The organism is Sphingomonas sp. MJ1 (PH-R8), from assembly GCF_048058635.1.
Lineage (GTDB): Bacteria > Pseudomonadota > Alphaproteobacteria > Sphingomonadales > Sphingomonadaceae > Sphingomonas.
Genome location: NZ_JBBEFX010000007.1, coordinates 1 through 57,671 on the forward strand (window position 1 = coordinate 1; position 57,671 = coordinate 57,671).

A 57,671-nucleotide genomic window follows, 5' to 3' on the forward strand; every position below is an offset into this window, starting at 1 on the left:
ATCGTCGGCTGTCCGTTCGCGCCGATGATCGACGGCGTGCCGCCGGAAGTCTCGCTGAACCACGTCAGCCCGCCGCCGCCGCCACCGCCCGAGGACTTGGGGGACCTGAAACTCTATCGCGTGCCCGAACCGGTGACGGTTCAGGGCCGTGCCCAGAAACAAGTCGCGCTGCTGGGGCGTACGGGCGTGCCCTTCGAACGGCGCTACCGGCGCCCGATCCCCATCGGTGCGGCGCTCTCGCCCATGCCTACTGCCGTGGTGTTGGTGATGCGCAACCGTAAGGAAGCCGGCCTCGGCCTGGCCCTGCCGTCCGGGAGCACGGCGGCTTATGCCGAGCGGCAGGGGGGCGAAACCCTGCTGCTGGGGCTGGGGGCGCTCGACGACCGGGCGGAGGGCGAAACCTTCCGGATCGGAGCCGGCGTCAGCACGCAGGTGCTGGTCGAACAGCGGACAGAGAAGCCCGGCGAGGCGCGGATCCGCGTGACCAATGCCAATCCGTTTCCCGTGGCGCTGGAGATACCGATACAGGTCGGCACTGCCGACGTGGATCTGAAGATCGAGGGGGACGCTCCCGTGGCAGCGGACGGGCTCCGCACCTGGTCGCCGACGGTGGCGGCGGGTTCGGAGGCGGAACTCCGCTACCGCTACTGATCGGGAACGGAGCTTTGTGCGCCGCCGCCGGGTTGGCCGCAACTGCTCGAACGAGCCTTGGGGGGAAATTAGCCCTCGTTCTGTTGATACTGCTAGTGACTCGCAACTTGCCTTCGGCTAGAGGCCCCGCAACATCAAAGGGGGATCCCAATGCGTTTGCCGAAGAGCCTGTTGTCGAGCGTCGCCACCGCCTGCCTGGGCGTAGCCACTGCACATGCGGCGCCCGTTGCCGACGACGCGCAGGTGCGGTCGGAGGACGCTAGCAGCGACGAGGTGGTCGTGGTCGGCAAGAGCTACGGCCGCGAGGTCGGCAAGACCGTCACCCCGCTCAAGGACATGCCCAACACGGTCACCCTGATCGACCGGGAACAGATCGAGGCGCAGAACCTGTTCACGCTGGAGGACGCGATGACCGCGACCAACGGCATCACCGTCACCGGCATCGGCAGCGAGGACCCGTCCTTCATGTCGCGCGGCTTTGCGATCACCAACTACCTGATCGACGGCGTGCCGACGCTGTCGTTCGGCTTCCCGGGGGTGGTGCCGGACCTGTTCGCCTATGACCGGCTGGAAGTGCTGCGTGGGCCTGCCGGCCTGTTCAGCGGATCGGGCAATCCGGCCGGCAGCATCAACCTGGTGCGCAAGCGGCCGCTGGAAGCGTTCAAGGTTCAGGCCTCGGCCGGCTATGGCAGCTACGACAATCTGCGGCTTGAGCTCGACGTTTCCGCCCCGCTCGGCGATCGCGCCGGGGTACGCGTGGGCGGCATGCTGCAGGACCAGGACCAGTTCTTCGACGTTGCGCACCGCAACCGGCTTGGCTTCTATGGCATCACCGCGATCGAGATCGGCGATCGGACGACCCTGACGATCGGGGGGAGCTATGACCGGTTCAAGCCGGCGATCCAGTCCGGCCTTCCGGGCTATGCCGGCGGTGCCGACGGCAGCGAGGGCCGCCTGCTCGATGTCGACCGCTCGACCTATCTGGGTGCCGACTGGAACCGCTTCCGCTCGGAGACCTGGACCGCCTATGCCGAGCTGACGCACCGGGTGAGCGACCGCTGGACGCTGCGCGCGACCGGGCTGATGACCGACGTCGACCGGATCGACGTCTACAGCTACATCGGCAACCAGGCAGTGACGCCTGCCAACGGCGGCAACACCAGCCACATCGCCTATCGCGGCGACAATTTCGCCAAGACGCGGTCGTTCGACATGAACGGCGTCGGCAGCTTCCCCCTGTTCGGGCGCGAGCAGACGCTGATCCTGGGCGCCGACTATCAGGCGTCGGATTATGACAGCTATTTCACGCGGCTTTCTAACTATGCGCGCATCAACGTGTTCGATCCGGTTTCGCCGACCGAACCGCCGCTCAACCCCTACGGCCCGCTGCCCTACTATCCGGTGCAGGGGAGCAACGCGACCTGCCCGAACACCAGCACGCCGATCACGCCCGCGCCGGTCAATTGCGTCCTGCAATCCTATGGCGGCACCAGCACGCTCGTCGAGCAGTACGGCCTCTACGGCCAGATGCGGCTACAGCCGGTCGAGGGGCTGACGCTGGTCGGCGGCGGCCGCCTCACCTGGTGGGAGCAGACGACGGAGACCCTGCTGCCCACTCCGGCCGCACCGCGCTCCACGGGCGTGGATGCGCAGCTCACGCCCTATGCGGGCATCGTGTGGGACGTCACCCCGAACCTCAACGTCTACGGCAGCTATGCGGACAGCTTCACGCCGCAGTCGGCACCGGCCGGCCGCACGCGTCCGGATCGCGAACCCGTCAAGCCGCTGATCGGCGACCAATATGAGCTGGGCACCAAGCTGGCGCTGATGGACAATCGGCTGCTGCTTTCGGCGGCGGTTTATCAGCTCACGCAGAGCAACCGACTGTTCAACCCGGCCGACGAGCCGACAATCGTGCTGCAGGTCGGCAAGGTCCGCGCACGCGGGATCGAGGCGGAGGCGACCGGCGAAATCCTGCCTGGCTGGCGGATCAACGGCGGCTATACCTATACCAAGACCGAGTATCTGGAGGACACCCAGCCGCAGTTCGAGGGGCTGTCGCTGACGCCGATCATCCCGAAGCACATGATCAAGGTTTTCACCAACTATGCCCCGCAGGACGGGGTGCTGGCGGGCGCCAGCGTCGGCGGCGGGCTGACGTGGTTCAGCGAGACTTCCGGCGGCACGCCGTCGATCATCGGCGCGAACGGACAGCCGACGATCTCCACCGTCGTGCGCCAGGGAGCCTATGCGGTGCTCGACCTGCGTGCCGGCTACAAGGTCAACGACCAGCTTTCCTTCTCGATCAACGCGAACAACCTACTCGACCGCAGCTATTATTCGCGCATCTCCTCCACCGGGCGCGGCAACTACTACGGCAGCCCGCGCACGGTGTTCGCGACCATCCGGCTCACCTACCCGTGAGCGCCCTCGCTTTCTCGAAAGGACCCTCTGCCATGAAGAAGATGCTGTTCGCCGCCCTGCTGCTGGGTCTCTCGACGGCGGCTCAGGCGCATGAAGTCTGGATCGAGCGCGACGGCGACGGTCCCGCGCGCATCTACCTGGGGGAACCCGCCGAGGCGATGCCCGCGGGCGGCGATCCGGAGTTCGCCAAGCTGAAGGCGCCCAAGTTGCTGAAGGCGCCGAATGCCCGGTTGGAGCGCAAGACCGGCTATCTGGAAGCGGCGCTTCCCGCAGGGGACGTGCGCGCGTGGGACGACACGGTGTTCGCGCCCTGGGGCGAGCCGGGCAAGCAGGAGTCGGTGGTCTATTACGCCCGCGCGGGGCGGACCGAGACGCGGGCTGCCCTTCCGTTCGAGTTCGTGCCTGCCACGGCGGGCGCCGACCGCTTCCGCCTGGTACGCGACGGCAAGCCGGTTGCCGGGAACGAAGTCACGCTGATCGCACCCGACAAGTCGACGCAGAAGCTGGTCACCGATGCCAAGGGCGAAGTGACGGCGCCGGCCGGCGCGAAGGGGCGGTATCTGCTGACGGCGGCGCTCAAGGACGAGGGCGCGTACACGACGCCCGCAGGCCCGGTCGCGGTGCTGCATCGCATCACCACGATCAGCTACCTCGCGAACTGACAAAAACGGCAGCTTCAAGGGCCGAAGCGCTTGAGGCTGCCGTCTGCAGTGGCGGGGTCGGGGGAACCCCGGGGAAGCGGTCAGAAGCGCATCCGCACGCCCAGACGATAGATGCGACCGAGCGTGTCATAGAGCGCGGGATTGACGTCGAGGCCGGTGTTGGTCTGCGGCGACGGTGCCGGATCATGGTCGAACACATTGTCGACTTTGAAGAAGGTCGTGACCTCCTTGGTCACGTTGTACGAGCCGCCGATGTCCAGGTAGAAGGCGCCCTTCATCCGGTTGTAGTCGATGGTCGGATTGTTTCCGGTGGAAACCGGGCAGTCCGAGATGCAGGCCACATACTGGTTGCCGAACACCCCATCCGAGAACCAGCGCTCCTGGAGGGTGAGGCTGAAGCGGTCGTTTTCGTAGGTCTGGACCGCGAGCCATTTCCAGTCCGGCGTGGCGCCGGTGTTGGCACCGGCCTGGTCGACCGTCGCGACGCCCGCGATGCCCGCGTTGACCAGAAATTCCCGCACGTGGGTGCCCAGCGCCCGGACGGTGAAGCTGCCGGGCAGGCCGAGCGGCTGGGTCCATTGGTAGCTCGCCTCGATGTCGAAGCCGCTCGTCTTCCAGGAGGCGAGATTGAACGGCTGGACGTTGACGAAGTTGCCGCCTTGAACGGGGCTGTTGAGCTCGAAGCCGCCGCAAAAGGCCTGGTTGCCCTCGAAGCAGAAGCGGACGATCTGGTCCGGGCTGAGGGTCGAGACGACCCCGTCGAGCTTGATGTTGTAATAGTCGAGCGAGAGGCTGAAGCCGGGCAGCCACGACGGGCGCGAGAGCACGATGCCGACTTCGGTATTGCGGGCGATCTCCGGTTTCAGGTCGGGATTGCCGATGGTGTTCTGGAAGATCTGGACAGCGCGATTGCGGAACGGGTCGGTGAAGTTCGGCACCGTGGTGACCGTCGGCGCGGCGAACAGCTCCGATAGGTTGGGAGCGCGAACGTCGCGCGAGGTGACGGCGCGGAGCCGCAGGCCCTCCAGCGGCGTGTCCCAGGTGCCGCCGACCTTCCATGCCCAGACGGTGCCGGACGTGCTGTAATGGGTGCCGCGGCCGGCGGCGTTCAGGTTCGCACGCCCGATCGAGGGGCTGTCGAACAGGGGTAGGTTGACCTCCAGGAAGCCCTCATACACGTCGTACTTGCCGCTGCCGTTCTTGTAGTTGCCGGCCGCCCAGTTGCTTCCCTGGTCCGCGTTGAGCAGCGGGTCGGCGGGGTATTCGGGGCTGTTGCGGCTCACGTCCATGACGCCGGCGCCATAGGGGTCGGCACGCACGCGATAATATTCGCGCCGGTACTCTGCACCGAACGCCACCGACAAAGGACCAGCCCACAGCTCAACGGGCGCGCCGGAGAAGTTGAGGCTCGCGACATCCTGGGTCAGCTTGGTGTGCTGGAACGGGCCGTTCTCGGGCGTGATATAGGCAAGCGCTGCGGCGGATGGGGCGAAGCCGCCGAAGATGTTGATCGGCTGGCATCCTGCGGCCCGTGCCGCAGGATCGGCGCAGACGACCGCTCCGTTCAGGGTGATCGCGTTGGTCGCGGCGACATAGCGGTTCTGCAGCACGATGTCGTCGACATCGATGTCCGACATGGTGATGCCGTGTTCGTAATAGGCATCATAGGTCCAGTCGCTACCGCCGATGTCGAACTTGCCCTTCAGGCCGCCGACGAAGCGGTATTGCCGGCGATCGGTGCGGACCAGGGGGTCGGGGAAGCTGCCGTTGCTGGTGCCGAAGTTGAACTGGGTGATCCCCGCGGCCGCGCAACGATCGCGTACCAGCTGCGGCAGGAATGCGTTGGCGCACTGCACGGTCAGGTTGGGCCGATTGTAGCCGGGGCTGGGCTGGTTGGAGGTCTTCACCTGCGCCACGTTGACGGTGAGGTAGACCTCGTTGTCCTCGGCGAAGTCGAAGCCGATGCGGCCGAAGCCGTTCAGGCGTTCGAGTTCGGATTTCAGCGACGCGCCTGATCCCGGTGCACCGGAGAGGTCACCGCCGACGCAGAAGCTGTTGCCAGGATAGCAATTGGTGACGCGGCCGGTGCCCGTGGGCGTGCCGCCCGATCCATAGTTGAAGTTGTAGGGCGTACCGTTCTGGTCGAACGCGATCCCCTGAAGCGGCCCGTTGTTGATGAGGCCGTAGAGCGCGTACTGATAGGGTTGCGCATAGTCGCGATAGTTGAACTGCGGGAGCCCGTTGTCGGTTATTCCCGTGTTGAGCAGCGTCGTCGCCCGGTACCAGTTGCGGCCACCCGCCAGGTCCGTGCCGAAGTTGCCAGCGCCGACGCCGCCCTCATGGTCGAACTCGCCGCTGACGATCAGGTGCAGGCGGTCGTCGAGCAGGGCGGTGCCATAGGCTCCCTGCACGAGCACCTGTTCGTCATCGCCATAGTTGGTGATGCCGCCCTGGACGTTCGCCTTGAAGCCCTCGAACCGGGTGTCGGTGATGAAGTTGACGACGCCGCCGACCGCGTCCGAGCCGTAGGAGGCGGAGGCGCCGCCGGTCACGACGTCCACACGCTTGACCAGCAGCTGCGGGAACATGCTGATGTCGGGAACCCCCGTCACGTTCGCGCCGACGACCCGCTGGCCGTCGAGCAGGGTCAGCGTGCGGATGGGGCCGAGGCCGCGCAGCGAGAAGGAGCTGAGGCCCTGGGTGCCGCTCGACGTGCTGAACGTGCCCGTGGAAGCGCCGGTCGAGCCCTGCAGCGACGGCAGCTGCGCGATCGCGTTGAAGATGTTGGGCTGCGCGTTCTTCTGGAGCTGGTCCTCGCCGATCACGGTCGTGGGGGTCGGCGCGTTGAAGCCGGTAGTGATACGGGTGCCGGTCACGACGACCTCGGTGGGCGATGCCTCCGGCTGGGCCGCGGTCGAGCCGGTGATGCCCGGGTCGGCGGGTGTCGCGGTGGTGTCGGTCTGGTCCTGAGGCTCGTTGGGGGGCGTCTGCTGCTGCGCCAGGGCAGGTGCGCCTGCGAGCAAGGCCGCAAGCACCGCAAAGCTGGTAACGTTATCATACGCACGTGTCTTGCAACGACGATCGCGAAGGACCTTGCCCATCATCCATCCCCTCCTTGGTGCCGGCGCGTGCCGGTGGTCCGGCGTGGCGTCGTGTCCGTGTGCGTGCATTCTATCCGATGCCGGCAGGCGCAGCATCTACGACCAAAGTCGAAGGGGCCGGTCAGGGCCGCACCGCGAACAGCGCATGATGGGCGAGGATGAACAGCGTGGCGCCGTCCGGGCCGCCGAACAGCAGTTGGAGCGGACGCTGCGGCACGTCGATGCGCCCTTGCTCGCGCCCGTCGGGGCCGTAGACGAAGATCTCGCCGTTCGCGACGTAGACGCGCCCGTCCGGCCCCACGGCCACGCTTTCGCCGCCGCGCGGCGCAAAGGGCTTGAGGTCGGTGACCGCGCCGCCCGCGCCCAGGAGGCCACTGTAGGTACGATCCTCGGAGCCGTTCGCGACATAGACGCGGGAACCCACCGTGCCGTGGACGAAGCCATAGGTGTCGAGCGTGTCCGAGAACCGCCAGCCCCGGTGATCGGCCGGACCCTGCTGCCAGACGCGGTAGGCAGGAAGCGCGATGCTTCCGTCGGGCGAGCGATATTCCAGCGGCTTGGGCAGTGCCATGTCGCGCGCGAACATCTCTGCCAGCGTCGTGAAGCGGTCGGTCGCGGGATCATATTGGTCGCGGAACTCGCCGTTGTTCCAGAAGCTCGCCGGCAGGGCGATACGCCCGCCCGTGGCGGCGGAGGCGGGAGTCGGCGCGATGATCCGCGGCGCCTGGGGAGCCGCGGGATCGATGCTGTACACCGTCGCGGCCGGGCCGGCGGACGACAGCACCATCAGCTTACCGGAGCGGTCGACCGTGAGGTTGACCGGATCGAGCGGCGCGTCGGCGACGATCGACAGCCCCTCCTTCTCCGACCAGCCATGGATGCGCTGGAACTGACGGTCGACGAAATAGAGCTTGCCCGCCGGGTCCACGGCGCCACCGCCGAGCGAATAGAAGCCGTCCGCCAGCATGCGTACCGGCGCGAGCGAGGGGCTGGCTGCCGGTGCCGGCGCCTCCGTCACGTCGAGCACCGCAAACTCGCGTTCGCGCACCGCGGCGCGGCGAGTCACGTCGACGATCGCGTCCTCATACGGGTATTTGCTGGCGCGCAGGTAGGTCCCGCACCCGTTGCCGTCGCAGGTGGCAAAGCCGCTCTCGGCATTCACGTGCACGTTGCGGAAGCGGATGCCGCTCGAACCCTCCAGCGTCACGGCTGCGGGCGCGGGCTGGAGCGAGCGGGTGACTCGATAGGCGTGCAGATTGGCAAAGAGGATGTCGCGCGAATTGCGGACCTCCAGCGCCACCGCGTCCCGGCTCTCGCCCGCCTCCTCCTCCGTCTGCGGCGCCAGGAACTGCCAGTTGCGGACGCGGTCGAGCACGATCTCGGCGCGGCGGTGATGCTCGGCCGACATCTGGTAGACGTAGCCCGGCGTGCTGGTGTCCGACACGTAGAGCCCCGCCTGGGCATAGGTGTTGGGCGTCCACAGCCCGTTGAAGGTGCCGCCGCCGCCGTCGGTGACCCATAGGCTGGCATATTGGCCGTCCCAGCGCTTCTTGGGGTCGAGGTCGGCCGTGTGGTTGGCGTTATAGGGATCGAAGCGGCTGCCGTCGGCGAGGAAGGTGCCGTGACCGCCCTGGAACTTGACGTCGTCTACCAGCGATCGTTCGCCGGCGCGCCATAACAGCGCCGTCGCACGCGGATTGGTGCCGCCCGTGAACAGGCCGAGGCCGGAGACGATCGCGTCCCCGCCTTTCGCGCTCTCGATCAGTGCGCGCGGGCTGCCGACGCCTCGGAAGGGCGCACTGTCCTCGGTCAGGACGATCTGCGTCATGCTGGGATGCAGGCCGATCAGCACGCTGTCGGGGCGCAGCTTCAGCGTGTCGGAGACGCGATAGAAGCCGGCCGGAAAGTAGAGCACCCGGCGGCTGTCGATCGCGCGCTGGATCGCGGCGGTGTCGTCGGTCGCATTGTCCCCGCGCACCCCCAGGTCCCGCACGTTCACCCAGTCGGCGACCGGTGGCAGCAGGCGGATCGCGTGATCGCGGCGACGCGGGGTGCCCGAGAGCGGCGCGGCATCCATGCGCGTCGCGTAGCTGCCGGTCGCGCCCAGCGCCGGCACGGTCAGCCCATAGGTGAACTCGCGCACGCGGTAGCGGCTCCCTTTGCCGGCCACCGTCTGGCCGCTGTCGCGAAAGCGCGCGAAGACGGGCGTACCCGTCGCCACGGCATTGTCGAAGCCAACCTGCGTGTACGCATTGCCTTCGTTGCTGATGATGACGCCGGCTTGCGAGACATTCTCGAAGCGGACGTCCTTGCCCCACAGCCAGTCGCCATAGCCGCGGTCGATTTCGATCCCGACTGGCACGTTGCGGAAGCTGGTGTTGACCAGCGTGAGGCCTGCCTCGTGCTCGCGGATTGCGGCGTCACGCTGTCCTTCGAAGCTCGAGTCCAGCAGCGTGTATTGCCAGGCCGGCGAGGGTTTCTCGGTGAGGATGCCATAGCGGCCCCCGAAGAAGCGCAGGTTCTGACCGAGGTTTCCGACCTGGTAGATGCCGGCGAGGGCGGAGCCGAGGTGGAAGTCGATGTGGCTCAGATAAGTGTGCTGGGCGGTGTGGAAGCGAACCGCGGTCGCTGCCGGATTGCCGCTGCCGATCTCGAAGTCGACGTTCGCCATGGCCGAGTAGAAGGTGCCGGAATTGGCGTCCGCGATGCCGGGATTGAAGGGAACGCTGGTGGGTGGCGGCACGGGTACGCGCGGACCCGCCCCGTCGGGTGCGGGGCGGTTGCCGGTGAAGAAGATCATGTTGCCGACGCCGCTCTGGAAGCCGGGCGTGTTGGGTGCCAGCACGAAGACCGGCCGCTTCTTGCCGACCCCGAACAGGCGCACGCCCGGCCAGACATACAGCGTACGGGTGATCCGGTACCGGCCGGAGGAAGGAACACGAGACCGCCGCCGCCCTGGCCCGCGGCCGCGTCGATCGCCTGCTGAATCGCGGCGCTGTCGTCGGTGGTGCCATCGCCCTGCGCCGACACGGTGATTGCGCGCGGGTCGTTCGGTGCGGTGGCGTAGACGGAGGTCGAGCCGGGCGCCGCCAGTGCCGGCAGGGCAGTGCCGGCGAGCAGCAGCGCCGGGAACAGACGAAGGGCGGTGCTGGCTGTCATGGCGATGCGTTCCTTGATCGCTGCGCGAGTGTGCCGGCCTGGATAGTTGGCGGTCCCAAGGGTGGCGACCTCGACCAAGGTCGCAATGGTCAAGCAGGCAGCCAGACCCAATACCGCCCGTGCAACACGGCCGGCCGGCCAAAGCTGAGGGCACTGGCGTGCAGGCACAACGGCAAGGGATCGATCGACCGCGCGCGGTCGTCGTGATGGGGGTGAGCGGTACGGGCAAGACCACGCTCTCGGTCAAGCTGGGGGCCGAACTCGGCTGCCCCGTGCTGGAGGGCGATGCCTTTCACTCGGCCGCGAGCGTCGCGAAGATGCGGGCCGGCCAGCCTCTGACCGATCAAGATCGCTGGCCCTGGCTCGAACGGCTGGGCCACGCGATCGGCGAGGCAAGCTCGACTAAGGGGATCGCCATCGCAGCCTGTTCGGCGCTGAAGCGCGCCTATCGCGAGCGGCTGGCCGCGACGTCGGCGGTGCCGATGTACTTCGTCCTGCTCGACACCGCTCGCGAGGAGATCGCGCGGCGCATGGCGACCCGGGATGGCCATTACATGCCGCCCAGCCTGCTCGACAGCCAGTTGGCGACGCTGGAGCGTCCCGGGCCGGACGAGCGCGCCTTGGCGCTGGATGCGGCGCTGGCGCCGGAAAGGCTGTGCGCCGAGGTTCGTGCGTGGCTCGACATGGCGCCCGCGTCCCGCTGAGGCAGGAGCGGCGCTCACGGCATCAGTCGCTTGCGCCCTTGCGACAGATGCCACCGCATGGCGAGCGCTGCACCATCGGCGTCGCGGGCGCGGATCGCGTCCACGATCGCGTCATGCTCGTCCATCATCGCGCCGATCACCTCGGGCGGGCGGGCGCGCGAGATTTCGACGCCTGCGCGCAGGATCTGCATCACCGCATCCTGCAGGTGATCGAAGACCGGCGGGAACGCCGCGTTGCCGGTGGCCTCCGCGATGCTGCGGTGAAGAAGCCAGTCCTCGTCATGCGCGGGCGCGTTCGAGAGGAGCGCGGCGCGCAGCGCGCTCAGCGCCCGCTCGATCGTCTCCAGTTGCTGGTGCGAACGCCGCTGGGCGGCCAGCCGTGCCGCCTCCGCCTCCAACACGAAGCGGACCTCGTATGTGCCCAGCGTCGCCGCCAGAGCATCCATCGGCATGTGCGAGCCGAGCCGGTCCGACGGTCGCCGCTTCACATAGGAGCCGGCACCGCGGCGTGCCTCGGTGATCCCGTCGGAAGCGAGGCGGGCGAGCGCCTCGCGCACGATGGTGCGCGACATGCCGAACAGGTCGGCCAGCCGCGCCTCGGAGGGTAGGCGGTCGCCGCTCACCATCCCCTGGGCGTTGATGATCCGGACGATCTCCGTATAGGCGCGATCCGCCAGGCGTCCTTCGCTCATGGGCGATCCCCCACCCGGTGTGCAGCCCGGCTCTGCCTGCGATCAGACCACATAGCTGAGGGCCAGGACCAGCAGGAGGCCGACCACCGAAATGGCCGTTTCGAGCAGCGACCAGGTGCGGAACGTGTCGGCGGTGCTGGTGCCGACATAGCTCTTAACCAGCCAGAAGCCGGGGTCGTTCACATGGCTGAAGAACACCGATCCGGCGCCCACCGCCAGCACCACCAGTTCGGGGGAGACGCCGGAACCGGCGACCACACCCGGCATGATGCCCACCGCAGTGATCGTCGCCACGGTCGCCGAACCGGCGGCCAGGCGGATGCCGACCGCGATCAGCCAGCCGAGCAGCAGCGGCGAGATGGCGTACATCAGCACGACCCGCGCGAGCAGGTCCGACAGGCCGGCCGTCACCAGCACCTGCTTGAGCGCGCCGCCCGCACCGATCGCGAGCAGGATCGCACCGGCAGCACCCATGGTTTCGAACCAGACCGCGTCCTGGATCGCTGCCTCGCGCAGGCGCCGTCCGAACAGCAGCGGCAGCGCGAGGAGGTTGGCGATCAGCAACGCCACGACCGGGTTGCTCGCGGCGGCAAGCGCCGTGTTGCCGCGCAGCCCGGGCAGCATCTGCCCGATCTCGCCCGCGGCGATCAGGACGACAGGAAGAAGCACGATGAGCAGTGCGCTCCCGCGCCCGGGTGTCGCGATGTCCAGCCGGTGGTCGGTGAGAACCGGCGCCTCCAGCCGCACGCCGCGTGCGGTGACCTTTGCCAGCATCGGCCCTGCCACGATCGCCGTCGGGATCGCGATTACGATGCCGTAGAGCATCGTGCGGCCGAGGTCGGCGCCCAGCGCCTCGACGGCGAGCAGCGGACCAGGATGCGGGGGCACCAGCGCGTGGACGACGCCCAGGCCTGCGAGCGCCGGCATGATCAGGCGCAGCTTGGCCGCATCCCGTTCCGCTGGATCGTCGCCCGCCATCGTTTCGGCTGCCGCGACCACGATCGGCAGCAACAGCACCAGGCCCGTCTCGAAGAACAGCGGCAGGCCGATGACGATCGCGATGCCCAGAGTAGCCCAGGGTGCGGCGCGGGCGCCCGTGAGCTGTAGCGCCCCCTTCGCCAGCGTGGCGGCGCCGCCCGACAGATGCAGCATCGCGCCGAGCGACAGGCCGAGCGCCACGACCAGGCCGGTGCCGCCGATGATGTCGCCGACGCCCTTCTGCACCGCCTTGGCAGTTTCCGGCAGGGGAAGGCCTGCGAGCAGACCGACGGTGAACGCGCCGCAGAGCAGACCGATGAAGGGGTGGAGGCGGCCGCGCACGATCATCAGCACCGCCAGCAGAATGCCGCCCAGCGCCGCGCCGATCAGGCGAAGGTCTTCGCCGGTCATCCTGCGAGCCCGTGGAAATACGCGCGAGAAACCAGCGCTTCGGCCATCGACATCCCTCCCAAGGGTCTGGCGGCATTTTGCCTTCCGCCTATAGCTGTAGGACAGGTTTTTGCGGATCAGCAATGAAAAAGGCTTGATCAGGCCCAAATAGAGGGATCATACTCAAAACCTGTCCAACCGAATCCACAAGAGTGGAGCGCTGGACCAAGAGGCCGCCTGGACCGCGCGTCCGGTCGGACAAGGCCAAAGAAGCCGACCAGGAGGAGGATGTCGATGGGAGGGACCGCCCAACAGACTCGCCGATCCGAACCGCTCGCGAGCCACGCGGCCGAGTTCGGTCTGGCGCAACTGACACCTACGCAGATCAAGGTTCTGCGCGGTGTCCACTCAGGGCTACTCAACAAGCAGATCGCCTTCGACCTTGGCATCGCCGAGGCGACAGTGAAGGCGCACATGACCGCATTGATGCGCAAGCTGAACGTGCGCAACCGTACCCAGGTGGCGATCGCCGCACAGGCGCTGGCCCACCACCTTTCCTGAGATCACCGCTACGCACGGGCCGGAACCCGGCTGCATTCGGCGCTTCCGTCCGTGCGAAAATGATAACGATACCAGAACAGAGGGAGATGATGGATGAAGGCGACCTGGCTGCTCGGCGCGGCGGCATTGATGCTGCCCGCCCCGGTTCTGGCAAAGTCATCATCGGTCTACCTCCAGGCTCCCGACGACCCGCGTGCGATCACCGTCCGGGGCGTCGGCGACGGACGCGCAGACGATAGTGCGGCGATCCAGCAGGCGATCGATGCCGCAGCGGAAGGCGGTCACGGGGGCGTGGTCTTCCTTCCCTCCGGCCGATACCGCATCAGCCGCACCATCTTCGTGAAGTCCGCCGTGCGGGTGTTCGGCGTCGGCGTCACTCGTCCGGAAATCATCCTGGGCGACAACACCGCCGGCTTCGGCTCGGGCGTCGCGGCGATGGTGGCCTTCACAGGCGAGGATCAATATCGTGTCGGCAAGGCGCCGGTGCCGCCGCGCACCAGCGTGCCGTTCGATCCCAGCATCTTCGATGCCACGTCGAGCACCTTTTACTCGGCGCTGTCCAACGTGGATTTCCGCATCGGCGCGGGCAATGCGGGCGCGGTCGCGGTGCGTTTCCGCGTCGCGCAGCACGGCTATCTGCGCCACGTCGACTTCCACATCGGCTCCGGGCTCGCGGGGGTCTACCAGGCGGGCAACGAGTTCGAGAACCTCCGCTTCTACGGCGGCCGCTATGGCATCATGTCGGAAAAGACATCGCCTGCCTGGCAGTTCACGCTGATCGATTCCGAGTTCCAGGGCCAGCGCGATGCCGCGATCCGCGAGCATGAGGTCGACCTGACGCTGGTGAACGTCGCCATCCGCGACACGCCGGTCGGGATTGAGATCGACCGCGGCTATTCGGACTCGCTGTTCGGCAAGCAGGTGCGGTTCGAGAATGTCTCGAACGCGGGCGTGCTGATCTCCGAAGAGAACAACGTCTTCACCCAAGTCGGCTTCGCCGATGCGGTGGCGGTCAACACGCCGACGTTCGCCCGCTTCCGCGACAGCGGGAAGACGGTGGCCGGGTCTGGGGCCCGCTACCAGGTCAAGGACTTCTCCTACGGGCTCAAGCTCGCCGGGCTCGGCACGGTCGGCGACTATGCGACCGACGTCGAGATGGCGCCGCTCGGTCGCACGCCGGCGCGCCCGGCGGCGAAGATCCGCGCGCTGCCGCCCGTGTCGCAATGGACCAACGTCCGCGACCTCGGCGTAAAGGGCGACGACACGACCGACGATACGGCGGCGCTGCAGCGTGCCATCGATAGCCACCGCGTGCTGTATCTGCCGATGGGGCGGTACCGCGTCACCGACACGCTCAAACTGCGCCCGGACAGCGTGCTGATCGCGCTCCATCCGAGCCTCACCCATCTCTACCTGCCGGACGAGACGCCGGCGTTCATGGGCGTCGGTGGGCCCAAGGCGCTGATCCAGAGCGCCAAGGGTGGCAATGCGATCGTCCACGGCCTCGGGCTGTGGACCGGTGGCGTGAACCCGCGCGCGACGGCGCTGCTGTGGCGCGCGGGCGAGGCGTCGGAGGTCAACGACGTCAAGATCCAGGGCGGCGGCGGCACCGTGCTGACCAAGGGCAGCCCGATCGGCTTCGGCGATCCGCGTGCGCGCTTCGACGGGCAATATCCCAGCATCTGGGTGACGGATAGCGGCGGCGGCACCTTTGCCGCGCTGTGGTCGCCCAACACGCTGGCGTCGGCCGGCTTCTACGTTTCGGACACCAAGACGCCGGGGCATGTCTACCAGCTGTCGGCCGAGCACCACTATCGTGCCGAGATCGTGCTCAAGAACGTCGAGAACTGGGAGTTCCTGGCGCCGCAGACCGAGCAGGAGGTGCAGGACGGCGTCAACGCGGTCTCGACCGAATTCCACAACTCCCGCAACATCCTGTTCGCCAACTACCACGGCTATCGCGTGACGCGGTCGATCAAGCCGATGGATGCGGCGGTGAAGCTCTACAACTCGGGCGACATCCGCTTCCGCAACGTCCATGTGAACGCCGAGAGCGGCTTTGCGAGCTGCGACGCGAAGGGCTGCGGCACCTTCACCCGCGTCAGCAAGTTTCCGTTCGAGAACGCGATCAAGGACATGACCCGGCAACAGGAGGTCCGCGAGCGAGAGTTCGCGCGCCTCGATCTGCCTGCCGCGCCCACGGTCGCCGCAACCCAGTCCGGGGTGCCGGTGTCGCCGGGCGTGGAGAAGCTCGCCGACGGCTTCTACTCGATCGCGGGCGGGGCTGTGGATGCCAACGGCAAGCTCTTCTTCATCGACCGCTTCTTTCAGCGCATCCACGGCTGGTCCAAGCCCGAGGGGCTGACGATCGTCGCCGACGCGCCGCTCGACGCGGTCAACCTGGCGGTGGATCGTTCCGGCGACCTGCTGGTGCTCTCCTCGGCCGGTCGGGACGGGACGGTGTTCAGCATCAATCCGAAGAAGCCAGCCGATGTCCGCGTGATCGCACCGACGCCGGTCCGCGCGCGCAACGGCGCCTCGACCCTGCTCCCGGTCAACGTCTGGGCGAATGGCGAGTTCGCCGACCGCATCGATCCCGCGACCTACGCCTACCCGCCGCTGTCCCACTTCTTCGTCGACAAGCTGGGGGAGGCGAAGGCGCAGGAATATGTCTCCCCGGACGGATCGCTGGTGCTGCCGGCCTTCCGCGTGTGGAACCAGGGGCCGGACGATCATCGCGGGTGGCGCTGGTCGGACACCCTCGACGCCTATGGGCTGGTCGCGGCCGATGCCGAGGGCCGGGTGGTCGTCACCAACGCATCGGAGAACCGGACCTACAGCGGCCGGGTGGCCGAAAGCGGCCGGATGACCGACCTTAAGATCGTGGCGGATCGCGGCGGCGAGAGCGTGGCCCGGGATGCTGCCGGCAACCTCTATGTCGCGAACGGGCAGGTGTTCGTCTACGGCCCGGACTCGCGCCTGCAGCGGAGGATCGACGTGCCGGAGCGGCCGCTGCAACTGCTATTGGGCGGCCCGGACCGGCGGACGCTCTACATCCTCACCCACCACAGCCTGTACGCGACCGGCATCTGATCGCGGCCGGCGGCGGAGTGTCCCCGCCGCCGGGCCCGCTCAGGCCAAGCGCTGGAGCGGCCCGCGGGAGGTCGCCCGGAAACGGGCGGCCACCGCGGTCGTGTAGGGCTTGGCGACGATGGTGGAGACGGTCGCGAACTCCGCGACCGCCGCCTCCCGCGTGAGCGTCAGGCGGAGGAAGCCCTTGTTGTCCTGATCGCAGAACTGCACTTCCTCGTTCGCGTCCGCGATCAGCCGGCCGATGCCCGGTAGCAGCGAACCGTAGGAAGGGCTGCTGATCGCGGTGGCGCCGAACTCGACCGCGGCAAGCGTGCCCTTCTGGTCGTGGAGGTCGTTGGCCCAGGCGGCGTGGCTGTCGCCGGACAGCACGATCGGCCGCGACCCTGCCCGGCGGAAGCTGGCGTACAGCCGCTCGCGCGCGGCCGGATAGCCGTCCCAGCTGTCGAAGTTGAACGGCAGGCCGGCACGATAGGAGGCGAGCGCCGCGGCCATCCGCTCGCGATAGGCGGCGGGCATCTTCGCCATCATCGCCGCGTAGCGTTCCGCGCCGAGCTGGCGCTCGACGTTGGGGCCAGCGACGCGCGCCATCACCACCTGGTTGCCCAGCACCTGCCACGGCTTGCCCGCCTTCACCGAGGCTGCAAGCACTCCCTCGAGCCAGCGCTGCTGACGCGGGCCCAGCAACTCCCGATCGGCGCGCGCACGCTCCGCCATCATCGGCGCATAATCGGCTTGGGTAGGAGCCGCGCCCTTGGCCGCGACCTGGCGCGCGCGGGCGAGAAGGCGGGTCTCGACCATCGCCAGGGTCGCTAGGTCGCCGAATTCGAAGCTGCGGTTGATCGCGTCCCACGGCTCGCCCGGGCGCGGTTCGCGGATCGGCATCCATTCGAAATAGGCCTGCATTGCTGCCGCCTTGCGCTTTTCCCAGTCGCCCTCGGTGCCGGCGTCGTGGTTCTCGGCGCCGTGCATCCAGCTGTCGTTGGCAACCTCATGATCGTCCCACACGCAGATGAAGGCGGCGCGGGCGTGGGCTGCCTGCATGTCCGGGTCGCGCTTCACCTGCGCGTGGCGGAGGCGGTAATCGGCGAGCGTCAGGATCTCGTGCCGCGGCTCGGGGAGGCGACCGAGCTTGGCGCCCATCTCCGCGCCATATCCTTCCGCGCCATATTCATAGATATAGTCGCCCAGGTGAAGCACCGCGTCGAGCCGGTCGCTGCGCGCGATCGCGTCATAGGCGTTGTAGAGCCCGCCCGGATAGAGCTGGCAGGAGACCACCGCGAACACCAGTTCCGCCGTCGCGCCGGTCGGGAGCGTGCGGAAGCGGCCGACCGGCGAGCGCGTGCCGTCTCCGCTCGTGAACCAGAACCAATATTCGGTGCCGGCGGAAAGGCCGCTGGCCGCGACCTTGACGGTGAAATCGCGTGCCGCGCGGGCCACGACCTCGCCGGAGGCGATCGGCGCTGCGTCTGCGGCCGGGGCTACGTGCCAGCGTAGCGGAACGTCGGCGTTGGACCCGGCGGGCGGGGTGGCTCGCGTCCACAGGATCGCGCCGTCTGCGGCGGGATCGCCGCTCGCGACACCATGGTCGAAGCGGCCCGTGGCCGGTGCCGCGCCGGCGCCTGCGGGCAACGTCAGGGCGAGGCCCGTCCCCAGCAGGGACAGGGCGCCGCGGCGGTTGATCGTCATCGAAAATGCTCCCCAAATCTGCCGCGGCCACTAAGCAGCGCGCGCGACACTTCGGTTGCGGAGGCGTGACACTTTGGGGAAGCGCGCGTCACCGCTGCGTCATGCGGCTGCCGCCGCTTTGTCACCTGTCCTCCCTAGTCGGGCCGCGTCGCCGTTTGGGGGAAACAGAAAGATGCGGAAGTTTGGTTTGGGGTTCGTGCTGGCGACGCTCGGCGCGGGGGTTTCTTCGGGGGCGCTGGCGCAGGCAAGTGCGCAGCCGGAGGGGGACGGGTCGGCGTTCGAAGCAGGCGACGTCATCGTCACGGCACAGAAGCGGGCGCAGCGGATCGAGGACGTGCCGGTCACGGTTACCGCGCTGTCGGGCGAGCACATGGCCGACATCGGCGTGTCCGAACTCGACGAGGTGGCGGCGTTCATCCCCGGCCTTCAGGTGCAGGAGCAGAGCGCCAACAACCCCGGCTTCGTGATCCGCGGCATCACCTCGGACTCGGGCTCCGCACAACAGGGCGCGCGCGTCACGCTCTACTACAACGGTGTCGACATCAGCCGTTCGCGTGGCGCCTATCAGGACCTGTACGACCTGGCCCGCATCGAGGTGGTAAAGGGCCCCCAGGCGACGCTGTTCGGCACCGCGGCTGCGGTCGGCGCGATCAGCATCGTGCCGGCCGCGCCCGAGCCGGGCTTCTCCGGAGAGGTCGCCGGCTCCTACGGCAACTTCGATCGCACCCAGGTCTCCGGCTTCCTGAACGCGGGGGACGAGGTGCTCGCGGGGCGTATCGCCTTTGCCTACAAATACCGCCGCGGCTATGTCCGCAACATCGCCGGCGATCCCGACGTGCCGAACCAGAACCAGGGCCGGGTCGATCAGGACGACCTCAACGGGCAGGACCAGCGCGGCATCCGCGGATCGCTCCGCTGGCAGCCGAGCGATGCGGTGACCGCGGACCTGGTCCTCACCTATGACGGGCAGCGCAATCCCGGCACCGCCTTCAAGTCGCGCGCGCATGCGCCCACCGGCGGGCAGACCGGCGACTATGGCTATGCCGAGCTGTCGGGCTCTCCCTACAGCGAGGAGGTGCTCGGCGCGCGCAAGCTCGGGCTCGACCGCAACGTCTATGACGCCAATCTGACGGTGAGCGTCGACCTCGCGGACGGCATCCGCTTCACGACCGTCAACGGCTTCCGCCATTTCGACGCGCTGGAGGTGTTCGACGCCGATGGCGGCCCGGCCTGGTACCTCGAGTTCGCCGAGGATGCGAAGGGGGAGCAGTGGAGCCATGAGGGCCGCTTCTCGTTCGAAGGTGCCGAGTATCGCGCCGCCTTCGGCTGGAACGCCTTTTTCGAGAACGGCTACCAGCGGGTACCCTTCTCGACGGAGGAAGGGACCTATCTCGCCTGCTCGGTGGCGGCAGCCTATGCGCCGGTCCGCGCGCAGTTGCAGGCGATCGGTATCCCGACGGGAACGGGCTGCGTTCTGCCGAACGGCACCATCCCGGCAACGCAGGTGACGTCGATCGTCACCGGCGGGGCGCTTCGCGAGCTTCCCTACGCGTCCGAGTTCAGCAACTACGGCAACAACGACACCTATTCGGTGTTCGCCGACGCCACCTGGATCCCGACGCCGCGCCTGGAACTGACCGCGGGCGCCCGCGTGCTGATCGAGGACCGCAAGTCCGGCTACAGCTCGATCCAGCCCAACTCCGTGATCCTGGCCGCGCTCGGCATTCGCACCAGCCTGATCGGCACCGCGAACACCCAGGGCGCGAAGCTGACGGCGCAGCGCAGCTTTGCGGCGCTGCTGCCGCGGTTCAACGCGCTGTTCCGGCTGAACGACAGCCTCAACCTCTACGGCACCGTCAGCAAGGGCCGGCGCTCGCCGGTCGTGCAGCTGAGCGCCGCCAACAGCGCCGCCGGCGTGGTGCCGAACCTCCAGTTGGTGCCCGAGGAAACGGTCTGGAACTACGAGGGCGGCATCAAGGGGCGGGTCGGCCCGTTCACCGGCGCGGCGTCCGTCTTCTACCAGCGGTACAAGGGGTTCCAGGTCTCCGTCACCGGCGAGGACGGCGTCACCCGCACGCAAAGCGCTGGATCGGCCGACAATCTGGGCGTCGAGCTGGAAGCCAGCTTGGCGATCTCGCCCGTGCTGACCCTGTTCGGCAGCTTCTCCTACCTCGACGGCGGCATCGCCGATGATGCGGCGAACGGCGTCTATGCCGGCAACCGCTTCCGCCTGCAGCCCGACACGACGGCCTCGGGCGGTGCATCGCTGCGCGTGCCGGTCGGCAACTGGACGCTCTATGCGACCCCGACCGTCACCTACCGATCCAAGGTGTATTTCGAGGTGCCGAACAACGAGGCCATCAGCCAGGACGGCTATGCGCTGGTCAACCTGCGGGCCGGCATCGAAACTGCGGACGGCCGCTATCGCATCGGGGGCTTTGCGCGGAACCTGACGGACGAGCAGTATCTGATCGACGCGGGCAACACCGGCGGCGGCTTCGGCATCCCCACCTACATCGCAGGCGAGCCACGCTTCTATGGCGTGGAACTCGGCGCCCGCTTCTGATCCCTGCCGCCGCCGCCCGCATCGGGCGGCGGCGCGCTAAAAGCGGTCCGTGATGCGGCCGTCGACCTGCCGGTCCTTCAGCCAACGGGCGCCGGTGCTGCGGAATTCGGTGACGTCGGTGAGCGCGAAGGTTTCGCCCCGCGGCGCGCGCAGGTTGGTGATGTCCGCATCGGCCACGTCCTCCAGCCAGATCGCCGGCCGCGGGTCGGGCGCCGCGGTCGCGATCTCGACATGGTGCATTTCCAGGTTGCGCAGGTGGCGCGCGAACAGGCCGGTGGCGGGAAGGTCTCCGAACATGGTCGCCTCGGGATAGCCGAGCTCGTTTTCGGGCGGGCGCACCTGCGCCATCGCTGCCGGCGCGCCGCCGATGTGGTGGAGGTAGATGTCGGAGAGGGACACGTCCTCGATCGGATGGCCGGCGAGCCCGGCGAAGACCGAGGGCAGGGGCGTCGCGTTGCTGCTGGTCACGTTCTGGATCATGATCCGCTTGAGCGTGCCGATCGGCCGTCCGGCGGGGCCGCGCATCCGCTTGCCCAGGCGCAGGAACAGGGGCGCGTCGACGATCCCGCGCATCGTGATGTTGCTGATCGCGAAATCCTCGATCACGCCGCCATCGACCGTCTCGATCGCGAGACCGCGGCTGTCCTCGAACACGCAGTTGCTGATCGCGACGTTGCGGAAGCCGCCGTTGGTCTCGGTCCCGAACTTGATGCGGCCGTGAATCTGGGGGGCGAAGTCGGCCGGCATCTTGCGGAAGCTGCCGTCGATGACGGACCCTACCTGATAGTTGCCCGTGACGAAGCAGTTGGCGATCGTCAGGTTCTCGGTGATGCGCGGCTCGCCCAGCGCATAGCTCGACTTGGGGCAGATGCCGTCGTCCCAGGGCGAGTTCATCGTGCAGTTGGTGACGCGCACGTTGCGGCAGCAGTCGATGTCGAAGCCGTCGCGGTTGGTGTCGACGACGACATTGTCGATCGTCAGGTTGTCGACGCCGGTCGCGAGCAGCGCGAACCAGCCGCCTTCGAGCACCTTGAAGTCGCGCAGCAGGACGTTGCGGCAGTTCTTCAGCGCGATCGCCTTGTTGCCGGTGCCGGGTCCCGAGGGGTCCTTCAGCCAATTGTCCTTGCCGTCGCCGCGGCCCAGCCCCTTGCCCCAGATGAGGCCGGGGCCGAGGATCGCGATGTCGTGCAGCCCCTCGCCCCAGATCAGGCTGTTGCGCCAGTGGCTGTGGCCGAAATCCTGGAAGCCGACGGCGCGCGGGTCCTGCGGCTCGGCGACGTCATAGCCGGCGGTGGGGGTGGGGGCGGCGGCGAGGATCGTCGCGCCCTGGTCTAGGTAGAGCGACACCCGGCTCTTCAGCCGGATGGTGTGGGCGGCATAGGTGCCTGCGGGGAACACGACGGTGCCGCCGCCCCGCGCCGCCGCGTGGTCGATCGCGCGGTTGATCGCGGAGGTGTCCAGCGCGCGGCCGTCGCCCTTCGCCCCGAAACGGCGCACGCTCACCCAGCCGTCCCCCGCCACCTGCCCGGCGGCCCAGGCGGGGGACAGAAGCAAGCCACCGGCGGCGACGGCTCCGCCCCGCAGCGCGGCACGACGATCGATCAGCATCCTGTCTGTTTCTCCGCAAGTCGGGGGTAGGCTGGCCCACCCTGCCGGATCAGAACTTCGCGGTCGCGCCGAGGAAGAACTCCGGCCCGAGTACGTCGTAGGTGGCCGAGAAGGTGTTGGCGCTCGGCCCCTGGGTGGTGATCGGCGGCTTGTTGTTGAGCACGTTGTTGACGCCGCCGAAGAACTCCACCTTGTCGGTCACGCCCAGGCTGAACGAGACGTCGACATAGTTCTGCGCGGCAAGGCGCGGGTAGGCGAAGTTGGTGATCGGCGGGGCCGTCTCCGCATTCTGGCGCAGCGGCACGATGTAGCGGTCGGTGGTGACCGGGCCGATGTAGCGATGGCGGACGCTCGCCGAGAAATCGCCGATGTTGAGCGTCGCTCGCGTAGTGCCGCGCCATTCCGGCAGCGGCTGCCCGCAGGTGGGACCGTATGCGCCGACGCACTTGTTCTTGATGTCCGGGAAGGCTGCCACCGGCGTCGAGGTGAAGTCGAGCAGATAGGTGAAGGTGGAGCTAACCTCGACTGAGGTATCGCCCGAGCCGATGTCGAAGCGATAGCGGCCGGCGAAGTCGATGCCCTCGGTCTGGAGCGCGCCCGTGTTCGCGTTCAGGATGCGAGCGACATAGGGATCGTTGATCTCGCCCGTGCGGGGATCGCGGTTGAGTGCGCGACAATATTCGCTGTTTGCGTCCTGCAGCGTCAGATAGCAGAGGTTGAAGGTGTTCTGCAGCCCGCCGCCGAGTGCAGCGACCGCCCCCTTCAGGTCGATGTTGAAATAGTCGACGCTGAGGTACAGGCCGGGCGCGAAGCGCGGCGTGATCACGGCGCCTGCCGTGTAGGTGTTGGACTTTTCGGCATCGAGGTTGGGGTTGCCGCCGAAGTCCGCGGGGATGATCGCGTTCGGCTGCACCTCGGGCGAGAAGACGGCGGCCGCTGGCACGCCGGTCGCGATGCACACCGCGCGAACCGCGTCGGTCTGCTGCGACACCGGCGCGCGGCTCGAGCAGGGATCGGTCGCTGCGCCGACGACGCGGTTGATGCCGCCGTAGAGCTCGCCCACGTTGGGTGCGCGGATCGCGCGCTGATACTGGCCGCGCAGGGTCAGGTCGCGGGATACGCGCCAGTCCAGGCCGGCCGAATAGGTCCACTGCCCGCCGACGCCTTTCAGGCTGTAGTCGGAGTAGCGGAACGCGCCGTTGAACGCGAGATGCTCGATCAGCGGCGTGTCGTGGATCAGCGGGATGCGGACTTCGCCGAAGGCCTCCTTCACCGACACCGAGCCCTGCGTGGGGAGGCCCGGATTGAAGCCGGCGACGTCCCCGGACGCGAGGAAGGAATCGGGCGAGAAGGTCGCGCTCACCTTGCGCCATTCGAAGCCGCCCGAGAAGCCCGCCCCGCCGGCAGGCAGGTTGACGAGATTGCCGGTGAGGCTTGCTTGCGCGACCTGCTGGGTGGCGACGGTGGTGTTGGTCGCGTTGATGCGGATCGCGCTGGCGCATTCGGCGCTGACGTTCGCGCCGAAGATGTTGCACAAGGGGGCCGCGCCGCCTTCCGAAAGCAGCGAATCCTGGAGCCGGCTGCGCGACAGGGCATTGCGCAGCTGCAGCGTGTTCTCGCTGCGCGAGTAGGTGTAGTAGGCGTCCCACTTCAGGTCGGTCAGGAAGTTCTCGGACGCGTTCCCGAGATCGCCGCGCAGGCCCCAGGCGCCGCGATAGACGTTGCGCCGCTCGGTCGCGGCCCGCGCGCCGACCTCGACGTAACGGCGGCCGGCAGTGACAAGCGCAAGGCCATCGCCCGGGTTGTTGATCCGGGTGGCGGTGCCGCTGGTGACGGTCGTGGGTCCGGTCTCGGCGAGGTCGAGCTGCCGGAAGACCTCCTGCAACGCGGGCGTGAGATAGGGGTTGTCGATGTTGAACAGCGTCGGCGAGCCGACGTTGGTCGGCGCGAGCCGGGCATCCACCTCGTTGTGCGAATAGTGGAGCTCCATGTAGCCGGTGATCGAGTCCGTGAAGTCATAGTGCGCGAAGCTGTTGATCATCCAGCGCTTCTGCGGCTGGATGAGGTAGTTGTCCGGACCGAGGTTGAAGTCGTCCTGTGGGGTAAGCGCCGGCCGGGCCGAGGAGCCTTCGTCGTTGAAGGTGAAGCCGCGGCCACCGAGGCCGCTCAGGCCGGCTGCGGCATAGGCGGCGTTCAGCGCGGCGTTGGTGCCACCGAAGGCCGGAATGCCGGAGAAGCGACCGTTGGGGATGTCGCCCGATCCGCTGGCGACGAAGCCGAGCTCGCCGCCGCCGGCGACGCAGCCAAGTCCTCCGGCAGGCGTGAACGGTGTGCCCGGGCCGCTCGCGCTCCCCGATCCGGGCACGACGCACCCATCGGCGAGCGACAGATAGGCGAAGCTACCCCGTTGCCCGCGGGTGATGGAGCCGCGGTCGAGATAGTTCATCGAGACCACGGCGTTCCCGCGCCCTTCGGCGAAGTTGCCACCAACCGTGAGATCATAATTATAGGTGGGCGTGCTCGTCGGCCCCGCCAGGTTGAGCTGCGCGCGCGCCTCCACGCCCTCGAAATCGGTGCGCATGATGAAGTTCACCACGCCCGTGATCGCGTCCGAGCCATAGACCGCGGACGAACCGCCGGTGACGATCTCGGTCCGGGCGATCAACGTCGAGGGGATGGTGTTGAGATCGACGACCTGTTCCGGCCCGAAGATCGCGAAGCGCCGGCCGTTCACCAGCACCAGGTTGCGCGTCGAGCCGAAGCCGCGAAGATTGACGTCGGCATAGCCACCGGGAACGGTGTTCGACGTGGCGCCGCCCAGTTGCGAGGCGACCGTCTGCGGGATTTGCTGGAGGGTGCGTTCGATGTTGACGTTGCCCGAGAGCTTCACCTCCTGCGCATCGACGACGTTGACGGGGGTCGGCGCGTCGAAGCCGGTGCGGGCAATGCGGGATCCGGTGACGACGACGTCGGCGCCGGGTTCACCCTCCCCATTGACCTGGCTGCCCGCCTGGCCGTTGGGATCGGCGACGGTGCTGGTCTGGGCAGTGCCGTTGGAGCCGATGGGGGTAGGCGCCTGCTCCGTGGCCTGGACGGGCGCCGCCTGAGCGAACGCCGGGCCGCCGGGCAACGCTCCGGCCATCAGTACCGCTGAGCCGGCCAGCAGGTGCGCGCGAACTAGAGCCCGAGTCCCCATCAAACATCCTCCCTGCTGCCGACCCGTTGATCGGCCTGTCGCCCCGCGGCGCGACGGTAGGCCCGTCTGCTGCCAAGTCGTAAGCGATAGCGCTAACGTCTCGCGAGATATATTGAAACGTAGTTCCACTTGTTGAACACGTCAATGCTATGTTCTACGTCTGGAAAGCGGCACCAAGTCGCCACGCGAACAACGCAGATGCAGCAACAAGAAGCGTGGTAACGCTCTCGCTGTTTGGGATGAGGAGGGGGTGATGGTTCAAGGCTTGGGACGGCGGAGGTCTGTACGCACCGGGTTGGCACTGCTTGCGCTGACCTTGTGCGGCGGTGCGAAATCAGTCTCTGCGGAGCCGCCGGCCACCGCACCCGCCACGTTCCGCAACCCGATCCTGTTCGCCGACTATTCCGATCCGGACGTCATCCGGGTGGGCACCGCCTATTATATGGTGTCGTCGAGCTTCCACTTCTCGCCCGGCATCCCGATCCTGCGGTCCTATGACCTGGTGCACTGGACGATCATCGGCAGCGTGTTGCCGCGCCTGCCGTTCGCGCCCGAATACGACATGCCGGGACCGCACAGCCTCACCGACAAGATCTCAAAGCCGGTGGGGGGCACGCGCTACGCAGGCGGGGTGTGGGCGCCGTCGATCCGGCATCACGACGGCCGGTTCTACGTCTATTGGGCAACGATCGACGAAGGCGTGTTCATGGCGACCGCCGACGACCCGGCCGGTCCGTGGAGCGAGCCGGTCAAGGTCATCGACGAGCGGATGCTGGAGGACCCGTGCCCCTTCTGGGACGAAGACGGCACCGCGTGGCTGGTCCATTCCCGCCACGGCGCCGGCCCGCTGATCCTCCATCGTATGAGCGCGGACGGGACTCGCGTGCTCGACAAGGGCGAGGTGATCGTCGAGGACAAGGCGAACCTGCCGATCCTGGAGGGGCCGAAGTTCTACAAGCGCAATGGCTGGTACTATATCTTCGCGCCCATCGGCGGGGTGGAGAAGGGACAGCAGGTTGCGCTGCGCGCCCGCAATATTCGCGGACCCTATCAATGGCGGGTGGTGCTGGAGCAGGGCTCGACCCGGTTGGAGGGGCCGCATCAGGGCGGATGGATCGAGACGCCATCGGGCGAGGGATGGTTCGCCCACTTCAACAGCACCGGTGCGTTCGGCCGCATCGTCCATCTCCAGCCGGTGCGCTGGGTGGACGACTGGCCGATCATGGGCCGACCCTTGCCTGGCAAGGGGTCCGGCGAGCCGATCATGGCGCCGCCCTGGCCCAACACCGGCCATGCGCCCACGCAGGACCGGCTGCAGGACTCCGACGAGTTCAGCGCGCCGAAGCTGGGCCTGCAATGGGCCTGGAACCATAATCCCGACGACACGCGCTGGAGCCTGTCGGCGCGCCCGGGCTGGCTGCGGCTGGAGGCGGGCGAGGCGCAGCATCTGGTGACGGCGCGCAACACGCTGACCCAGGTGTTGCAGGGGCCGGAGAGCCGCATCACCGCGCGGATCGATCTGTCCCATATGGCGGATGGCCAGCGTGCTGGTCTCACCCTGTTCGGGGTACGCCCGAGCTGGATCGGCGCGGTGCGCGAGCGGGGTGCGACCCACCTGGTCCTCGCACGCGAAGGGGAGGAACAGGCTGGGCCGAGGTTGACCGCGGACACGATCGAACTCCGCGCCGAGGTCGGTAGCGACCAGACCGTGCGCTACAGCTACCGCCTGGGCACGGGCGGCTTCACGCCGCTGGGGGACGCTATCCCGCTCGCCCGCTTCTCCTGGTGGAAGGGATCGCGCCCAGCGCTGTTCACCTTCAACAAGCGGGGCCCGAGCGGCCACATCGACGTCGACTGGTTCCGAGTCGACCATCCGGAACTCAACCCATGAGGTCGCCCTTGGATCGCAGATCATTCCTTGCCGCAAGCGCCGCTGCCACGCTGGCCATGCCCGCCTTTGCTCGTGCCCAGCAGGGCGGGGCCGCAGGCGTGCCGCGCTTCTCGACCACGAACACGCGCTGGCAGGCCGCCTATGACGCGGCCCTCGACGTGCTCGCCGGCAATGTGAAGGTCATGCCCTACGTCAGCAAGCCGGTGCTGATCGAGGGATCGGTCTACCAAGGCATCTGGCAGGAATGCGGGCCGCACGAGGCGCTGCTGTATCGCAAGTTCCGCCCGGATGTGGCGCGCAACAGCCACCTGACCTTCTTCGAACTGCAGCGCGCCGACGGTCAGCTGCCCGCGAACAACAAGGTCGTCGAGACCGGCTTCGGCCAGATCCAGATGGTGGTGCCGATCGCCGCCACCGCCTGGGACCTGGCGCGGGCGACCGGCGACGGCGAACTGCTGGAAGCGGCCTATCGCGGCTGGGGCGCGTGGGACGGGTGGCTGATGCGCCATCGCAATACGCGCAGCACCGGACTGGTCGAGGGCTTCTGCACCTATGACACCGGCCACGACAATTCGCCGCGTTGGAAGGGCATGCCGAACCAGTGCCCGAACAAGGACGCGCGCACCCATCATCCGATCGCCTCCCTGCCGCGGCTGTGTCCGGACCTGTCCGCGACGGTGTACGGCGGCCGCCGGGCGCTGGCGGCGATGGCCGAGGCGCTTGGCAAGCGCGACGAGGCCGCACGCTGGGCCGAGCAGGCGGAAGCCATCCGGCGGCGGATCCTGGACACGCTCTATGTCGCTGAGGATGCCGCCTTCTACGACCTGGATGCGCAGAATCAGTTCGTGCGCGTGCGCTCCGACATTCTCAGCCGCGTCTGCGGGGAGCATGTCGTCGACCAGAAGACCTTCGACACCCTGTGGGCCCGGCAGCTGGGCAACCGGCAGGCGTTCTGGACGCGCTACCCGATGGCGTCGATTGCTATGGACGATCCGACGTTCGTGCGCCCGATCCCGGCGAACAGCTGGGGCGGCGCGTCGCAGGCGCTCACCGCCATGCGCGCACCGCGCTGGATCGAGCATTATGGCCGCACGGCCGAGTTCACGGAGATGATGGACGCCTGGTGCGAGGCGATCCAGGCGGACCCGAGCTTCCGCCAGCAGATCGATCCGGAGACCGGCGCCTTCACCCATGGCGAGGACCAGCCACGCTATTCGCCCTGCGCATTGGTGATGGTGGACTATAGCTGGCGCCTGGTGGGCGTCGTCGAGGAGCCCGACGCCCTTCACTGGAACGTGCGTCCTGGGCACCCGGCCGCGGCTGGTGCGCAGCTGTTGCTGCCGACGGACGCCGGTCGGACGGCGGCGATGGCCTATGATGGCAGGGGGGCGAGCCTCACCCTGTCGAGCAAGCTGCTCGGCCGGATCGAGGGTGGTGCCGTCCGGCTGATCACCGCTACGGACGGCACGCCACGCGCGCTGCTCGGGATCGAGCCCAAGCCGCAGCGGGTCACGCTCCGCCTCGCCGGGCGGCCGCCCCGCACGATCACGATCCAGCCCAACCGCCGCATATCGCTCGACCAGGGCTGAGGCCCGGTGACCGGAGAAGATCCATGTTCGATCGCCGCCAATTTCTTGCCGGAGCCGCAGGGGCCGCCGGCGCGCTCGCGCTGCCACTCCAGGCCGCGCCACGCGGTGACGGTCTGGGCGCAATCGCCGCCGCCAGCGGCATCCGCTTCGGCAGCACGATCGGCAAGGGCAATTTCGCCGACGCCGCCTATCGCGCGCTCAATGCCCGCGAGTGTGTGCTGATCGTGCCGGAGAACGAGCTCAAGTGGAGCATCACCCGGCCCGATGCGACGACGTTCGACTTCGGCCCTGCGGACGCGCTGATCGGCTGGGCAACCAGCAACGGCCTGGGCGTGCGCGGGCATACGCTGCTGTGGCACTCGGAGCGCTGGACGCCGAAATGGGTCACCGAACACGACTTCGGCGCGCAGCCGGCACGCGCGGCCGAGCGGCTGCTCCAGGAGCATGTGACCAGGGTCGCCGGGCGCTATGCCCGCGTCATCGACAGCTTCGACGTGGTCAACGAGGCGATCGACTCCGACACGGGCATGCTGCGCGAGACGGCGTTGTCGAAGGCCATGGGCGGCGCACAGCAGACGCTGGATCTCGCCTTCCACAGCGCGCGGGCGGCGGCACCCGCGGCCGAGTTGGTCTACAACGACTATATGGGCTGGCGCGGCGACGAGGCAGTGCATCGAAACGCGGTGCTGAAGCTGCTGGAGGGCTTCCGCAAGCGCGACGTGCCGGTGGACGCGCTCGGGGTGCAGAGCCACCTGGGCAGCAAATATTCGGACTCGCCGACAGGCCTCGGCGCGCTCGACGAGACGGCGTGGCGCAAGTTCCTCGACGAGGTCACGGCCATGGGCTTCCGGCTGCTGATCACGGAGATGGACGTGCACGACAATCCGCTTCCCAGCGACATCGCCAAGCGCGATGCCGAGGTCGCGGCGCATACGCGCGCGTACCTGGACCTCATGCTCTCCTATCCGCAGTGCCGGACGGTCATGTGCTGGGGGCTGTCGGACCGCTACAGCTGGCTCAACGACTTCCGTCCGCGACCCGATGCGTTGCCCAAGCGCCCGCTGCCGTTCGACGCCGAGTTTCGCCCCAAGCCGATGCGCGATGCCTTGGCGGCGGCGTTCGAAGCGCATCCTCGCAAGCGCTAGTCGCCGAAGCGCCACCGCAGGTTCAGGCCGACGTTGCGCGGCTGCGCTACGCCCCACACCGTGGCAGGGGTCAGGTCGCCACCGTTTTCCGCGCCGTGATAGTAGAGCGCGTCGAACAGGTTCTCGACGTAGGCCACGGCTTCCCACCCGGCGTCCGAGCGATAGCCGAGACGGAGGTTCACCGCGGTATAGCCGTGGCGGCGGGTGATGCCGCGCCAGTCGAAGCTTTGGCGCCCGCGCCCTTCATAGACCCACTCGCCCGCGAGATAGGCCTCGCCGGAGGCCAGGGGATAATGGAAGGTGCCGACACCGCTCGAAGCCCAGGTGGGGTTCGGGAGGCCGCCGCAGTCCTTCAGCGTGCAATCGCGGTCGCCGCGCTTGCGCGTGTGGGTGTAGGTGAGCGTCCCCGTCAGATCGAAGAAGCGGCTGGGGCGAAGGGTCGTCGCGAACTCGGCGCCATACCCCTGCACCCGCCCGACGTTCAGGACCCGCTGCGTGCGTGTCTCGGTGTCGAAATAGACGCTCTGCAAATTGCGATAGTTGTAGAGGAAGCCGGTGAGGTCGAAGCGCAGTCGGCCGCCGAGAAGATCGCCCTTCACCCCCAGCTCCTCGCTCCAGATCGTCTCGGGCGCAAAGGCGTCGGGCTTGGTGCCCTCCGGAACCAGGCCAAACTCCTCGATCGGTCCGGGCGCTGCCACCGTGAAGGAGCCGAACCCGCCCGACTTATAGCCTCGTGTGACGCTGGCGTAGACGTTCAAGCGGGGCTGGATCTCATAGCGCACGTAGAGTCGCGGCGTCGTACCCTGCCAGGACCTGCCATCGGTCACGAAGCCGTCGGTGTAATAGGCGAACGTCCAGATGTTGCCGAGCGTGGTGTCGCTCGGGAGAATGTTCAGCCCGAACTTCTTGTGGTCCCAGGTGTAGCGCAGTCCCAGGCCGACGTTCAGCTTGGGGAGGACGCGATAATTGACGTCGCCATAGGCGGAGAGGCCGGTGTTCACCGTCCGCGCCTCGTTCACGTCGACCAGGATACCGTCCGGCGCGGCAACATAGGGCGTGCCATAGAGGTCCTGGGTCAGTTCCTCGCAACTGGAGTAGCCGTAGCCGGCCAGGCAGACGGCGGTCTCGTCCGCCTGCTCGGTGAAGCGGGCCCGCACCGTTTCGCGATAGCCGGACAGCCCGGCCGACCAGGTGAACCGACCCGTACCCGGAGAAACGAGGCGGACCTCCTGGCTCGCATAGGTGCCGCGCTGGCGCTGGCTGTAGTTGCCGATGCGAAGCGGCGTCCCGTCATAATCCTCGGAATAGAAGAAGCGGTGGCGGCGGTAGGCGGTGGTCGAACTCAGCGTGGCGAAGTCCAGATCCAGGTCGGCCTGCAGCGTGCCTCCGTAGATCTCGCCGTCGTCGCGGGGATCCGTCAGCTCCGTATCCACATCGCGAGGACCACCGCGGACCACGAGATCGATGCCAAGTGCGTCGTCGATCGCATCCAGCACCTCGCGGTCGTCGTTGGAGGCGCGATAGGGCGTGCCATCCAACCGCCGCCGCTCATACTCGCCCATGGCGATCACGCGCAGCGGACCCGCCGTATAGAGCAGCGAGGCGCGCGCCGCAGTGCGGTTCTCGCCCATCAGCCGATCGTCGCGACCGGGCGTGAACACATTGTCCACCCACCCGTCCGAGGCGGTGTGATATCCCGCCACGCGCAGCGCCCAATGCTCGCTCAGCGGCAGGTTGACCGCAGCCTCCCCTTCCACGCGATCCACCTCCCCATAGCCGAGGTAGACGTGCCCCCGGACTCGCTCCGTGTCGGGCTTGTTGGTGACGATGTTGATCGCGCCGGAAATCGCGTTGCGGCCGAACAGGAAGCCCTGCGGGCCGCGCAGCGCCTCCGCGCGCTCGATGTCGAACAGGGAGGTGACCGCGCTTCCGGTCCGCCCCTGATACACGCCGTCCTTGAAGATGCCGATCGAGGGATCGCCGCCGATCCCATAGTCGTTCGAGACGATGCCGCGAATCGCCAGCGTATCGATGTAGCTGTCTTCGGAGTTGCCGGAGAAGCCGGGCGTGTAGGTCACCACATCCTTGATGTCGCTGAGCTTGCGCTGGACGATCGCCTGTTCGTCGAGCGCGGTGATCGCGACGGGCGTGTTCTGGATACGCTCCGGACGGCGCTGCGCGGTGACGATGACTTCTTGCGCCTCCGCCTGCGGTTCGGCCGCAGGGCCAGGCTCCTGCACGGGAGTGGCCGCTGCGGGCGTTGCCAAGAGAAGGAGGGCCGGGGCGGCGCAGGACATGAGGCGCGCACGGCAAGATATCGGGATCATGCCCGCGGCTATCCAGCAGATTGATGATTTCGACGTTAACGGAAGATGGGCCGCGGGTCTTCGAATTGCGGCGCTACGACCCGCACAGGGAGAAAGTGCCGGGTAGCGCAACTCCTTGGGACACCGGAGATTTTTTCTTGAGGAGTCGGGGGTGGCAAGGCTTGGCAGCAAGACCTCCTTAACTGCCACTCCTTACCCCTTGAAACATGGAGCCGGCACAGAACTCAGCCGGGCGCGCGGGCCGCAGGCGGTTCCTCGCCCAAGTGGTTGCACCTGCCCTCGCCACGGTCGCGGCGATGGCGGTGCTGATCGCCGCGCTGGTTCTGTTCTCCGCGCGTCAGGCCGACCGGCTCGCCTTCCAGCGCGAACATGGCGTGATCTCGACCGTGCTTGCGCAGAGCATCGCGCGGATCGCGCACGACCAGGAGGGCGTCACCGTCTGGGACGACGCGGTCCGGCACGTGCGAGCCTTTCGTCAGGACCCGGTGTGGCTGGATACCAACCTCGGCGTATGGATGCGCACCTATTACGGGCATGACGAAGCCTTTGTCCTGAACCCCAAGGACGAGCCGCTCTATGCGATGCGCGCGGGGCGCCGCCTTTCTGCCTCCGCCTACCATCAAGACATCGCGCGCATCGCCGCTCCGCTCGTCGCGGAGCTGCGCCGCAAGCTGCGCCAGCCCTCCCCGGAAGATGTGGGGCCATCGGCGCTGACGCCGGGAGCGATCGACCTCGCGATTGTCAGCGGTCATCCTGCCATCGTCAGCGTAAAGCCGATCACCTCGGACACCGGCACCATTCCCCAAGCGGCCGGGACCGAGTTCCTGCACATCGCGGTGCGGTATCTCGACACGGGCTTCACACGGGAGCTTTCCGAGCGGTACCGGGTGCAGGGCGCGGACTTTGCGCAGCGGCCTCTCGCCGCCCAGGCAGAGGGGGCGGTGCCGCTGCGCTCCTCCGCGAACCAGTTGCTCGGCTACGTCGTCTGGCGGCCGTTCCAGCCGGGGTCGTTGCTGGTGGAGCGCGTGGCACCCGTGATGGCCGCATCGCTCCTCCTCATCTTCGCGATCGTGACCATTTTGCTGCGCCATGTGCGTCAGGGCACGCTGCGGCTGGAGGCGAGCGAGGCGCAGGCGCAGCATCTCGCCTTCCACGATTCGCTGACGGGGCTCGCGAACCGCGCGCTGTTCGACGATCGCCTCGCGCATCAGCTCGCCCATGCGCGTGCCGCATCCACCTCGCTCGCGCTTCTGTACCTCGACCTCGACGGGTTCAAGAACGTCAACGACACCCTCGGCCACCCTGCCGGCGACGAACTCATTCGGCGTGTAGGGACTCGGCTCGCCGCGCTGGTCCGCTCGACGGACCTGGTCGCGCGGGTGGGCGGCGACGAATTCGCGATCATCCAGTGCGACATCGAAGGCCCGGCCGAGGCCGAGATCCTGTGCATGCGGATCGTTGAGGAGATCAGCCGCCCCATCGACATCGCCGGCACCCAGGCGAGGGTCGGCGTCAGCATCGGCATCGCCATGGGGCCGGCCGACGCAGGCGAGCGGACCGAACTCGCGCGCAAGGCGGACATCGCGCTCTACGAGGCGAAGAGCGCGGGCAAAGGACGCTACACCTTCTTTGCCGAAAGGATGGACGCCAGCCTGAGACGACGCAAGGAGATCGAGACGGGGCTGCGTACCGCCCTGGACACCGGCAGCGGACTGGAGGTCCACTACCAGCCGCTCTATTCGGCGCAGAGCGACGTCATCACCGGCGCGGAGGCGCTCGTTCGGTGGCGGCATCCGGAAAAGGGCGTCATCTCGCCTACCATCTTCGTGCCGATCGCCGAGGAGGCCGGGCTCATCGAGCAACTCGGGGAATGGGTGCTCGAGCAGGCCTGCCGCGCAGCGGTGAACTGGCCGATCGGCACGATTTCGGTGAATGTTTCGGCAGTTCAGCTGCGCAACGCGCACTTCGCCGAGCGGGTGATGGAGATCTTGAGGCGAACGGGCCTGGACCCCGCCCGGCTGGAAGTGGAGATCACCGAGACCAGCTTCATCGAGAATGCGGCCACCTGCCAACCCAATCTGACGGCGCTGCGCGCACGCGGGGTGAAGGTCGCACTAGACGATTTCGGGACCGGCTATTCCTCCTTCACCCATCTGCGCAACTTCGACGTCGATCGCATCAAGATCGACCGGTCGTTCGTGAGCGGCATCGGCAGCACGGAGGACGGCAGTCCGATCATCCAGGCGATCATCGATCTGGCCAAGGCGAGCGGCCTGAAGGTGACGGCGGAAGGCGTGGAGACTGCCGAGCAGCGCTTCTTCCTGTCCGAGATCGGCTGCAATTCGCTTCAGGGCTACCTGCTCAGCCGGCCGATGCCTGCGACGGCCATGGACGCGGTGTTCCGCGTCGGCGGGCACTCGTCCGCGCTCGCCGACGCCAATTGAGCGGAGGGGGCTGCCGGAGCCCTGCTCGTCCCCTGGATCGGGAACTCGGCCATTGCCGGCGGTCAGGGCTCGCCGGTGTCCGTCAGAAGCGTGATCGGTGCCCCGGTGCTGCCGCTGCTGAGGCTGTCGGGCGTCACCACGACGGTTGTGCCCGCGACCAGCAGCGGCAACAGGCGATCCCGAAAGCGCGGATCGACGCTGATGCGGTCCTTGTCCTCCGCAACGGGGGATGTCGCGGCCTTGCCGTCCCAGGGAAGCGCGACCTTGGTCCACTGCGCCCCGGCGGCATCGACGCTGCTGGCGACATAGGCCGCAGGGCGCGGAATGGCGCCGCGCAGGGTGACGGGGGCTGCCCCGATCTCCACGCCGTTGCGCAGCACCACCACCCGCCGGTCTGCCGCGCTGACGATGATCGAAACGGGGCCGGAGACTGCCCGCTCCGGCTGCCAGAAGCCGGCATCGCCGGTCTGGGAGCGGGCGGTCTTGCCCGCCTTCAGCAGCTGCGGGGTCGGAGCCACGCGGGGTACCGGCGCATCCTGAGTGATCACCACCGTCATGCCCTTGCTGGTGGCGCCGTAGAGCAGCCGCGCAAAGGCGAGCGGCAGCCGGATGCAGCCGTGCGAGGCCGGGTAGCCGGGCAGGTTGCCGGCATGCATGGCGATCCCGTCCCAGGTCAGGCGCTGCATGAACGGCATGGGCGCGCCGTTGTAGAGGTTCGACTTATGGTCGATGTCCTTCTGAAGGACGGTGAAGACACCGGTCGGCGTCTCGTGTCCCTTGGCGCCTGAAGAGATGGTGGAAACGCCGATCATCACGCCGTTGCGATAGACATAGGCGCGCTGCAGGCGAAGGCTCACCACGATCATCATCGGCCCGTCGGGTGCGACCTGCGGCGCCCACAGATAGCCGCCGGGCTTCAGCTTCTGCACCGCGTCGAAGACGCTCAAGCTGGGCCCGTTCGGCTGCTGTGCGGCGACCGGACTGTCGGCAAGCACCGCGAGCATGCAGAGCAGCACGGCGGGCGGAGCGGAAAAGCGGTTCATGCCGTTCCCCTATCGCGGAATTGCCGGCGTCGGGTCAGCCGGAGTGACGCGGGCTACGGCGGGCCGTGGTGGCGGCACGCTTCGGATGCACACCTGGGCACCCCTGTCCGACTGACGCGGGCCGCTGGCGAAGGTGGCGACGCAGCGATGATGGCGCAGCAACCGGTGGTAGACGGCCAGCGGGCGAGCAAAGCGGCCCGGTTCCTGCGCATAACGGGCGTAGTTCGACAGGATGACGACGTCGGCGTCGCAGGTCGCAAGCAGCGCCACATCGACGTGGCCGAGATCGACAATCGCGCTGCCCTGCCGGAGACCGTTCACGCGGCGGTAGCTCGGCCGCTTGTTCAGCGCCGTCCGCACATCGACGCAGCCGGCGCTCCCGAGCGGGAAGAGCAGGCGGCCGCGATACGGGAGCAAGTCGAAGGCGGCGTGCTCGACCAGGACGGTGCGGCCGGGCGGCACATGCGCGCGAACCCAGGCGGTGGCGGCCTGGCGCGGATCCTCCGCATGGCGGGCGAGCCGTTCGATCGTGACGCTCGCCATCCAGGTCGCCAGTGCAAGCAGGAGGATGCCGCCACACCAGGTGCGCCACGCACTGGGGAAGAAGTCGGCCACCCTGGTGAGGCCGATCGCCGCGAGAATGGCGGCGATCGGCAGCACCGGTACGATCCAGCGCTCCCAGACGAGCGCTTGCACCGCCAGCGCGATCAGGATCGCGGCGGCGGTAGGAAGCAGCACGATCGCTGCCGCTGGACGCCGGCGAATGCCGAATGCACCGGCGGCGATGAGCGCCAGCCCCGGCCAGCCGAAACTGTGCGCCAGGGGATGGCGGATGTACCAGCCGAGATTCCCGAGAAACCCGTACCCGGTGGCGCCAAGGTGCACCGGCCGTGCTTCTGCGGTGAGGTCGCGCAGCACGGTAGGATAGTCGAGCAGCAGATAGGGCGAGACCAGCAGCAGCGTTCCCAATGCGACCACGGGTGCGACCGGCAGCAAGCGGAGTGCACGGGTGTCACAACGCGCGCGCCACAGGCCCGCCGCGAGCGGCGCCACCAGAACCAGAACCGCCGGCCATTTGGCAGCACAGGCGAGGCCCGCGGCGACTCCTGCCCAGACGGGGTGGCGGCGTCTCGAATCCTCTGTTGCCGAAAGGGCGTGGAGCATGCTCCAGCACATCAGCAGGGTTGTCAGCATGTCGGTGCGGATCAGCTGCGACAATTCGACATGCACGGTGTTGCACGCCAGCAGCAGCGCCGCGGCCAGCCGGGTGCGGGGGCCTGCCACTCGTCGGCCGAGCCGCCAGGTCAGCCACACGCTGACGACGCCGAACGCCACGCTCAGTCCGCGCATTGGCAGGACGAGGATGCCCGGATCGGCGAACACCGCGGCCACGAAGGCGTCGCTGCCGCTCCAGCGGCCGAGCAGTTCGCCCAGCCCGGCCACGGCGACGATGACCAGCGCCAACAGGTAGAAGAGCAGCGTCGCCGGATGACCGAACCAGCCGGGGTTGAGGCGTGCTTCCCGCAGCATGTCGAGCGTGGTCATGATGAAGACCGGCTCGTCGGGATCGTTGAGCGCGGGCAGCCCGAAATCGAGGTGCCACAGCCGCAACGCGGCCGCGAGCAACAGGATCGCGACCAGCAACAGCGTTTCGGATTTACGGGCCATGGCGCGCGGTTCCGTCCTCTTCGCGAACGTCATGTGCGGGAGAATCCATGCGAACCGTGATACTGGCAGGCGGCCTCGGCAGCCGCCTGGGCGAAGAGACCGCCGTCCGCCCCAAGCCGATGGTGGAGATCGGCGGGATGCCGATCCTGTGGCACATCATGAAGATCTACGCTTCGGCCGGTTTCAACGACTTCGTGATCTGCCTTGGCTACAAGGGCTATCAGATCAAGGAGTATTTCGCGAACTACTTCCTGCACACCGCCGATGTCACGATCGACCTCAGGGCTGGCAGCAACGGCATGGAAGTGCATCGCGCGCGCAGCGAGCCGTGGCGCATCACCCTGGTCGAGACCGGGGAGACGGCGATGACCGGCGGTCGGCTGGCAGCGATCCGGCCCTATCTCGATCCGGACGAGCCCTTCTGCTTCACCTATGGCGACGGCGTCGCCGATATCGACATCGCCGACCTGGTGCAGTTCCACAAGGCGCATGGTGCCCGCGCGACGATCACCTCGGTCACACCGCCGGGCCGCTTCGGATCGCTGGAGTTCGACGGCGAGCGCGTCACCGCCTTCCGCGAGAAGCCGGCCGGGGACGGCGGGCAGATCAACGGCGGCTTCTTTGTCGCGCACCCCAGCGTCCTCGATCTGGTCGACGGACCAGACAGCGTCTGGGAATCCGGGCCGCTGGAGCAACTGGCTGCGCAGGGCGAGCTTCGGGGCTACCGGCATGATGGGTTCTGGCACCCGATGGATACGCTTCGCGACAAGAATCACCTGGAAACGCTTTGGCAGAATGGGAGCGCGCCGTGGAAGCGCTGGTAAACCGCAACTGGGCCGGCCGGCGCGTGCTCGTCACCGGCCATACCGGCTTCAAGGGCAGCTGGCTGTCGCTGTGGCTGTCTGCGATGGGGACAGAGGTGACCGGACTGGCGCTGCCGGCTCCCACCAGCCCGAGCCTGTTCGAGGCCACGCACCTCGCGCGCGGCGTCCGGCACATCGAGGGCGACATCCGCGACCTGGAGACCGTCCGCGCGGCGGTGGCCCAGGCGCGGCCCGAGATGATCTTCCACCTCGCAGCCCAGCCGCTGGTGCGCCTGTCCTACCAGGAGCCGGTGGAAACCTATGCAACCAACGTCATGGGCACGGTCCATGTGCTGGAGGCGGCGCGTCAGGTCGGTGGCGTCCGCGGCATCGTCTGCGTCACCAGCGACAAATGCTACCAGAACCGTGAGTGGGACTGGCCCTATCGCGAGAGCGACCCGATGGGCGGGCACGATCCCTACAGCAGCTCCAAGGGATGCGCCGAGCTGGTGGCGGCGGCATGGCGCAACTCGTTCTTCACCCAGGGCGGCCCGCTGCTCGCAACCGTGCGGGCTGGCAACGTCATCGGCGGTGGCGACTGGGCACAGGACCGGCTGGTGCCGGACCTGGTTCGTGCGTTCGAGGCCGGCGTCGCTCCGCTGATCCGCGCGCCCGATGCGGTGCGGCCCTGGCAGCATGTGCTGGAGGCGCTGGGCGGCTACCTCATGATCGCAGAGCGGCTGCTGGACGGTGAACGGCGCTTTGGCGATGCCTGGAACTTCGGCCCGGGCGATGAGGACGCCCAGCCGGTGCGCTGGATCGTCGATCGCATGCGTGCGGTCTGGCGCGACGGTGCCGCAGCGCCAAGCTTCGATACCGGCCCTCGCCCGCACGAGGCGGGGCTGCTGCGCCTCGACAGCTCGCGCGCGCGGACCGCGCTTGGCTGGCGCCCGGCGCTGACGCTGGGCGATGCGATCGACTGGATCGTCGACTGGCACAAGGCGGTGGGCGCCGGTGCGGATGCACGCGAGGTCACCCTGGGGCAGATCGCGCACTATGAGGCGCTTTCGGGCAGGGTCCGAGTGCGCGCGGCTGCCTGACCGCGGAAGGGGATCCGCGGGCTGGCGGATCCCCTGTTTGTCGCAGGGAGCGTTCATCGCCGGGATCAGGCCTGTTCCGCGCTCGTGCGAAACGTGACCCGGCTGTGCCAAAACCAGCTGCCCGCGATGAGCGCCACCGTAAAGCCCAGCTGGGCGATCACCGGCGGCACCTGCGCAAGCTCGACCAACAGGGGCAGCGCCACCCAGTTGGCGGCATAGTTGAACAGGTAGAAGCTCGCGAAGGTCGCGAACTCGCGCAGGATGTTGCCGCGGGTGCGGAACACGCCCAGCTTGTAGGTCGTGAACGCGAAACACAGGCTCACCGCCTGGGCGATGCCCAGCGCCACGAGGTAATGGGTGCGGAACGCGGGCACGCTCCACAACAGCGCCGGATAGATGGCGAGCCCGAACGCCGTGTTGGCCGCACCCGCCATCAGGAAGCGGAGCGGCCGCCGCTGGGTGACGGCGGCGATGCTCACTGCTCCTCGACCAGCGGGATCGCCATGTTCGCGGCCAGCACCTCTCGCGGAAGGAACGGCGACAGGTCTTCGAGCGGGGGTGAGGTGATGCGGCCGTCGGCGTGGACCTTGGCGCCGAGCTTGGGCGCGAAGGCGACATGCTCGTCGATCATGATCTCGCACAGTGCCGGCCCGGGCGCATCGAGCGTTGCCTGGATCGCGCCGGGCAGGTCGTTGTGTTCCTCGGCGCGCGCATAGGCGAAGCCGAACGCATGGGCGACCTTCTCGAAGCTGGGGAAGGTCACGTTGCTCTTGGGGCCGCCGCCCACCTCGACGCCGTTGAAGAAGTTGCGGTGCGTCTGGAAGATCGAGACATAGCCCGAGTTGTTGAGGAGGAAGACCTTCACCGGCAGGTCGTAGCCGGCGATCGTCTGCATCTCCTGAAGGTTCATCATGATGCTGCCGTCGCCTGCGATGCAGATGACGCGGCGGGTGCCGCCGGTCGCTGCGCACACGCCGATCGCGGCGGGCAGGTCATAGCCCATCGTCGCGCAGCCGGAGTTGGTCCACAGCCGCTGGCCCTGTTGCAGGCGCCCCGCCTGGAAGCTGACCACGCAGGCGGAGCCGTTGCCGGTCACCACCACGTCATCGGTATCCAGCGTCTCAAACAGCGCCTCCATCGCGACATAGGGATGGTTCATCGGGCCGTGGTCGCGATATTCCGGAAGCACGACTGGGAAGGCGGCGACGCGCTGCTTCGCCCAGGCCAGCCATTCGCGGTGCTTTGCGGTCGCCCCCGCATAAGGCGCCTCGAGCAATGCCGGGAGCAGGTCGGCCAAGTCCGCGACCACCGGCAGGTCCGGCTTCACTGTCGGCTTCTGCAGCTCCAGCGGGTCGATATCGACCCAGATCTTGTAGGCGGCGCGCGCGAAGCTGTTCCAGTTGTAGCTCACCTGCCGGAGGTTGAGCCGGCTTCCGAGCACCAGCAGCAGGTCCGCGCTCTGCGTCACCAGATTGCCGCCGCGGTCGCCTACGGTACCCGGCCGGCCGGCATAGAGCGGGTGGTCGTTCCACAGCGTGTCGTGCGCGTTCCAGCCGGTCATGACCGGCACGCCCAGCCGCTCGATAAGGGCCAGGAACTCTCGGTGCGCGCCGCTCAGCCGCACGCCGGCACCGGCCAGCACGACCGGCCGTTCGGCGGCGGCCACGCGCTCGAGGATCGTGCGCGCGGTGCCGGAGAGATCCGTCTCCCGCCACGGCTCGTCGAGTTCGGCAGGATCGAAGCCGGCCAGCATCTCCGGGTCGATCTTCGCGGCCTGCACATCGAGCGGGATGTCGAGCCACACCGGGCCGGGGCGCCCGCTCGTGGCGAGATAGAGCGCCTTTTCGGCGTGGTAGCGGATGCTGGCCGGCTCGGTGACCATGGTCGCATATTTGGTGATCGGGCGGACCAGTTCCTCGATGTCGAGTTCCTGGTCGCCCAACTGGCGCAGCTTGAGCCCGGTAGCCCGCACCGTCGTCTCGTGCTTCACCTGACCGGAGATCACCAGCATCGGGATCGAATCGACAAAGGCGCCATAGACGCCGGTGATCGCGTTGGTGCCGCCGGGGCCGGAGGTGACGTTCACCACGGCCGGGCGGTTGGTGAAGCGGGCATAGGCCTCCGCCGCCATCGCCAGCGCCTGCTCATGATGGGTGAAGATCGTCTTCAGCCGGGGATGGGTGCCCATCGAATGATTGAGGTGCATGGCCCCGCCGCCGGTCAGCATGAACACCTGTTCGATGCCATGGTCGGCGAGCCATTGGGCGAGCCAGTCGGAGAGCTTCATTTCGGGCATTGGGTCCATCCATTGGCGACCGCGGTGCGCCGGATCGCTTCGTTGAGGTCGATGGTCGGGGCGACGCCAAGGTCGCGGCGAATCGCCTGGGTCGAGGGTACGTAGCGGCCGGGATTCCAGCCGGGATCGGGCTGTTCCAGGATCTCGACGCCGGGAGCGCCCAGCACGTCCGCGGTGCGCCGGGCCAGATCGGCGATCGACACCGCCTCCTCCGATCCGACGTTGTAGGTCGCACCCGGTGCGGCCGTGAGGTGCAGCATCCACATCCAGACCGCTAGGTCGGCGGCATAGAGATAGGAGCGCACCGCCTGGCCGGAGCCGGTGACGCGGACGGGCTTTCCCGCGATCGCATCGCGGATGAAGTTTCCGGCGGCGAAATGCGTGTCGAGCGACAGCCCCGGCCCCAGCAGCGCGAAGATGCGCGCGGTGACGGTGTGAAGCCCGAACTGATGGTGGTGGATCGCGGTCAGCGTCTCCGCCGCGCGCTTGCCCTCCGCATAGGAGGACCTTGGGTCGCGCGGGTCGGGGCCGCCCATCCACTGCTCGTCGACGTAGAGCCGGTCCCAGGGCTGGGTGCCATAGACGGCACCGGAACTCATCAGCAGGAAGCGGGCGTCCTGCGCGCGGGCGAAGGCGAGCGCGGCGCGCGTGCCGTCCACGATGGTGTCGAACATCCGCTGCGGGTCGTTCGCGGTCAGCGCGGCGCTGGCGTCCGTGGCACCGTGGATCACGTCGGTGAAGGCGCCCGCCGGCGGCTCGAAGCGCAGCACGTCGCCCGCGACCGTATCGAACCGGGCCGCAAGATGCGGTGCGCGGCTGGCGAAGGCGGCGGGATCGCGGGTGAGCAGCGTCACCTCGACGTCGATGGGCGCGCGGGCCAGCGCCTCCAGCATCCATCGGCCAATGAAGCCCGTGCCGCCGGTCATGAAGATGCGCGCGCCGTCGAGGCGCGGCCAGAAGGGGGCGAGGGCGACGTCGATCGCGCGCAGATCGTGCTCGGGGATCATGCGGTGGCCAAGCCCAGGGTGGGACGATGTTCGCGATGGGCAAGCGCCACCCGCACCAGCGCGTCGAGCGACAGCGACCAGACGATCAGGATGACGAGGCCAGGTCGTACGAAATGTCCAAGCGTCAGGCCGAACTCCGGCAGCACCGGCCGACCGCTGAGCCAGCTCTGCGTGTCGAGGCGCAGCACGGTTGCGAGCGGGAGGTCGCCCACCAGGCACAGGAGATATGCGGAGACCAGCGCCGGCACCGCGCCGCCGCGCCACGGCTCCAGCAGCAGCAGGAACAGCAGGAAAACCTGGGTGTAGCCACCGGGTGATTGGGTCACGAGATAGGCGCCCAGCAGGGTCGCGGCGACGCGCGCGTGGGTGAGCGCGCGCGGCTGAAGCCAGGCGGCGGCGAGGGTCGCCAGCGCCAGCAGCTGGGTCGAGCGGATCGCGAGCGGTACGGCCGTCTCGATCGCTTCGATCGTGCGGGAAGGGACGAATTCGAGCAGCGGCAGTTGGCTCTCGCGCATCAGCAGCAGCGGCGCATAGCTGGTGGAATAATTGACCTCGTTCCAAATCTGCCCGGCGACGAAGCTGACCCAGTTCACCGTGTTGGACGCGAGCTCCATCGGCGAGCCCGATCCGACTAGCGCCAGCGTGACGAGATAGAGGAGGATGGTGGCGATGCCGGCGAGCTCCAGCGGCCGCCACTCGCGCCGCACCGCGTGGGCGAAGGCAGGCAGCACCAGATATGGCTTGAAGTTGATCGTGACCGCGGTGCCGATCGCCCGCCAGGGGCCGGACCGGATGACGGGTCCATGCGCGACCACGAACGCGGGCAGCGCGACCAGGATGAGGTTGCCGCGCTCCAGCGTGAACAGCAGCGGCAAGCCCAGCGCCATCGCCATCGTGCGGGGGATTGCCGTGCGCGGATCGGTGCGGCGAAACGCAATCCACAACACCGCCACGTCCGCCACATAGGCCGCCAGGATCGTCACGCGCGCCAGCCAGTCGCAGTCGCGCGCCTGGAACGGCGAGCCGACGTAGCAGCCGGGCAGGCTCGTCCAGTCGAGAAACACGAATGACAGTGGCGGATAGATGCTGCGCCACACGTCATACGCGCCGGGCCGGTTCGCCCAATAGGCGGTGTTGAACCAGTCCATGAAGGTGTCGTTGGTGTCGAACACGAACGGCTGGGGCAGATAGCCGTGGGTGGAGAACCACCACAGCATGTGCGCAAAGCTCGCCACCACGGCGAGCATCAGCGCCCATTCGACGACCGGCGGGCGCGGCCGCGCGGTCATGGTGCGTCCGGGAAGTTCAGCCGCGCTTCCTCGATCACCAGCGGCACGTTGCGCGTCCGCTCGGCGATCAGCCGCAACTGGTCCCCGATCAGGCCCAGGAAGAGCAGCAGGGTGGCGAACATGCCGATCCCGCCCGCCCAGCCGAACAGCGCGCCCGCGGGTCCGCCCGCCACCAGCGCGACAAAGCCGAGCGCCGCGAGCAGCAGCGTCACGCCACCCGCGCATACCGACAGCAGGATGGGCGCGCGCAGCAGGGTCTTGGCCGATCCGGCCAGACCGGACAGCGCGAAGCCCATCAGGCTCGCGACGCCGTTCTTGGTCTCGCCGCCCGCGCGCTCCGGTCGGTCGAACGGCACCAGCGCGATCGGATAGCCGCTTTCCACCAGCATGCCGCGGAAGAAGGGCTCCGGCTCCTTCCACTGGCGCAGCGTGTCCACGACCTTGCGGTCGAACAGCCCAAAGCCGGTGACATTGGGGATCACGGGATAGTCGGCGATGCGCCCCAACAGCGCATAGCCCGCGCGGCGCACCAGCCCCAGCAACACGCCCGTGCGCTCGCTGCGGCGCTGGCCGAGCACGATCGCCGCGCCGCCGCGCCATAGCGCGACCAGTTCGCCGATCATGGCTGGCGGGTCCTGGAAATCGGCGCACATGCCGATCACCGCGGCGCCGTGCGCCTGGTAGATGCCGTGCGTCGGCGAGCGCATCTGACCATAGTTGCGGTTGTTGAGGATGCCGCGCACCCGTGGGTCCGCTGCGCACAGCGCACGGATCGCGTCGCGCGTGCCGTCGGTCGAGCCATTGTCGATCAGGATGATCTCATGGCTCGCGGCGTGGCGCTCTGCCTCCCGCGTGACCGCTTGCGTGATCGCCTGCACATTCTCGATCTCGTTGAAGCACGGGATCACGATCGACAGTTCGGGGGGGCTCACGACCGCGGCTTTCCGATGACCGGCAGGCGGATGCCGGTCGCCGGCGCATACAACTCGGTGAACAGCGCCAGCGCGATCACCAGCGCGAGCAGCGCCACCGCGGGGACGTTGTACTTGCGGTCCACATCCAGGCGCGGCGCTTCGATCACCTCGGCGTCCGACGCGGTCTCGGCCGCGAGCGACTCCACCGCGATCTCTTCCGACGAGCGCGCGTAGACCTCGTACAAAGCCTGGGCGAAGCGATAGTCGCGATAAAGGTCGAGATATTCGCCCGACACTTCGGTCAGGCCCGCGACGTTGGGTCCGGCAGCGCCCGATGCAGGGTTGGCGGTGCGCGCAATCTGCGCGCGCAACGTGCCAACCTCCGACTCAGCGGCCCGCAGCTGCGGGTTCTCGGCCCCCTGGAACTGGCGGAGCGTCTCCACCTCGACCTGCTTGGCTTGGAGCTGTGCCTGCAACCCGGCCCGCAGCGACAGCTCGGCGCCCAGTTGCGCCTCGGGCTCCGCAAGGCGGTTGCGGCGGCGGAAGGCGTTGAGCGCCGCCTCGGCCGTCACGACACGCTCGCCGGCTTCGCCGAAGCGCGCGCGCACGACTTCCTGCTTGCGGCGGACGCGGTCGCGGCTGAGGCCGTTGAGCCGCTGACTGATCGCGGCCACGAACGCCTGGGTCAGCGTTTCTGCTTCCTCCGCGTCGTGGGTACGCGCCTCGACCTCGATTACGCCACCGGTGAGCGAGTGGATGTCGACCTTCTTGGCAAGCGCCAGCTGTGCCTTGCGGGCCGAGCCATAGCGGTCGACCAGCTTCAGCCGGGCGATGACCGCGTCGCTGACCTCCCGGCCACGGGCGACCGACAGATAGAGGTCGATCGGCTGCTTGCCGCCGCCCAGCAGCGCGGCAAAGCCGCCGAGTTGCCCCATGCCGCTCACCGTCGAGCTCAGGCCCAGGCTCCCGGGTTCCTGCGGCACGAGCTTGGCGCGTGCTTCATAGGGTTGGGGCACCACGCACAGCAGCGCGAGCACCAGCGCCGCGACGCCATAGGCGCGCAGGCGCCAGCGCGGATCGCGCACCCATTGCATCACGCGTGCCATCAGTTCACCGCATTCACGACGGTGGCCGCGCCGATGACGCCGCCGAACAGGCTGCCGGTGATGTCGCGCAGCCGCGCCCAGAATTCGCCGCGGTTCGCGTCGACCGGCACGAAGACGAGATCGCCCGGCAGCGCCGGCGCCTTGAGCGTCCGGCCGCCGCGCGCGAGCACGGTGCCGTTGGCGCGCACGACAAAGATCTCCTTCTTGTCGCCCAGCGACTGGATGCCGCCCGCGCTTTCGACCGCATCGCCGATGGTCTGCCCCTCGCGATAGGCGAAGGAGGCGGGGCTCGCGACCGCGCCGAACACGCCGACCGTCACCGGGCGGGTGGGGACATAGATCGCGTCGTTGTTCTCGACGATCAGGTCGGCGGGAAGCGCAGCGGCGGTGACCGGCAGGTCGAACACCAGCCGGCCGCTCGGCTCGCGCGCCCGCATCTTGGCGATCACCTGGTCGATCAGCTGGAGGTTGGCGGCGGACGACAGCTGCGCCCGATTGACCGACACCAGCGGCTGGGTGCTGAGTAGCAGCTCCATGTCATCGACGGCCCGCGCAAAGCTCTCGCGCTGCTGCGCCTTGACGCTCTCGCGCGTGATGACGCTGGCATAGGGAAATGCCTCGCCGGTGAGGCCGCCGGCCTGCTGCACGACGTCGGCGAGGCGGGATCCGGGCTGGACGTAATAGCGGCCGGGCTTGGTGACCTCGCCGCTTAGCGTGACCAGCACCGGCTGCTGCGCGACTGGGCGGGCGATGCCGACATTGGTGAGCACGCGCACCACGTCGCCACGGCGCACGGCGCGGGTGCGGGCCTCGGCCGCGCCCAGCTGCTGCCAGCCGCCGTTGCCGCTGCCCAGTGTGTCGAGCACCAGCAGGCGGGTGTCGTCGGCGATGGTGCTGACGCCGCCGGCATAGGCGACCGCATCGGCCAGGCTCTCGCCGGGGCCGACTTCGAAGATCGCCTCGCGGTTGACGCTGCCGGTAACCGCGACCTGTTCGCCCGCCGGGGCGATGTGGATGACGTCGCCGTTGCGGAGCACCGCGTCGCCGGTCTTGTCGCCGCGCAGGAGCAGGTCATACAGGTCGAAGTCCGAAACCAGCGTGCCGCCGCGCCGCAGCTGGATCGAGCGGAAGCTGCCGCCCTCGGACGGGCCGCCCGCGGCCAGCACCGCGTTCACCAGCGTCGAGACGCTGTTGACGGTGTAGGCGCCGGGCCGGCGCGCAAAACCGGTGACATAGACGGTCAGCCCGCGCAGCCGCGCGATGCCGACCTCCAGCTGGAAGCCGCGATACTGGCGCGAAACCTGGGAGGCGACGACGTTGCGGACGTCGCCATAGCGCACGCCGCCCACCTGGATCGCACCGACGCGCGGCACGAAGATCCGCCCTTCGCTGTCCACCGTCAGGCGGAGGTTCGAACCCTGGACCGAGCCCGAAAGATCGAGCCGCAGTTGGTCGCCCGGGCTGATGAGATAATCGGCGGGAATGGCGGTGGTGGTGGGCGTCGTGAAGTCGCGCGCCTCCGGCACGAGCAGCTCAGCCCCGAAACGGCGCAGCGGCTTCCCGACCACCTCGGAGACATAGGCCTCGAACTCGCTCGGCGGCGGTGCCGGTGTCGGAGCCTGTGGCGCCGCAGAGGCGGCGGCGGGGGACGCAACCGGGTCGCTTTCGGGCAGGGGCGGGTCGATGCGCGCGGGAGAGAAGCGGGCGGGGCTTGCCTCCGGCACCGCCACACCCGGCGCTGCAGAAGGCGCACCGGTGGCCGGACGTGCCGAGCCGCCGACGGGCGAGAGCAACTGGGCTGAGGCGGGGAGGGGGGCGAGCGCGAGCGAAGCACTCGCAAGCAGAGAGGCGCGGGCAAGCATCATGCAGCCAGCGCCCCCAGTGAGCCTACTTCGGCAAGCGGAGCGCGCAGCACGTCTGCCGCCACTTCCCATAGGCGCACGTCCGCCGCGGCGAGCAGGCCAGCACGGTCCGAACCGACGCGATAGCTGCTGCCGTCCCAATGGGTAACGTGGCCGCCCGCCTCGGTCAGGAACAGCACGCCTGCGGCATGGTCCCACGGAAGGATACGCTGGAACAGCGCCACGTCGTTGCGGCCGTTCACCAGCCGCGGATAGCTTTCCGCAGCACAGCGCGGGATCGGCTCCAGCGCGAACCGCCGCTCGGCCGCGCGATGCGCCCGCGCGCGCTCGGTCGGCGTCATGAACTGGGTTGCTAGCGCCGCGACCGGCCGAATGCGTCCGCTGTTCCGGGTGCGTACCGGCCGGTCGTCGATCCAGGCGCCCAAGCCGCGCTCGGCATGGCACATGCGGCCGGTCGTCGATCCAGGCGCCCAAGCCGCGCTCGGCATGGCACATGCGGCCGGTCGTCGGGTCGAGCATCCAGGATGCGATCGGCTCGCCATCGGAAACGAGCGCGACCATGATCCCGAACGCGCCGGTGCCGCTGGCGAAATTGGCGGTGCCGTCGAGCGGATCCACCAGCCAGACCGCGCCACTGCCGATGCCGTCGAGCAGTGCGGGGTTCTCGGCGCATGCCTCCTCCCCAACAATCCGGGCGCCGGCGCCGAGCCGGTCGAGCCCCTCGCGCAGCCGCGCCTCCGCCTCCCGGTCGACGCAGGTCACCACCTCGCCCGGGCTCTTCTCGGCAATTTCATGCGCCGCAAGCACGCGATGCCGCGGCATCACCACGCGCTCCGCGACATCGCGCATCAGCGCGGCGACCTGTCCGACCAGCGGCATGGGATCAGGCGGCGACCAGATCGGGGGCGTTGGCGCGTGCGGTGCGCTCGCGCATCATCGCGATCCGGCTCGCGTCTTCCTCGGCCATGGCGCGATATAGGTCGCGCTTGTTCTCCAGCCAGGCGAGTTCGAACGCGGTCGCAAGCGCGATGCCACCGTCGAACCCATTGCCCTCTACCGCGACACCGTCGAACACGACCTTGCGCGTTTCGAAGCGATCGAGCCGCACCTGGCGAATTTTGCGCAGCGCAGGCGCGGCCTCGACCGCCACCGAGCCGCCGATGACGAGGTCGAGGTCATGGCGGCGGCATGCTTCGGCCGCGACCAGCACCGCATCGGTGATCGCGCGGTCGTTGATCGCGCCGCGCGGGAGGCCCCGCGACAGGGTGAAGTCCACCCGGCCGAACACCACGCCGTCCAACCGCTCCGCCGCGATCGGCAGCATCGCGTCGAGCGCCTGCAGCGTCGCTTCGGTCTCCAGGTTGAACAGGAAGTTGGTGTCGCTGGGGCCGGTGCCATAGACCTTGTCGCGGGCGTCGGCGAATTTGGAGAGCGCGTAAGGCGTTTCCACCATCGGCGCGATAATATAGTCGGTGCCGTAGAGCTTGGAGGCTTGGAGGTCGGACACGGCCTCGCACCCGCCGATCTTGAGCGCGACCTTCAGGTCGGCGCGGCGGGCGAGTTCCAGCAGGCGAAGGAACTCGTCAGGTCGCGTGCCTTCGGCTTCGAACTCCGCCTTCACGGCGACGAAGCCATAGTGGTCGCGACCCTTCTTCAGCAAATCGAGCATATGCGCTTCGGTAGGGCTCATCATGTCCTCCCGGGATGGTTTTCGAGGAAGAAACGGAGCCGCGTAGCCAATCCCGTAAAGGTTCCCGTCAGATGCGGACTTATGTTCACGACTCCGTTTTGCGGTCATGCGGCTGCTGCTGGCCCTGCTTGTCCTGTCCCCCGTCGTCGCGGCCGCGCAAGACGCGCCGACGTTGCGTGTCTCCTCCCGCTTCGGCCTTCGCGCCGATCCTCTTCACGGCCGGGCCGTCACCCATCGCGGGGTCGATCTGCCCGGGGCGCCGGGCACCCCGGTGCTCGCCGCAGCGATGGGGGTGGTACGGGTGGCAGGACGGCGCGGTGGCTATGGCGGGCTGATCGAGCTCGCACATCCCGACGGCAGCGCCACGCGCTATGCCCATCTTTCCCGCATCCTCGTGCAGCCGGGCGAGATGGTAGAGCAGGGGCAGTTGATCGGGCGGATGGGTTCGACCGGGCGTTCGACCGGCAGTCATCTTCATTTCGAATATCGGGTCGGCGGCGTCCCCGTGGATCCGCTTCGCTACCTGGGAAAGGTCCCTTCCGCGCCAGAGCGCCCGCTGGCGGACGAGCCGGACCGGACCGCGCCGGCGCTGCCCCATCGCTCGCGTTTCGCGCGACGCCGGGCCACGTATCCAAGCGTCGACCCGGCCACCCTGCCGAGTGGGAGCACCGCGTTGCGATCCCCGCGATCCTAGCCGCAAAATTCGAGCAACTGCACCCCATTCGGGAAGATCTTCCTGGCGCAGCGGGGCGGGTGGGACTTGGCAACTGGCGCAGGGAGTGCTTTCCCGTGCGCGATGGAACCGGATTCGAAATCCGACGGCCTTACGCGTGTCCTTGTCGACGAGCGGGCGCGTCTGCTGCGCTTCCTCGCGGCGCGTGGCGCAGGCGACGAGGCGGAGGACGTGTTCCAGGATCTTTGGCAGCGGCTGGTGGTGACTCCGGCGCAGCCGATCGCGGATCCGATTGCCTATCTGTTTCGCGCGGCCGAGAACGTGCTGCGCGACCGACGGCGCAGCGCGATCAGCCGCGAGCGGCGGCAGCAGGATTGGCACGAGGCGAGCGTCGGCGAGCGGGATGAGGCCGTGGGGGAACGCGTGCTGATTGCCCGGCAGCGCCTCAGCGAAGCGGAGGCGGTGCTTGCCGCGCAGGGGCCAAGGGTCAGCCAGGTGTTCCGGCGCTACCGGCTGGATGGCGTCGGCCAGGCTGCGATCGCGCGGGAGATGGGGGTGAGCCTCAGTTCGATCGAGAAGGACCTGCAGAAGGCTTATCGTGCGTTGTCGCAGCTCAGAGAGAAATTCGATGCGGAATAGCCGCAAAGGCTCCGTCTCAAAGAGAGTATGGGCATGAACGCTGCACCCGACGACATGCTTCGCGACGACGCGCGCCTTTGGGCGATCCGCGTCGGCGATCCGGCGTTCGCGGAGTGGGACGGCTTCAACGCATGGCTGGGGGCCGATCCGGTCCACAATGCTGCCTATGAAGCCGCGCTCGACGATTTGGACGCTGCCGACGCCTTGTTCGACGTGCCTCCGGCGCGGGCTCCCGTCCTGCAACGGTCCGCCGCAGCGACGGGCCGATACGGTAGCTCGCGGCGCTGGCGTGCACCCGCCATGGCCGCCTGCGTCGCGGTGCTGGCGGTCGGCGGCGGCTGGCTCGCGCTCGATCGCGGGTCGATGCAGGAATATGCGACCGCGCCTGGACAGCGCCGGGCGATCGAGTTGGTCGATGGGTCGCGCATCGTTCTCAACGGCGGCACCCGAGTGGCGCTGGACAGCGCGAACCCGCGCGCGGTGACGATGGCGGACGGCGAAGCGCTGTTCCAGATCCGCCACGACCCCGAAGTCCCGTTCGTGGTGGCGACGGCCGACGGAACTCGCCTGATCGACGTCGGCACGACGTTTAACGTCGTGGGCGGAAAGGGCGCGCTGTCGGTGAAGGTCGCCGAAGGGGCGGTGGTCTATCGCGGCGGGGGAGCCGAGATGCGGCTGGACGCCGGGGAGATGCTGACCCGCGCAACCACGGGTGCGGCGCCGCGCAAGCAGACGGTCGATCCCGCCACGGTCGGTGCCTGGAGGACCGGCTATCTTCAATTCAGCGATACCCCGCTGGATGAACTCGCTGCCGATCTCTCGCGCAATCTGGGCGTGGCCGTCGCGATCGACGATCGGCTGGCGACCCGCCGCTTTTCGGGTACGGTCATGGCGGACGGCGGCGCGGATGCGGTGATGGCACGCGTGGGGCCGCTGCTCGACGTGCAGCTGGAACGCCGTGGCGACGGCTGGATGATGACACCGAACGATGGTGCGCGCCGCTAGCCTCGCTCCAATTACCATGTTGGTCGCGGCCGCTCCTGCCTTTGGACAGGAGCGCGCGACCGAGGTCAACGTGCCCGTCGCGGACGCGGAGGCCGCGGTCCGTCTGCTGGGGCGACAAGCCCGGATCAGCGTCGGCTTTCGCGACCCGCGTCTGACCCGGATTCGCGTGAATGCGGTGCGGGGGCGCTACACGCCGGCGCAGGCGCTCGAACGGCTGCTCGCCGGTACTTCGGTACGTGCGGTGCGAGTGGCACCGGCCAGTTTCGTCATCGACCGCGCACCGCCCAGATCCAAGCCGGTGATCGCAGCACCGCGCACGCCAGTACCTGTTGCGCCAGAACCTGCCCCCGAGGAGATCGTCGTCACCGCAACCAAGCGGGACGTGCCGCTCGTCGCCTATGCGGGTGGCGCGCAGATCATCGACGGCGAGGCGCTGTCCCTTGCCGAGGCGGCCCGCGGCACTGGATCGATCGAGACGAGTGCCGCCAGCGTCACCTCCACCCACCTCGGGACCGGCCGAAACAAGCTGTTCATCCGTGGCATTGCCGACTCCAGCTTCGTCGGACCGACCCAGGCGACCGTCGGGCAATATTGGGGCAACAGCCGCATCACCTACAGCGCGCCCGACCCAAGCCTTCGGCTTTACGACGTCCGCAGTGTCGAGGTGCTGGAGGGGCCACAGGGTACGCTGTACGGCGCGGGGTCGCTGGGCGGCGTCGTCCGCGTGGTCCCCAACGCGCCCGACCTGCGAACCATTGGCGGAGCCGTCTGGGGTGGAGTGCAGGCTACGGAGCATGGCGATCCCGGGGTGGACGGTGGCGCGGTTCTGAACCTTCCCCTTGTCGAGGATCGGCTGGCGCTGCGGGTGCTGGCGTTCGGCGGCATCGAGGGGGGCTATATCGACGACCGCCAGCGCGGGCTGGAGGACGTCAACCGCGTCACCTCCTGGGGAGGGCGAGCCGCTCTGCGGTATCTGCCGGGGGACGACTGGACGATCGACATCACCGCGCTCGGCCAGCGGATCGATGGCGACGATAGTCAGTACGCCGATCGTCCGGGCGACCGGCTTTCGCGGGCGAGCGCGACGGCGCAGCCCTATCGCAACGACTTCTGGCTGGGTGAAGCGCTCTTCCGCAAGAATTGGGGCTCGCTCGAATGGACCTCCTCCATCGGCTATGCGCGCCAATATGTCTTCGAGCAGTTCGAGGGGCCGAGGCTCGACCTGGCGCGTCTCGACCAGGCGCCTGCCGTCGACGCGGCACCTACCGTGTTCACCCAGCGCAACAACATCGACATGATCACAGCGGAAACCCGCCTGGCACGGCGCGGCAAGGATGGCGCCGGATGGTTGGTAGCGGCGAGCCTGTTGCACAATCGGGCGCGTGTCCGCCGCAGCATGGGCGAATCCCGGGATCGCGCGACACTGACGGGGGTTCGCAATCAGGTCGACGAGGTCACGCTCTACGGCGAATATGCCATGCTGCCCGTCCAGGACGTGACGGTGACCCTGGGAGGGCGCATCACACGCTCCCGTCTGGCGGGGCAATCGGAAGACGTGGCACCCGTGATCGCACTGCGCATGGACCCCTCGGCGGGCGACTCGCGCTCCGAAACGCGGGGATTGCCCTCCGCGTCGGTTTCGTGGCGGGCCCGGGACCAGCTGACGCTGTTCGCGCGCTATCAGGAGGGCTTTCGCCCCGGTGGCATTGCCGTGCGGCAGGACTTCATCCAGCGCTTCCAGGGCGATCGCGTCGCGACGCTGGAAGGCGGCGCCCGGTTCGGCAGCGACCGGGTCGATTTGAGCGTCACCCTTTCCTACACGCGGTGGCGCAACATCCAGGCCGATATTGTCGATGGCTTCGGCTTTCCCACGACTGCCAACATCGGTGATGGGCGCGTCGTGTCGATCGGCTGGTCCGGGCGCTGGCGGCCGACCGCCGGGCTCGAACTGGATGCCGCGCTTTATCTCAACGACAGCCGGATCACCGATCCAGCCTTTATGATCCTGCCGTACGACACCGTCGCCATCGATCGGGGACGGCTCCCGAATGTCGCGGATCGCAGTAGCCGGCTGGGCGCCCGCTATTCCCGCGATCTCGGGTTCGGCCATCACCTCGATGTGAGCGGCTACGCGCGCTACATCGGCCAGTCGACGCTGGGTATCGGGTCGATCCTGGGGCGCCTTCAGGGCAATTATGTCGATACGGGCCTCGATATGCGCGTGGGGAATGATCGTCGGGGTCTCAGCCTCACCGTCACCAACCTGCTCGACGCGCGCGGCAACCGGTTTGCACTGGGATCACCGTTCCTGATCCGTGACCAGGACCAGATCACGCCGTTGAAGCCGCGCAGCATCCGAATCGGCCTCGACCTCGCGTTCTGATCGTCAGCGGGCGCGACAGAACGCTGCGCTCCCTTATCGCAGCCTCCCCCCCGCACCCGAATGCTCGACAAATTCCTCGCTCACAGTGATCGGCATTGCTCGTTGGCGGTCCGGCGCCCGGCCGGGCCAAGGGGCCGCACCGCTGTGATGCCGGCGACCGCCGACATCCCATAACCCGACAACATGGACGACATGATGGCTTTCACTACCTCGCGCGCCGGGCTCTTGGCTGCGTGCATCAATCTCTCGCTCGTCGGGCCCGTGCTTGCACAGGCACACCAGGTCGCGGACCCCGCCTCGACCCAGGCTGCAAGCCGCATGCAGACCGCCGCCGCGCCGACCGTTCCCGAGCGGCCCGTGCTGTCGCAGCCGGGCGTTGCAGGCACCGTTCAGGCCGGGGGGAATGGCGCTGCGGCCAGCGCACCCCAGTTCACCCGCGACAATGGCGCGCCCATCGGCGAGAATCGCCATTCCAAGGCAGTGGGCGACATGGGGCCGGTGCTGCTGGAAGACGCGCACCTGATCGAGAAGCTCGCCCGGTTCGACCGGGAGCGCGTGCCGGAGCGCGTTGTCCATGCCCGCGGCACGGGTGCCCAGGGTGTGTTCCGCGCCACCGCCGACATCTCCGACATCACCAAGGCATCGCTGTTCGTGCCCGGCAAGGAAACGCCGGTGTTCGTCCGCTTCTCGACCGTGATCCACGGCGCGGGCAGCCCGGAGACGATGCGCGATCCCCACGGCTTCGCGACCAAGTTCTACACCGATCAGGGCAACTGGGACCTCGTCGGCAACAACCTGCCGATCTTCTTCATCCGCGATGCGATCCAGTTCCCGGACATGATCCACTCGCTCAAGCCCTCGCCGGTCACCAACAAGCAGGATCCGAACCGCCTCTTCGACTTCTTCTCGAAGACGCCGGAGGCGACCAACATGATCACCCAGGTATGGACCAACCTGGGCACGCCCGCGTCCTATCGCACGATGGACGGCAATGGCGTCCACGCGTTCAAGCTGGTGAATGCCCAAGGCAAGACGATCTTCGCCAAGTTCCGCTGGATCAGCCGCCAGGGCGTCAAGAACCTGAACGGCGAACAGGTCGCGAAGGCGAACTTCAACTTCCTGACCGACGACCTCTACGGCCAGATCTCCGCGGGCAATCACCCGAGCTGGGACCTGATGGTGCAGACCATGTCCGCCGACCAGTTCGCGTCGCTGAACTACAATCCGTTCGACGACACCAAGGAGTGGCTGGGCGTGCCGTTCAAGAAGATCGGCGAGATGACGCTCAACAAGGTGCCCGACAACTTCTTCGAATGGACCGAGCAGTCGGCGTTCGCCCCGTCGAACATGGTGCCGGGCATCGAACCGTCGCCCGACCGCATGCTCCAGGGCCGGCTGTTCTCCTATGCCGACACCCAGCGCTATCGCGTCGGCGCTAACGTCATGACGCTTCCGGTGAACCGGCCGCGGGTGGCCGTGGTGAACAACAACCAGGACGGGCAGCTGAACGCCACGCAGCGTTCGTCGGACGTGAACTATTTCCCGGCCGATACGGCGCCCAAGACGACGGCGGCCGAGTTCCGCAACTCGACCTATGAAGTCTCCGGCATCGTGGACTCGAAGCCGATCGAGAAGACCAACAATTTCGAGCAGGCCGGCATCTTCTACCGGTCGCTGAAGCCGCAGGACAAGGCGGACCTGGTCAAGAACCTGGCAGGCGACCTGGGCCAGGTCACCTCGATGCGGGTGAAGACCATGATGCTCAGCTACTTCTACCAGGCCGACAAGGACTATGGGACGCGCGTCGCCAAGGCGGTGAACGTGCCCCTGTCCGAGGTCGTGAAGGCGGCGAACGAATATCGCGCTGCCTATCCTGAGCAGTTCGGGGCGAACTAATCGCCCCGAGGGTCCCGGCGCTCGCCCCCCCTCTCCCGCGCCGGGACCCACCCCCTTCAGCAAAGGACCCCCGATGTTTGTTGTGCTGACTGCCGCGCTGCTTGCAGCGGCGACTCCCCAGCAGATGCCGGCCGTTTCGGCAGCTCCGGCAACTGCCGTGCCGTCGGCGGAGCGCCGGCAGGAACTGCTGTTCGACGCCGCCCGCCTGGGACGGGTCGACATGATCGACACCCTTGTGAAGGCCGGCGCCGACGTCGACGGGTATGACAGGCGCGGTTTCACGCCGCTGATCCTCGCCGCGTACAACGGCCAGAAGGAGGCGGTGGAAGCGCTGCTCGAACGCGGTGCCGATCCGTGCAAGCCGGACGCCGGCCAGGGCAACACCGCCCAGATGGGCGTCGCGTTCAAGGGTGACGATGCCATCGCCGCTCGGCTGCTCAAGACGGACTGCGACGTGAACGCGCGCAACAAGGCCGGCCAGACCGCGCTGATGATGGCCGCGCTGTTCAGCCGGACCGCTCAGGTCGACCTGCTGGTGGCGGCGGGAGCGGATGCCAGTATCGCGGACGCGACCGGCCGGACCGCCGCCTCGGTCGCTGCCGCGCAAGGCAACACGGCGCTGGCAGCGGCGCTCTCGGCCAAGTGAGCGGGGGCGGTCTCATGATCCCGGCGAACCATCCCGCCACGCCGTCTCCTCGCATTGGCGTGCTGCTCATCAACCTGGGCACGCCAGACGCACCGGAACCCAGGGCGGTACGGCGCTACCTTGCCGAGTTCCTGTCCGACCGCCGGGTCATCGAGCTTCCGCAACTCCTGTGGCAGCCGATCCTGCGCGGGGCAGTCCTAACCACCCGTCCCCGCAAGTCGGCGCATGCCTATGCCCAGGTGTGGACCGACGCCGGATCCCCGCTTGCGGCCATCACCCGGGAGCAGGCGTCGGCGCTGCAGGGCGCGTTCGGCGAGGACGTCGTGGTGGACTATGCGATGCGCTATGGCAGCCCCGCGATCGGCGACCGGGTGCGTGCACTGAAGGAGGCGGGATGCGAACGCATTCTGCTGGCGCCGCTGTACCCGCAATATTGCGCGGCCACGACGGCGACGGCGAACGACAAGGCGTTCGCGGCGCTGGCGGAGATGCGCTGGCAACCGGCGATCCGCACGCTGCCGCCCTATCATGACGATCCAACCTATATCGACGCGCTCAAGGCTTCGGTCGAGGCAAGTCTCGCGGCGCTCGACTGGGAGCCGGACGCGCTGGTGGCGAGCTTCCACGGCATGCCCCTGCGCACCATGGACCTTGGCGATCCCTATTACCACCAATGCCTGGAGACCGGACAGCTTCTCTCGAAGGCGCTCGGCCGGGATCTGACCGTCAGCTTCCAGTCGCGCTTCGGCCCCGCGAAGTGGCTGGGGCCTGCCACCGACACGGT

37 protein-coding genes and 3 pseudogenes (1 of these 40 running past the window's edge) are annotated in these 57,671 nt (G+C 68.1%); 20 read left to right on the top strand and 20 right to left on the bottom strand.

The features are described from left to right. The 3 genes and pseudogenes from VPH46_RS07895 to VPH46_RS07905 all read left to right on the top strand — a co-directional run. A pseudogene (locus tag VPH46_RS07895) lies at positions 1-651 on the top strand (hypothetical protein); the annotation flags it as partial. 150 nt (positions 652-801) lie between these two features. After that, the gene (locus VPH46_RS07900; RefSeq protein ID WP_416610283.1) at positions 802-3,075 is read left to right on the top strand and encodes a TonB-dependent siderophore receptor; all 2,274 of its coding nucleotides are present in this window, start codon (positions 802-804) and stop codon (positions 3,073-3,075) included. Between the two features lie 32 nt (positions 3,076-3,107). After that, complete coding sequence (locus VPH46_RS07905) at positions 3,108-3,737, top strand: DUF4198 domain-containing protein (RefSeq protein WP_239434360.1); 630 nt, start codon at positions 3,108-3,110, stop codon at positions 3,735-3,737. Positions 3,738-3,817: 80 nt separating this feature from the next. Here VPH46_RS07905 and VPH46_RS07910 read toward each other — a convergent pair whose 3' ends face one another. Then, a complete protein-coding gene (locus VPH46_RS07910; protein ID WP_416610285.1) occupies positions 3,818-6,841 on the bottom strand; it encodes a TonB-dependent receptor plug domain-containing protein in 3,024 nt (1,007 codons plus the stop codon). A gap of 118 nt (positions 6,842-6,959) precedes the next feature. Then, positions 6,960-9,997 (bottom strand): annotated as a pseudogene (locus tag VPH46_RS07915) (glycosyl hydrolase family 28-related protein). Positions 9,998-10,203: 206 nt separating this feature from the next. On the opposite strand from VPH46_RS07915, the gene VPH46_RS07920 reads away from it, so the two are divergent. Further along, positions 10,204-10,701 (top strand): gluconokinase, encoded by a 498-nt coding sequence (locus VPH46_RS07920; protein ID WP_416610461.1) that lies wholly within the window; start codon positions 10,204-10,206, stop codon positions 10,699-10,701. 14 nt (positions 10,702-10,715) lie between these two features. Here VPH46_RS07920 and VPH46_RS07925 read toward each other — a convergent pair whose 3' ends face one another. Both VPH46_RS07925 and VPH46_RS07930 read right to left on the bottom strand, forming a co-directional pair. After that, the gene (locus tag VPH46_RS07925; RefSeq protein ID WP_416610286.1) at positions 10,716-11,393 is read right to left on the bottom strand and encodes a FadR/GntR family transcriptional regulator; all 678 of its coding nucleotides are present in this window, start codon (positions 11,391-11,393) and stop codon (positions 10,716-10,718) included. A 42-nt stretch (positions 11,394-11,435) separates the two neighbouring features. Beyond that, positions 11,436-12,782: a GntP family permease gene (locus VPH46_RS07930; RefSeq protein ID WP_416610288.1), complete on the bottom strand. Its 1,347-nt coding sequence runs from the start codon at positions 12,780-12,782 to the stop codon at positions 11,436-11,438. 273 nt (positions 12,783-13,055) lie between these two features. Between VPH46_RS07930 and VPH46_RS07935 the strand changes: the two genes are divergently transcribed. Together VPH46_RS07935 and VPH46_RS07940 are read left to right on the top strand one after the other, a co-directional pair. Then, the gene (locus VPH46_RS07935; protein ID WP_239555229.1) at positions 13,056-13,322 is read left to right on the top strand and encodes a helix-turn-helix domain-containing protein; all 267 of its coding nucleotides are present in this window, start codon (positions 13,056-13,058) and stop codon (positions 13,320-13,322) included. Between the two features lie 93 nt (positions 13,323-13,415). After that, on the top strand, positions 13,416-16,415 hold the full coding sequence (locus VPH46_RS07940; RefSeq protein ID WP_416610290.1) for a glycosyl hydrolase family 28-related protein: 3,000 nt from the start codon (positions 13,416-13,418) through the stop codon (positions 16,413-16,415). A gap of 39 nt (positions 16,416-16,454) precedes the next feature. Here the strand turns inward: VPH46_RS07940 and VPH46_RS07945 are convergent, their stop codons facing one another. Then, on the bottom strand, positions 16,455-18,101 hold the full coding sequence (locus VPH46_RS07945; protein ID WP_416610292.1) for an alkaline phosphatase D family protein: 1,647 nt from the start codon (positions 18,099-18,101) through the stop codon (positions 16,455-16,457). A 172-nt stretch (positions 18,102-18,273) separates the two neighbouring features. Here VPH46_RS07945 and VPH46_RS07950 point away from each other — a divergent pair, with 172 nt between their 5' ends. Then, on the top strand, positions 18,274-20,667 hold the full coding sequence (locus tag VPH46_RS07950) for a TonB-dependent receptor (protein ID WP_416610294.1): 2,394 nt from the start codon (positions 18,274-18,276) through the stop codon (positions 20,665-20,667). A 36-nt stretch (positions 20,668-20,703) separates the two neighbouring features. Here VPH46_RS07950 and VPH46_RS07955 read toward each other — a convergent pair whose 3' ends face one another. Further along, positions 20,704-22,275, bottom strand: coding sequence for a glycoside hydrolase family 28 protein (locus VPH46_RS07955; RefSeq protein ID WP_416610296.1), 1,572 nt, complete (start codon positions 22,273-22,275; stop codon positions 20,704-20,706). 49 nt (positions 22,276-22,324) lie between these two features. Next, entirely contained in the window at positions 22,325-25,417 is a 3,093-nt protein-coding gene (locus tag VPH46_RS07960; protein ID WP_416610298.1) for a TonB-dependent receptor domain-containing protein, read from the bottom strand. 307 nt (positions 25,418-25,724) lie between these two features. On the opposite strand from VPH46_RS07960, the gene VPH46_RS07965 reads away from it, so the two are divergent. From VPH46_RS07965 to VPH46_RS07975, 3 genes are read left to right on the top strand one after another with little or no spacing between them, the layout of a single operon-like run. Then, complete coding sequence (locus VPH46_RS07965) at positions 25,725-27,362, top strand: glycoside hydrolase 43 family protein (protein WP_416610300.1); 1,638 nt, start codon at positions 25,725-25,727, stop codon at positions 27,360-27,362. An 8-nt stretch (positions 27,363-27,370) separates the two neighbouring features. Further along, on the top strand, positions 27,371-28,951 hold the full coding sequence (locus VPH46_RS07970; RefSeq protein ID WP_416610302.1) for an MGH1-like glycoside hydrolase domain-containing protein: 1,581 nt from the start codon (positions 27,371-27,373) through the stop codon (positions 28,949-28,951). A 23-nt stretch (positions 28,952-28,974) separates the two neighbouring features. Then, a complete protein-coding gene (locus tag VPH46_RS07975; protein ID WP_416610303.1) occupies positions 28,975-30,096 on the top strand; it encodes an endo-1,4-beta-xylanase in 1,122 nt (373 codons plus the stop codon). On the opposite strand, the gene VPH46_RS07980 is transcribed toward VPH46_RS07975, so the two are convergent. Next, positions 30,093-32,336 carry a TonB-dependent receptor gene (locus VPH46_RS07980; protein ID WP_416610306.1) on the bottom strand — a complete coding sequence of 748 codons (2,244 nt, stop codon included), beginning with the start codon at positions 32,334-32,336 and terminating at the stop codon, positions 30,093-30,095. The genes VPH46_RS07975 and VPH46_RS07980 overlap by 4 nt on opposite strands. A 350-nt stretch (positions 32,337-32,686) precedes the next feature. Between VPH46_RS07980 and VPH46_RS07985 the strand changes: the two genes are divergently transcribed. After that, positions 32,687-34,867: a putative bifunctional diguanylate cyclase/phosphodiesterase gene (locus tag VPH46_RS07985; RefSeq protein ID WP_416610308.1), complete on the top strand. Its 2,181-nt coding sequence runs from the start codon at positions 32,687-32,689 to the stop codon at positions 34,865-34,867. Between the two features lie 62 nt (positions 34,868-34,929). On the opposite strand, the gene VPH46_RS07990 is transcribed toward VPH46_RS07985, so the two are convergent. Together VPH46_RS07990 and VPH46_RS07995 are read right to left on the bottom strand one after the other, a co-directional pair. After that, on the bottom strand, positions 34,930-35,910 hold the full coding sequence (locus VPH46_RS07990; protein WP_416610310.1) for a L,D-transpeptidase: 981 nt from the start codon (positions 35,908-35,910) through the stop codon (positions 34,930-34,932). 9 nt (positions 35,911-35,919) lie between these two features. Then, the gene (locus VPH46_RS07995) at positions 35,920-37,578 is read right to left on the bottom strand and encodes an ArnT family glycosyltransferase (RefSeq protein WP_416610312.1); all 1,659 of its coding nucleotides are present in this window, start codon (positions 37,576-37,578) and stop codon (positions 35,920-35,922) included. Positions 37,579-37,625: 47 nt separating this feature from the next. On the opposite strand from VPH46_RS07995, the gene rfbF reads away from it, so the two are divergent. Beyond that, positions 37,626-38,402 carry a glucose-1-phosphate cytidylyltransferase gene (gene rfbF / locus VPH46_RS08000; protein ID WP_416610314.1) on the top strand — a complete coding sequence of 259 codons (777 nt, stop codon included), beginning with the start codon at positions 37,626-37,628 and terminating at the stop codon, positions 38,400-38,402. After that, positions 38,387-39,481, top strand: a complete 1,095-nt coding sequence (gene rfbG / locus VPH46_RS08005) for a CDP-glucose 4,6-dehydratase (RefSeq protein ID WP_416610315.1) — start codon at positions 38,387-38,389, stop codon at positions 39,479-39,481. The genes rfbF and rfbG overlap by 16 nt, the downstream gene beginning before the upstream one ends. Before the next feature lie 65 nt (positions 39,482-39,546). Here rfbG and VPH46_RS08010 read toward each other — a convergent pair whose 3' ends face one another. The 10 genes and pseudogenes from VPH46_RS08010 to VPH46_RS08055 form a co-directional block, all read right to left on the bottom strand. Beyond that, positions 39,547-39,960, bottom strand: a complete 414-nt coding sequence (locus VPH46_RS08010; RefSeq protein WP_416610318.1) for a GtrA family protein — start codon at positions 39,958-39,960, stop codon at positions 39,547-39,549. Further along, the gene (locus tag VPH46_RS08015) at positions 39,957-41,777 is read right to left on the bottom strand and encodes a thiamine pyrophosphate-binding protein (protein WP_416610319.1); all 1,821 of its coding nucleotides are present in this window, start codon (positions 41,775-41,777) and stop codon (positions 39,957-39,959) included. Before VPH46_RS08015 ends, VPH46_RS08010 begins: the two co-directional genes overlap by 4 nt. After that, complete coding sequence (locus VPH46_RS08020) at positions 41,765-42,784, bottom strand: NAD-dependent epimerase/dehydratase family protein (RefSeq protein WP_416610321.1); 1,020 nt, start codon at positions 42,782-42,784, stop codon at positions 41,765-41,767. Before VPH46_RS08020 ends, VPH46_RS08015 begins: the two co-directional genes overlap by 13 nt. Continuing rightward, positions 42,781-44,073, bottom strand: a complete 1,293-nt coding sequence (locus VPH46_RS08025) for a hypothetical protein (protein WP_416610324.1) — start codon at positions 44,071-44,073, stop codon at positions 42,781-42,783. The genes VPH46_RS08020 and VPH46_RS08025 overlap by 4 nt, the downstream gene beginning before the upstream one ends. Next, positions 44,070-45,005, bottom strand: a complete 936-nt coding sequence (locus VPH46_RS08030) for a glycosyltransferase family 2 protein (RefSeq protein ID WP_416610326.1) — start codon at positions 45,003-45,005, stop codon at positions 44,070-44,072. The genes VPH46_RS08025 and VPH46_RS08030 overlap by 4 nt, the downstream gene beginning before the upstream one ends. Then, complete coding sequence (locus tag VPH46_RS08035; RefSeq protein WP_416610328.1) at positions 45,002-46,093, bottom strand: capsule biosynthesis protein; 1,092 nt, start codon at positions 46,091-46,093, stop codon at positions 45,002-45,004. The genes VPH46_RS08030 and VPH46_RS08035 overlap by 4 nt, the downstream gene beginning before the upstream one ends. Further along, the gene (locus tag VPH46_RS08040) at positions 46,093-47,958 is read right to left on the bottom strand and encodes an SLBB domain-containing protein (RefSeq protein WP_416610462.1); all 1,866 of its coding nucleotides are present in this window, start codon (positions 47,956-47,958) and stop codon (positions 46,093-46,095) included. The genes VPH46_RS08035 and VPH46_RS08040 overlap by 1 nt, the downstream gene beginning before the upstream one ends. Then, positions 47,955-48,443, bottom strand: coding sequence for an inositol monophosphatase family protein (locus tag VPH46_RS08045; RefSeq protein ID WP_416610463.1), 489 nt, complete (start codon positions 48,441-48,443; stop codon positions 47,955-47,957). The genes VPH46_RS08040 and VPH46_RS08045 overlap by 4 nt, the downstream gene beginning before the upstream one ends. Before the next feature lie 19 nt (positions 48,444-48,462). Beyond that, positions 48,463-48,834, bottom strand: a pseudogene (locus tag VPH46_RS08050) (inositol monophosphatase family protein); the annotation flags it as partial. Positions 48,835-48,838: 4 nt separating this feature from the next. Beyond that, entirely contained in the window at positions 48,839-49,645 is an 807-nt protein-coding gene (locus VPH46_RS08055; protein ID WP_416610330.1) for an aldolase/citrate lyase family protein, read from the bottom strand. 106 nt (positions 49,646-49,751) lie between these two features. On the opposite strand from VPH46_RS08055, the gene VPH46_RS08060 reads away from it, so the two are divergent. From VPH46_RS08060 to hemH, 7 genes are all read left to right on the top strand, one after another. Further along, positions 49,752-50,339 (top strand): M23 family metallopeptidase, encoded by a 588-nt coding sequence (locus tag VPH46_RS08060; protein ID WP_416610332.1) that lies wholly within the window; start codon positions 49,752-49,754, stop codon positions 50,337-50,339. A 102-nt stretch (positions 50,340-50,441) separates the two neighbouring features. Continuing rightward, positions 50,442-50,957, top strand: a complete 516-nt coding sequence (locus VPH46_RS08065) for an RNA polymerase sigma factor (protein WP_416610334.1) — start codon at positions 50,442-50,444, stop codon at positions 50,955-50,957. Positions 50,958-50,990: 33 nt separating this feature from the next. Then, the gene (locus tag VPH46_RS08070; RefSeq protein WP_416610336.1) at positions 50,991-51,962 is read left to right on the top strand and encodes a FecR family protein; all 972 of its coding nucleotides are present in this window, start codon (positions 50,991-50,993) and stop codon (positions 51,960-51,962) included. Positions 51,963-51,978: 16 nt separating this feature from the next. Further along, entirely contained in the window at positions 51,979-54,345 is a 2,367-nt protein-coding gene (locus VPH46_RS08075; protein ID WP_416610338.1) for a TonB-dependent receptor domain-containing protein, read from the top strand. Positions 54,346-54,537: 192 nt separating this feature from the next. Then, positions 54,538-56,241: a catalase gene (locus VPH46_RS08080; protein ID WP_416610465.1), complete on the top strand. Its 1,704-nt coding sequence runs from the start codon at positions 54,538-54,540 to the stop codon at positions 56,239-56,241. A gap of 73 nt (positions 56,242-56,314) precedes the next feature. Next, positions 56,315-56,887, top strand: coding sequence for an ankyrin repeat domain-containing protein (locus VPH46_RS08085; RefSeq protein ID WP_416610339.1), 573 nt, complete (start codon positions 56,315-56,317; stop codon positions 56,885-56,887). A 14-nt stretch (positions 56,888-56,901) separates the two neighbouring features. Beyond that, positions 56,902-57,671 carry the 5' portion of a ferrochelatase gene (hemH, locus tag VPH46_RS08090; RefSeq protein ID WP_416610340.1) on the top strand. 238 nt of this gene lie beyond the right edge of the window, so the window shows 770 of its 1,008 coding nt (coding positions 1-770); it begins with the start codon at positions 56,902-56,904; its stop codon lies beyond the right edge, outside the window.

Bases quoted from the DNA above. Each gene is read 5' to 3' on its own strand.
- VPH46_RS07900 (WP_416610283.1), top strand. From the start codon at position 802: ATGCGTTTGCCGAAGAGCCTGTTGTCGAGCGTCGCCACCGCCTGCCTG.
- VPH46_RS07905 (WP_239434360.1), top strand. From the start codon at position 3,108: ATGAAGAAGATGCTGTTCGCCGCCCTGCTGCTGGGTCTCTCGACGGCG.
- VPH46_RS07910 (WP_416610285.1), bottom strand. From the start codon at position 6,841: ATGATGGGCAAGGTCCTTCGCGATCGTCGTTGCAAGACACGTGCGTAT.
- VPH46_RS07920 (WP_416610461.1), top strand. From the start codon at position 10,204: ATGGGGGTGAGCGGTACGGGCAAGACCACGCTCTCGGTCAAGCTGGGG.
- VPH46_RS07925 (WP_416610286.1), bottom strand. From the start codon at position 11,393: ATGAGCGAAGGACGCCTGGCGGATCGCGCCTATACGGAGATCGTCCGG.
- VPH46_RS07930 (WP_416610288.1), bottom strand. From the start codon at position 12,782: ATGACCGGCGAAGACCTTCGCCTGATCGGCGCGGCGCTGGGCGGCATT.
- VPH46_RS07935 (WP_239555229.1), top strand. From the start codon at position 13,056: ATGGGAGGGACCGCCCAACAGACTCGCCGATCCGAACCGCTCGCGAGC.
- VPH46_RS07940 (WP_416610290.1), top strand. From the start codon at position 13,416: ATGAAGGCGACCTGGCTGCTCGGCGCGGCGGCATTGATGCTGCCCGCC.
- VPH46_RS07945 (WP_416610292.1), bottom strand. From the start codon at position 18,101: ATGACGATCAACCGCCGCGGCGCCCTGTCCCTGCTGGGGACGGGCCTC.
- VPH46_RS07950 (WP_416610294.1), top strand. From the start codon at position 18,274: ATGCGGAAGTTTGGTTTGGGGTTCGTGCTGGCGACGCTCGGCGCGGGG.
- VPH46_RS07955 (WP_416610296.1), bottom strand. From the start codon at position 22,275: ATGCTGATCGATCGTCGTGCCGCGCTGCGGGGCGGAGCCGTCGCCGCC.
- VPH46_RS07960 (WP_416610298.1), bottom strand. From the start codon at position 25,417: ATGGCCGGAGCGTTGCCCGGCGGCCCGGCGTTCGCTCAGGCGGCGCCC.
- VPH46_RS07965 (WP_416610300.1), top strand. From the start codon at position 25,725: ATGGTTCAAGGCTTGGGACGGCGGAGGTCTGTACGCACCGGGTTGGCA.
- VPH46_RS07975 (WP_416610303.1), top strand. From the start codon at position 28,975: ATGTTCGATCGCCGCCAATTTCTTGCCGGAGCCGCAGGGGCCGCCGGC.
- VPH46_RS07990 (WP_416610310.1), bottom strand. From the start codon at position 35,910: ATGAACCGCTTTTCCGCTCCGCCCGCCGTGCTGCTCTGCATGCTCGCG.
- VPH46_RS07995 (WP_416610312.1), bottom strand. From the start codon at position 37,578: ATGGCCCGTAAATCCGAAACGCTGTTGCTGGTCGCGATCCTGTTGCTC.
- rfbF (WP_416610314.1), top strand. From the start codon at position 37,626: ATGCGAACCGTGATACTGGCAGGCGGCCTCGGCAGCCGCCTGGGCGAA.
- VPH46_RS08015 (WP_416610319.1), bottom strand. From the start codon at position 41,777: ATGCCCGAAATGAAGCTCTCCGACTGGCTCGCCCAATGGCTCGCCGAC.
- VPH46_RS08020 (WP_416610321.1), bottom strand. From the start codon at position 42,784: ATGATCCCCGAGCACGATCTGCGCGCGATCGACGTCGCCCTCGCCCCC.
- VPH46_RS08025 (WP_416610324.1), bottom strand. From the start codon at position 44,073: ATGACCGCGCGGCCGCGCCCGCCGGTCGTCGAATGGGCGCTGATGCTC.
- VPH46_RS08035 (WP_416610328.1), bottom strand. From the start codon at position 46,093: ATGGCACGCGTGATGCAATGGGTGCGCGATCCGCGCTGGCGCCTGCGC.
- VPH46_RS08040 (WP_416610462.1), bottom strand. From the start codon at position 47,958: ATGATGCTTGCCCGCGCCTCTCTGCTTGCGAGTGCTTCGCTCGCGCTC.
- VPH46_RS08045 (WP_416610463.1), bottom strand. From the start codon at position 48,443: ATGCCGAGCGCGGCTTGGGCGCCTGGATCGACGACCGGCCGCATGTGC.
- VPH46_RS08055 (WP_416610330.1), bottom strand. From the start codon at position 49,645: ATGAGCCCTACCGAAGCGCATATGCTCGATTTGCTGAAGAAGGGTCGC.
- VPH46_RS08060 (WP_416610332.1), top strand. From the start codon at position 49,752: ATGCGGCTGCTGCTGGCCCTGCTTGTCCTGTCCCCCGTCGTCGCGGCC.
- VPH46_RS08065 (WP_416610334.1), top strand. From the start codon at position 50,442: ATGGAACCGGATTCGAAATCCGACGGCCTTACGCGTGTCCTTGTCGAC.
- VPH46_RS08070 (WP_416610336.1), top strand. From the start codon at position 50,991: ATGAACGCTGCACCCGACGACATGCTTCGCGACGACGCGCGCCTTTGG.
- VPH46_RS08075 (WP_416610338.1), top strand. From the start codon at position 51,979: ATGTTGGTCGCGGCCGCTCCTGCCTTTGGACAGGAGCGCGCGACCGAG.
- VPH46_RS08080 (WP_416610465.1), top strand. From the start codon at position 54,538: ATGATGGCTTTCACTACCTCGCGCGCCGGGCTCTTGGCTGCGTGCATC.
- VPH46_RS08085 (WP_416610339.1), top strand. From the start codon at position 56,315: ATGTTTGTTGTGCTGACTGCCGCGCTGCTTGCAGCGGCGACTCCCCAG.